Raw genomic sequence first — 54,015 nt, forward strand, 5'->3', positions numbered from 1 at the left:
CAAGCTCTTCAACATCGTGCAGCCGGATCGCGCCTATTTCGGCGAGAAGGATTTCCAGCAGCTCCAGATCATCCGCCGCATGGTCGAGGATCTGGCGCAGCCCGTCTCGGTGATCGGAGTCCCGACGGTGCGCGAAGCCGACGGCCTCGCCTGTTCGTCGCGCAACGTCTATCTGACCGCGGACGAGCGCCGCGCTGCCGCAATCGTTCCGAAGGCGCTGGACGAGGCCGAGCGGCTGATTTCCGGCGGAATGATCGACGCTGCCGCGGTCGAGAAGGGCGTCATCGACTTCCTGTCCACCGAACCGCTGGCCCGGCCCGAGGTCGTCGCGCTGCGCAATCCGGAAACGCTGGAACCGATCCAGGAAATCGGCGAGAAGCCGGTTCTTCTCCTGCTTTTTGTCCGCTTCGGTACCACGAAGCTGCTCGATAACCGTGTTATCGCTCCGAAATCCGCCCGTTTTGCAAAGGTTGCCTGAGAATGAGCGTACAAACCACGAAGCGGCGGCTGAGCCCCGCCAGTATCGAAGCGCTGAAGGGCGAACGCCCGATCGTCAGCCTCACCGCCTATACGACGCCGATCGCGCGCCTGTTGGACCCGCATGTCGATTTCCTGCTCGTCGGCGATTCTCTCGGCATGGTGCTTTACGGCCTCGACACGACCGTCGGCGTCACGCTCGACATGATGATCGCGCATGGCCAGGCGGTGATGCGCGGGTCCGAGCGCTCCTGCGTCGTCATCGATCTTCCCTTCGGCTCCTATCAGGAATCGAAGGAGCAGGCCTTCCGTAGTGCCGCCCGTATCCTGAAGGAAACCGGCTGCAGCGCCGTCAAGCTGGAGGGCGGGGCGGAAATGGCCGAGACGGTCGATTTCCTCGTCAGCCGCGGCATTCCGGTGCTCGGGCATGTCGGCCTCATGCCGCAGCTCGTCAACACCACGGGCGGCTACCGTTCGGTCGGCCGCAACGAGAAGGAAGTGGCCAAGATCCGTCGCGACGCCACGGCGATCGACGACGCCGGCGCCTTTGCGATCGTCGTCGAGGGTACGGTGGAACCCGTCGCCCGAGAGATCACCGCGACCCTGCGGGCACCTACGATCGGCATCGGCGCATCGCCCGCCTGCGACGGCCAGATCCTGGTGTCGGACGACATGCTCGGCCTCTTCAACGACTTCAAGCCGCGTTTCGTCAAGCATTTCGCCGAACTCGCGCCGGCGATCTCGAAGGCCGTCGAGGATTATGCCAACGAGGTGAAGGCGCGGACTTTCCCGGGCATCGAGCATACGTTCCAGGTCAAGCGCTGATCGCTACAGGCGATCTTTGCCCCTCACCCTAACCCTCTCCCCGCATGGGGGAGGGGACTGAGGCGCCGCGGCTTCTCCCTTCTCCCCGTCAAGGCGGGGAGAAGGTCGCGGCAGCGGGATGAGGGGCAGAAATGCGGGCAAAACGGTATGTCGCCGGACGCTCCCCCAAGGGCCGCAGCTCCCGCTGCCGGACCGCGCCGGGCAGCGGCCCGGCCAAACATCAGAAAATTCAATCACTGCATCAGCGCAATTGAATTGTCGCGCCCTGCGCCAGCGCCTATCTGTCCCCCCATGCCGGGTCGCGGACGTGCCTCCGGTTTCGGCGGAGGATGATCATGAACAGAGACGATTTCCGGGCGGGCCTGCGCGGTGGCTTTCCCGTCATGCTTTCCGCGTCACCCTTCGGCGCGCTCTTCGGGGCGCTTGCGGTCGACAACGGCTTTTCGGTCGCCGATGCGGTGTTCATGAGCGCGACCGTCTATGCCGGCGCCAGCCAGATGGTCGGCATCGAACTCTTCGGCAACAATGTCCAGCCGTGGCTGGTCGTGCTTTCGGTTTTTGCGGTCAACTTCCGCCACGTGCTCTATTCGGCCTCGATCGCAAAGCATATCCGCCACTTCACGCTCGTGCAGAAACTGTTGGCCTTCTTCCTGCTGGTCGATCCGCAATATGCCGAGACGGAACAGCGTGGCGAGCGGGGCCTGCCGGTGACCTTCTCCTGGTATCTCGGCTTCGGCCTCGTCATCTATTTTCCCTGGGTGCTCAACACGCTTGTCGGCGCGCTTTTCGGGCAGTTGATCGGCGACCCGAAGGCGATCGGCCTCGATGTGTTGTTGCCGATCTATTTCCTGGGCCTTGTGCTCGGCTTCCGCACGCGCGATCGCTTCCTGCCCGTGGTTGCGACGAGCGCCGTCGCCTCCGTTGCCGCAATGCATTTCGTCGGCTCGCCCTGGCATGTCAGCATCGGCGCGCTTGCCGGCATCCTGCTCGCGGCTTTCCTGCCGCAGGAGCCTCGCCTGCGGCAGGGGCCGGCGGCCGTTGAAAAGGAGGCCTGAGCCATGGATGCCCAGCACCTCAACCTGATCTACCTGATCATCGCCGCGGCGCTCGCCACTTTCGCAACCCGGTTCGGCGGCTATGTGCTGATCACCCAATTGAAGCGCATTCCGCCGCGGCTCGAGGCGGCGCTGAATGCCGTCCCGGCGGCGGTTCTGACGACGTTGGTTGCGCCAGCCTTCGTCTATGGCGGCTTCGACGTCGCGGCGTCCATGCTCGTTGCCTTTGCAATCGGGCTGCGCTTCTCGACACTTCGCATGCTGCTTGTCGGCTGGGTCGCGGTAATGGCTATCCGGCACCTGGTTCTGTAGACCTGCAGGAAACGAGAGCTTCCGGCCGGCATTGGCGTTGGAGCGCTACTGGACTATCATCCTTTCATTGCCGGAGAGGGCATCGGCCCTCCGGCCGTGAAGGGCGACTCATGATGATCAGGATATCGATTGCCCTTTTGCTGGCGCTCGCGCCCGTGACCGCCTTCGCCAATTCGTGCCCCTCGCAGATGGCCGCAATCGACGCGGCCCTGCCGTCAGCCTCCCTTTCCGAGGCCGACATGGCCAAGGTCAAGGAACTGCGCAAGCAGGGCGAAGACCTGCACCAGGCTGGCGATCACGCCGGTTCGGAGGCCGCGCTCGGCGAGGCAAAGAAAATGTTGGGAATCTGAATTTAGGAGCCGGGCTAACGCCCGGCTTTCAGTCTCCGCGAAATCCGCGACCGATCGGTCAGGCCGCAGGTTCGGCGCCGTGGCCGGAATCTTGACGTCCGCGCCCTGTGTGGACTGCGGGTGGCGAAGCCGTCGGCTCGGCCCAGGGGCACGCCATGCGGACGGACGGCATCACGTTTCAGGCCCAAGCGATTGATGATTGTCAAATCCAGTAAAATTTTCGGGTTACGCGCGAGCGTCGCGGGAAATATAAAGTTGTTGTTGGTAGAGACCATAAACCTCCCAACGGAGGCCCGGCTGCCCCAGCCCCCAACCTATGCCGGGCCTCCTGCAACCAGCCATAATCGAACGATTCCGGCTTCCGCGGCCCACCCGGCGCGGAAAGGCCCTTCGCCTGTTCTGCATACTGGAGTGCCAGATCACTTCATTGTCTCATTGAAACAATGAAATGATCCAAATCCTTGAACCTACGCAAATCCGGACGGACACACTTCTCCTGAAATTGCTCTAACGCGCGATCGCCTCCGTGGCGGCCCTCAGCCAGTCGCGCGTCTCGTCGCTGGCGAGCAACGGCATGAGTTTCTCGCGCGTTTCCGCGTGGTAGGCGTTCAGCCAGGCAAGTTCGTCGTCCGTCAGGAGCGCGGGGAGAACGAGGCGCCGGTCGATCGGGCAGTAGGTCAGCGTGTCGAATCCGAGCATCGGCAGGTCGCCGCCCTCGATCTCCGAGGCCTCGCGGACGACGACGAGATTTTCGATGCGGATGCCGAAGGCGCCCGGGCGATAGTAACCGGGCTCGTTGGAAAGGATCATGCCCGACAGCAGCTCCTGGGTCGAAAGCCGCGCAATGCGCTGCGGGCCCTCATGCACCGAAAGATAGGAGCCGACGCCATGGCCGGTGCCGTGGGCGTAGTCGGCGCCTGCCTTCCAGAGCGCTATGCGGGCGAGCGGATCGAGGTCGACGCCGCGCGAGCCCTTGGGGAAGCGCGCCATGCTGATCGCGATCATGCCTTTCAGCACCAGCGTGAAGAAGCGCTTCTGCTCCTCCGGAACGGCGCCGATCGCAACAGTTCGGGTAATGTCGGTCGTGCCATTGACGTATTGCGCGCCGGAATCGATCAGGAACATGGTCCCTGCCTCGATCGCCCGGTCCGTATCGGTCGTCACGCGGTAGTGCATGATCGCGGCGTGCGAGCCGGCGCCTGCGATCGTATCGAAGGAGATGTCCTTCAGCGGGTTCTGCATGCGTTCGCCGACGGTCGCGCGCGTGGTCTCCAGCCGTTCCGTCGCGGCGATCTCGGTTACGCTGCCCGGTTCCGTCTGGTCGAGCCAGGCGAGGAATTCGACCATCGCGGCGCCGTCCTGCAGATGGGCGCGGACTGAGCCTTGGATCTCGGCGGCATTCTTGCGGGCGCGGGGGAGGCGGGCCGGATCGACCGCGCCTACGACCGAACCGCCCTTCTGGCGGATCAGTTCGCCGATAGCGAAAGGAGCAAGGTCCGGGTCGATCATGATCGCCGCGCCGGTCGCCGCCAGTGCCGCGAGCCGGTCTTCGAAACCTGCGGGTGCGACGATATCGGCAAGCTGGGTGAGATAGGCTTCCTGCTCGATGCCGGTCTTGCGCTTGTCGAGAAAGATTTCGGCGCGGCCGCCCGCATGGATGATGGCGCGGGCGAGCGGATGCGGTGTGTGCGGCACGTCGCTGCCTCGAATGTTGAAGGTCCAGGCGACGGAGGAGGGGTCAGTGAGCACGACGGCGGCGGCCTTCGTCTTTTCGAGGCCGGCGGCGATCGCGGCGATCTTGTCCTTTGCCAGTTGGCCGGCGTGCTCGATCGGCTGGACCGTCACCCGGCCAAGCGGAGCGGCGGGCCTTGCAGTCCAGATCCGGTCAAGCGGGTTATGGTCGAGGAAAACGAGCGTGCCGCCGGTCTCGGCGAGCGCCTTCTGCAGCTTGAGGACCTCGGCGCCGGTGTGGAGCCAGGGGTCGACGCCGAGGCGGAAGCCTTTCGGGGCATGACCCTCCAGCCAGACATGCGGCGGTTCGCCGATAAGGTCGCCACCCGTGAAGACACTGCCGTCCACCTGTTCCTTGAGCTGGGTCACGTAGCGTCCATCGACGAAGACGATCGCTTCACGCCGCGTGATGAGCGCGACGCCTGCAGAACCGGTGAAGCCCGTCAGCCACGAGAGGCGCTCGGACGAGGCCGGCACGTATTCGCCCTGGAATTCGTCGGCGCGCGGCACGAGGAAGCCGTCAATGTCGAGGGCCGCGAAAGCGTCGCGCAGGGCGGCGGTGCGCTCCTTGCCGAACTGAGGCGTGGAGGTGACTTCGAAGGACTGAAACATGGATATTTCCGGTAAATGTGGCGGAGATCCGCGGCTAAGATGATCGCCATGTTAGCGGAAAGGCCGCTTCGGAGGAAAGAGGCGATATCCGGCCGTGAACAGACGGAAGCGGCCGAACCGCCGCCGGAGCCTGAGGCGTGAAGACAGGGCATTTGCCCATCCTGCGGACATATGCACCGCATGCATGGCACCCATGCTGCAAAGCATCTATCTCTATCGGAATAATGGTTTATAAGCCCGCTCAACGAACACGGACGAACGTCCGGTGGTTCAAAAAGCTGCGGTTCTGAGAATAGTTGGTCATTCTGTTCTCCTCCTCCCTCAAGGGTGGCCAATTTCAGAACGGTAGACGCCCGCTTGAGCGCTCCTCCTCCTCAGGCTCGCGGGCATGGTCGGTGTTAAAGCCGGCCAACAGGCGATGCCTCTGGCATCGCCTTTGTTTCGAAAAGGGCCGCCCGTCATGATGGACCGGGTGGCCTTTTTCGTTTCTGGACTTTCTCAAATCAATGCTACCCGCTTTTGGCGGTTACGGTATTGCAAGCGGCGAAGGACGCGCTGCTTGCATAGCGCCACGTGGACGGGCTGTCTTGCGCGGCCGGCGAGCCGCTATTTCGTCAGGTGGATCGTGACCCAGCCGTTGCGCCAGATGGTGCGCGCGTGCTTGAGATGCTGGCCGTTGTAGGCGGCGAGCACTCTCCAGCGCTGCTCGGCGAGGATGCCCGAAAGAATGACCGAGCCGCCGGCGGCGAGATTGGCGACGAGCTGCGGCGCCATCTTCATCAGCGGCCGGGCCAGGATGTTGGCGATGATCAGGTCGAAGGGGCCGTTGGCGCTGAAGGCCGTAGAGTGGAAACCGGGGGCGGTCGCAAAGGTCATGCCGTTGACGACGCCGTTGCGGCGGGCGTTCTCCTTGGCAACGCGGGTCGCGATCGGATCGATGTCGGTAGCAAGCACCGGCACGTGCAGGAGCTTCCACGCGGCGATCGCGAGCACGCCGCTTCCCGTGCCGAGGTCGAGGACGTTGCGCACGGCCCGCGTATGCGCGACGGAAGCAAGCACTTCGAGGCACCCGGCTGTCGTGCCGTGGTGGCCCGTGCCGAAGGCCTGGCCGGCGTCGATCTCGATGGCGATTTCGCCGGTGTTGACCTTGTCGCGGTCGTGCGAGCCGTGGACGACGAAGCGGCCGGCGCGCACGGGGGCAAGCCCCTCCAGCGACTTGGCGATCCAGTCGATATCGGGCAGCACCTCGCGTTCGATCGAAAGGTGGGAGAAATCGGCGGCAAGCGCTTCGACAAGCCGCGCCCTGACGCCATCCTCCTCATCAGCCATCATGTAGATTGAGGCTTCCCAGACGTCCCGCTTCTCGTCGATCTCCATCGTCGCGATGGCGTAGTCTTCGTCCTCGAAAACCACGCTCATCACATCAAGCACGGCCCCGGCCTGTTTCTCGGTGCTGGTGACGAAAAGTCGTATCTCGCTCAACGGTCTGTCCTTCGGCTGTGGTCGGCCCCGCCGCTATCATGAATGGGGCGCAAACGCAAAGCGCCGGCTACTGCATGTTTCCTTAAGTCGTCGCCGACTTAAGGGTAAAAACATGCAGCGCTGTAGGCACGGTGCTTCCGAGAAGGTCGGATGAACTGACAGCTCAGCCCTTGGTCAGGTTCTCGAGCTTCTGGACGGCGGTCTCCGGGTTCTCGCCATAGGCGATCGTGCCGCTGAAGTGCCCGTTCGCGTCGAGCAGGAACACCGAGGCGGTGTGGTCCATGGTGTAGTCGCCGTCCGGGTTCTTTTCGTCGACCGGCACCTTCTTGTAGTAGACGCGGTAGCCCTTGACCATTTCGAGGACCTTTTCCGGCGGGCCGGAAATGCCGGTGACGCGCTTGGAGACGTTGGAGACGTACTGGCCGAGAAGCTCGGGGGTGTCACGCTCCGGATCAACGGTGATGAAATAGGCCTGCAGCTTGCTGCCGTCGGGATCGACCTTTTCGAGCCAGCCGTTCATCTCGAATAGCGTGGTCGGACAGACTTCCGGGCAATGGGTGAAACCGAAGAAAAGCGCGGTCGCCTTGCCGGTGAACGCCTTTTCGGTAATCGGCTTGCCGTCCTGTGCGACAAGCGTGAACGGCACCCCGAAGGGGCCGGAGGATGCCTGCTGCTTCGATTGCGTCATGTCGTAGGTGAGCCAGCCGAGGATCGCCACCATGACGAGGATGGCCGCCCAAAGGGCAATGCGTATGGATTTCATCGTTGGTACCGGTCTGTTGTGGGCCGCGGCGGGCCGTCAATGAACGTGGCGTTGTGATACCGCTTCGCCACCACCGGCGCAAAGGGAGAATTGCCGCAGGCGACCCTCACGCGGCACGCGTGCGAACACGTATCAGAAGCACCAGGAAAGGCCGGCTTGGGCGAGCGACAGGAAGATGTCGGCGCCATGTGCAATCCAGCCCTGGAAGGCGAGGACGGCGACGAGCGCGAACGCGCCCGCGACAAAGGCGAGAACGAGGGGCGAGAGCGATTTCTTCGTGTCCGTGCGCATGAAACAAATCATAACACTGCAGGGCGACAAGGAAAGGGCCCCGGGACAGATCGTCGGCGTTCATCCGCAAACTTGGCAGCCGTGTTTTAGCGAATGTTTAATGTCTGTTTGCGAGTGTCGGCGAACGCGGAGAAGTGCACCACTTCGACATGACATGAGGTCATCCGGTTGATCGAGCCCGGCCTTCCGCATCGATCGTAACGGACGACCTCGCCTGCCGCGGCGGGTCCAATGCAATGGACTGCCAGTTGATGAATACCTTTCCATCCGTCGGACGCACCTTTTCTGTCAGCCAGCGACTTGCGACGCTTGCGGGCGCTGCCTTTCTCGGCTTCGGTTCGGTGCTCGCGGTCGGCTTGTACGAGGAACGGCGGTCGGAGGAGACGCTTGAAAAGGCGATCACCGCGCAGCAAGGCATGCGAACGGTCGAAGAGATGCGGCTTGCCGGTCTTGAACTGACGCTTGCGGCGATGGACACGATTGTCGATCGCGACGAGCGCAAGGTTCTGCCTGAGCGCGCGACCCAGATCCAGGCTTCTCTCGCAGCGCTGGATACCAAGAAAGCCGATGTCGAGGCGCTGGCGCGTCTCCTCGGCAAACCCGAATTGTTTTCGAGCTTCGATGCCGATCTCGCGGAACTGCGCAAGGCGATCGAAGTGGACTTGAAGGCGCTGGTGGAGGCGGGGGCGCAAGCGGAGGAATTCGCCCGCATCGACGATGCGATCGACGGTGGCGGAGAGCGCGTGGCCGCTGCGCTCGCGCAGTTGAGCGAAGCCGCCGCCGATCTCGCGTCCGCACGCATCGCCGAGACACAGGCCGCATCGACGAACGCACTCATTCTGCAGGCAACTGCCGGCCTGCTGGCGATGGCGACCTTGCTGGGGCTGATCTGGTTTCACGGCAGCACGTTGCGCCGGGGGATCCTGGGCTTACGCGACAGCATGCAGCGGATCCATTCGGGTGATCTGAACTCCAATGTAACAGGGCTCGGGCGCGGTGACGAGATCGGCGAGATGGCGCGCTCGGTGGACCTGTTCCGGGCATCGGCGATCGAGAAGCGTGCGCTCGAACAAAACGCGACGGCGAGTCGCAAGGAAATCGAAGAGGAGCGCCAGCGCCAGGAAGCCGAGCGCGATCAGACCGTCGCTCGCATCAAAGCCGCGGTCGATGCGCTCGGACGGGCACTCAACCAGCTTGCCGAGGGCAATCTGGCGGTCGCGATCCGCGAGCCTTTCGCCGACGGTCTCGATGCGCTGCGCCGCGATTTCAACAACACGGTAGAACAGCTGAGCCACGTTCTTTCGAACGTGAAGGAGAATGCCGTCTCGATCGAATCGAACGGCAGGCAGATGCGCAGCGCCGCCGATGATCTGGCACGGCGGACGGAACGGCAGGCGGCGTCGCTCGAGCAGACCTCGGCCGCCCTGGAGGAAATCACGGTGACCGTGAAGACCGCGACCGAGCGCGCCGAGGAGGCGAGCCGCATGGTCGACGAGACGCGCACCAACGCGGAAGAATCCGGCCGCATCGTCGGCCAGGCGATCTCAGCGATGGCTCGCATCGAGGGGGCCTCCAACGAAATCGGCAAGATCATCAACGTCATCGATGAGATCGCCTTCCAGACGAATCTTTTGGCGCTTAACGCCGGCGTCGAGGCGGCGCGGGCGGGCGAGGCCGGCAAGGGCTTTGCCGTCGTTGCCCAGGAAGTCCGGGAGCTCGCCCAGCGCGCGGCCGGCGCGGCAAAGGACATCAAGGCGCTCGTCACACGGTCCGGCAACGAGGTGGAAACCGGCGTAAAGCTGGTGCGGGCGACCGGTGAGGCGCTCGGCCGTATCGGCGCGGACGTCGCGCGCATCAACGAACATATGAGTTCCATCGTGATGGCGGCGCGCGAGCAATCGACCGGGCTCAACGAAATCAGCACCGCGGTCGGCCAGCTCGATCAGATGACGCAGCAGAACGCGGCGATGGTCGAGCAGACCAATGCTTCGAGCCACACGCTTGCGCAGGACGCCGAGAAGCTCAGCGGGCTCGTCAGCCAATTCCGCCACGGGCAGGTGAGCGAGGCAGCGTTCCGCGCGGCAGCGCCTGCTCCGGCGCAGCCCTCGATCAAGACAGGCACCCCGCCCAGGGCGAACACCTCCGTCCGCGCCGGCGCCGCCGTTCCCGCAAGGCCGGTGCCGCTGCGTAAACCTGCGGGGGCGCAGGCGTCGACCCGTCCAGCTCCATCCCCCGCCAAGGCCCTGATGGGCAAACTGGCGGGCGCTTTCGGCAACAAGCCGGGCTCTGCACCGTCCGTGACGGCATCCGGCGACAATTGGGAAGAATTCTGATCATGAGCAACGCTATCAAGCAGTCCGGCGCCTATCTCGAAATCGTCTCCTTCCACCTTGGAGATCAGGAGTTCTGCATCGACATCATGGCGATCCGCGAAATTCGCGGCTGGGCGCCGGTGACGCCGATGCCGCATACGCCGCCCTATGTGCTGGGCCTCATCAACCTGCGCGGGGCGGTGATCCCGGTCATCGACATGGCCTGCCGCCTCGGGATGAAGATGACCGAACCGTCCGAACGCTCGGCAATCATCGTCACCGACATCAACGGCAAGCTCGTCGGCCTGCTGGTCGAGCAGGTTTCCGACATGATGACGATCCGCAGCGAAGACCTGCAGCCGGCGCCGGAGATCATTGCGGAAGCGCAGCGCGCCTTCTGCCGCGGCATCGTGGCGCTCGAAAAGACGATGGTCTGCTTCCTCAACCTCGATACCGTCATCGCCGACGAGCTGGCGCAGGCGGCATAGCCCGAACACAAGCTCTGGTTATCGCAAGGCCCGCTTCGGCGGGCCTTTTCGCGTAAAGGGATGCAGATTGCTCTCGGGCGAACCACGTGTTTTCGCCGCGCGCATCAAGGCAGGACGGGCAAATCGCCAGTTGCTTTCCAGGAACACGTGCCCGCCAAAGGCGTTATACCAATTGTGACAAACGCAGTATCCGTTAGGAGGGGGATGCTGCTAGCGACACAGGAGAATGCCATGAGAGTTTCCATGAAAACATCTTTCGCTGCAATCGTCCTCTCAAGTGCCCTTGCGGGTGTTTCGGGTTCAGCCTTTGCCGACAGCTACTATCAGGGCATCGACCCGCATAATCCTCCAGGGACTCAGAACAGAGGAACAATGCTAGTACCGACGCAGCGGGCCCCCTATTACGTCGATGAAATGCCCACGGGCAGCATCTACGTCGATCCGATGTCGACAGGCAGCATTTACGTCGATCCGATGTCGACAGGCAGCATTTACGTCGATCCGAGGTCGACAGGCAGCGTCAGTGGAGCCCCTGGCGAGGTGCGTGAGCGCTACAGGAATGAATACCACGGTCCCGGTGAAGGCGACTACTATCAGGGTATCATGCCCCCGGCACCGGTTCCCTGAGCGGATAACCAATCCAGCTTATCGATAAAGATTTCCGGCGCTGGCTAGCAGGCCAGCGCCCTAAGGGCGGCGTTTCCTCTGTGCTGACGGCTGTTTTGTCGGCACGGGCGCCGCGCTTCCAATATGCGCATGGCAGAGCACACGGGCCAGAGACGGTCCGTCGCGTGCCGCGTCAAGTTACACTTGCGTAATGTTCCATCACGGTTGGATGAGTCATTCGTGACAAAACGTCACCGCTTGCAAGGAACAACCGCTTCAAAATGGTGTTATTCTTCCCGCATCCGTTGGAGGCCGGATGCGTAATGAACATAGGAGCCAATGTCATGAAAGTTTCGCTGAAAACATCACTTGTTGCATTTGCCCTGTCCTCCGTAGTCGGCGCCGCGGCGCCAGCCTTTGCGGACTCCTATTACCAGGGCATCGACCCGCACAATCCTCCGGGCACCCAGAACCAGGTACGGTCCACCGTGATACCGCAGAACCGGGGTGTGCCGGGTACGGTTGATGAGATGCCGACAGGCAGCATCGACAATGGTCGGGTCATATATCCGAATACCGGAACCTATCAGGAACGCTATGACCCGGGTGAAGGCGATTATTACCGCGGTATCGTCCCGCCGAAACCCTGACATGGAATAACGTGAACAATTCTCAAGGCGGGACGGACGTCCCGCCTTTTCTTTTGAGCGCTATTGCCTTTGAGCGGGCTATTGCGGGCGCCCATTCTCCCAGGTGACCGTCTGGCCAAAGAGCGGAACGGTGGTGATCGACATCTTGGCCGATCCATCCGTCAATTGTCGCGAATGCGCGAGGTAGATCAGCGTGTCATTGGCCTTGTCGTAGATGCGGGTCACCAAAAGATCCTTCCAGATCAGCGACAGGCCGGAGCGGAAAACCTCTTCTCCATCCCTGGACAGGTTGATGTCGCCGATGGTGATCGGCCCTGTCTGCCGGCAGGCGATCGAATTGTTGGAGGGGTCCTCGAACCAGTTGCCTTTCTTCAGGCGGTCGATCACGCTGCGGTCGAAATAGGTGACGTGGCAGGTGACACCGTTGATTTTGGGGTCGCGGACGGCGTCGATCTTGATATCGTTGCCAAGCCAGTCGACGCCCACTTCGCCGACCGTTTCGGCGCGCGCGGGGAGGGACGCTGTGGCACAGGCGGCCAGGGCGGCAAGGAGCAGGGTGCGGATGGGGCGGAACATGAATATTCTCCGATGGATTGCAGCGTTGAGATACTGCATGTTTCCATAAATCAGAGCCGATTTAAGGACAAAAACAAGCAGCCATTCAAAGTGCCACAGCGACCTTTGTGCGTCTGAAAAGACGCACGGCGCTGTAGGTGCGGACGCGGCAATGCAAGGCGAAGGCGCAGCCCGCAGCTGCCTGCCGAAGCACGCAGCAGGGCTTGAATGTCAGGATCGATGCCGGCGCGTCATGCGGCGCGGAGCAGCACTTTCGCGCTCCGGGATATCGGACTGGCGCAACTGCGCCGCCGCTGCCGCGAGTGCGCGGGCGCTGGCGTCGATCTGGCGCTGCCTGGCGATCGTACAGCGGTCGCGGCCATCCGCCTTTGAATCGTAAAGCGCCAGATCGGCGCGGATCATCACGTCGGTAATCGTATCGCCCGGCGCTGCGGCCGCGATGCCGATGCTGACGGTCAGCCGGATGCGCTGGTGGACGCGGCCGACCGGCGTTTCACGCACGGTCCGGCAGATTGCCTCGGCGAGCGCCGTCGCCTGCTCTTCCGTGTGGTCGGGCAGGATCAGGCCGAACTCCTCGCCGCCGATTCGGCCAAAGGCACCGCGGCCATCGAGGAAGGCAGATACCGTCTCGGCGAAATGGGTGAGCGCGATGTCGCCGCAGGCGTGGCCATAGTGATCATTGATCTGCTTGAAGTAATCGAGGTCGAGCAGCAGGAAGGCAAGCGGCCGGCGCCGGGTCAGGCAATCGGCGAAAATCCGCTCTCCCGCCTCGATCAGCGCCCCCCGCGACAGGGCACCGGTCAATCCGTCGCGGGCGATGGTGATCCTGAGACTGGCGATCACGCGGCTCTGGACCGTGAGGATCACGGCGAGAAACAGGAGCGGCAGAAAAGCCACCCGCATCGCGGCAAGCCCGAATTCGAAGGCGATCGCTGCATGTGAAGCGGAAGCACCCGCTGCCGTTTGATGCCAGGGGCCAAGCGCATAGACGAGAGCCGCGCAGCCGATCGTGGTCGAGCCGACGATGACCGCGTGGCTGAGGGGGTGCGCCTTTGGCCAGCGATCGAGCATGGCGAGACCGGCAACGAGGAGAAGGGTAGAAATAGCACCTGCGGCAATCAGCACGCGGGCGCCGAGGCTGCCGTAGCCGTTCAACCAGACAACCAGGCCGACCCCGCCAGCTGCGAGTGCCAGCGCCGGGAAGAGGGAGGCAGGGGCCGACAGCGCGAGGAGGCCGCGGAATCCCAGAAGGATGAAGAGGCTCGCGGATATCAGCGCGGCATAGCCGAGCATGGCGGGAAGGAAGGCCCGGGCTATTTCGGCCGCCATCATGGAGGCTATTGCGAGCGCCGAGAGTGCACAGGCCAGGCAAAAGAACTGCACCCCGGCGACTGTCGACCGCCGCAGCGACAAGAGAACCGGCAGCACCATCAAAAGCGCAAAGAACGATATGGCAGGGAGAAAGCTCATTTCGAAACGGCCTGTCGTGCTAAAATAGAGAGGCGGCTTGCGTTCCAGCCAATATGGACGTCATTGGTACCTGTGGCGCATTAACGAAAGCCGGCAAATTTTGATGCAATTTTAGCGATTGGTTGACCGCGAGGCGGTTGTGCCTTGCCGACATGTAGGGCCGAGGTGGAACGGCCGAAGCGGAAGGCCAGTGCGGGAGGGCGGAAAGGAGCAGGTGCCATGTCCGGTGAAAGCATACCTTTTGCGGACAGGGTCGATGCGGGCCGAAAGCTCGCTCGCGCAATCGAGCGCGAAGGCTTTGCCGATCCCGTAGTGATGGCGCTGCCGCGCGGCGGCGTTCCGGTGGCCTTCGAGGTCGCCGCCTATCTCGGCGCGCCGCTCGAACTCCTGATCGTGCGCAAGGTCGGTGCGCCCGGGCATTCCGAGTTCGGCCTCGGCGCACTCGTCGACGGCGAAGAGCCGCAACTCGTGTTGAACGAGGAGGCGATGCGCCTCGTGCGTCCACCTGAAGCCTATGTGAAGGCGGAAACCGAGCGCCAGCGGCTTGAACTTACACGCCGCCGGGCGCTCTACGTCGGCAATCGGCCGCGCGTTTCGCCGAAGGGACGCAACGTCATCCTCGTCGATGACGGCATCGCCACCGGCGGGACCGCCAAGGCGGCGATCCAGGCGCTGCGGCAGGAGGGCGCTGCGGCCCTGATGCTCGCCGTTCCGGTTGCCCCGCCAAGCGCCGTTGCCAGCCTGCGCCGGCAGGTCGACCGGATCGTCTGTCTTGCGAGCCCCAGCCCGTTCCATGCGGTCAGCATCTATTACGACGATTTCGAGCAGACGACGGACGCGGAAGTGGTTGCGCTCCTGAAGGAGGCGAGAGGCGATGGCCCGTGAGCTTCCGGCAGGGCAAGATCGTCCGGCCGCGACGACATTCCCTCCCGCTGCATGTTTCCTTGAATCGTAGCCGTAAGGACAAAAACATGCAGCAGCCCAAGGCGTTACAGCGGTCTTTGCGCGTCCGACAGGACGCGCGGCGCTGTAGTCCAGCTTGAATTTTCGAACGCCCGCCTCATGTCTTTGACAAAGGTGAGGAGAGGGTGATGATCGCTGGACTTGGAATTGGAAGAACATTGCGGGATTTTTGTCGTCCGCACCGGATGGCGCTCGTCGTCTATGACATGCAGGCCGGCATAGTCCAGCAGGTCAAGGACGGCGCGGAGATCACGGCCAAGGTCCTGAAGGTCATCGAGGCCGCTCGCGACGGCGGCTATCCGGTCATTTTCCTGCGGCACATGTCGATGCCGCGCGAATTGATGGGCGCGTTCCAGCTTCGTCAGGCGATGGCCTGGCAGCGCACGGACGATCCGGACGCGGTCACGCCCTGGTTCCTGCGTGGCACGCCCGGCTTCGAAATCGTTCCCGAACTCGCGCCCCGTGAAAACGAGGCCATCCTCGACAAGATCACCTTTTCGGCCTTCGAGGGCACGCCGCTCTCGATCATCCTGCGCGATCTCGGCATAACATCCTTCGCGATCTGCGGCATCGCTACCGAGATCGGCATCGATCCGACCGTGCGCCACGGCGCGGACCTCGGCTTCGTTCCGATCGTCATCCGCGACGCCTGCGGAGCGGGGCATCAGGAGGCGGCCGAGCGATCCTTCGACAACATCGCTTATATGGGCGACGCCATCCTCAGCGATGTGGAGGAGATTGTCGGGGCGATGAGAGGTCATCCCACCGCCGCATAGACCGGATCGATGCCAGGGTTTATCCTCTCGCCCTCCGCAGGGGCTTTTCCGTAGGTTCGCAAAAAATGACAGAAGACCTCTCCATCCGGCCCGTCGTGCGCAGTGACTACGACCGATGGCTGCCGCTCTGGGAAGGCTATAACGCCTTCTACGGCCGCCTGGGCGAAACCGCGCTCACGTCGGACATCACGCTGATGACCTGGTCGCGCTTCTTCGATGCCTATGAACCGATGCATGCGCTGGTTGCCGAAAGCAAAGGCCGGCTGATCGGGCTGACGCATTATATCTTTCACCGCAGCACCACCTCGATCCAGCCGAATTGCTATCTCCAGGATCTCTTCATCAACGAAGCCACGCGCGGCAAAGGCGTCGGCCAGGCGCTGATCAACGGCGTCTTCGAAGCGGCGCGCCGAGCAGGCTCGCCGCGCGTCTACTGGCTGACGCACGAGAGCAATATCAAGGCGATGCGCCTCTACGACCAGGTGGCGGTGAAGTCCGGTTTCGTGATGTACAAGATGATGATTTGAGTGCCGCTGCGCAGATCGTAACAGTGGAATCGGCGGCACCCAGCCACGGCGCATCGGCGCCGTGAATGGCTTAGCGTTGCGTCTGATGCCGCCGTGATCCGTCCATGTGAAGGACGGATCGGCTTGATCACACCCGCTCCACAAATCCGTCCAGCACGCGCTTCTGCCCCGCGCGGTCGAAATCGATCGTCAGCTTGTTGCCTTCGATGGCGGCGATGTTGCCGTTGCCGAATTTGAGGTGGAAGACGCGGTCGCCGATATTGAAGCGCGAGGGTTCGGAGGTGGTCGACTTGGCGACCAGTTCGCCTTCGATCATGCGGGTGCGTGGGCCGGACTCGCCGTAGCCGATGCGCTCGACGGCGTGGCCGGAGCGGGTGCCCCAATTGTCGCGGGTGGCCTCCGAGCGGTGCTGCTGGGCCCGCTTCCAGCCCGGGGTCTGATAGGAGTTTTCGAAGGGATCGGCCTTGTCGAAACGCGATTGGCCATAGCCGCCGCGTCCGTAGCCGCCGTAGGAGACGTCCTGCTCGGCCACTTCCACATGGTCGATCGGCAGTTCGTCGAGGAAACGCGAAGGCATGGTGGACTGCCAGAGCCCGTGGATGCGGCGGTTGGAGACGAACCAGATATGGCAGCGGCGCTTGGCGCGGGTGATGCCGACATAGGCGAGGCGGCGTTCTTCCTCGAGGCCGGCGCGGCCGCCCTCGTCGAGCGCGCGCTGGTGGGGGAAAAGGCCTTCCTCCCAGCCCGGTAGGAACACGGTATCGAACTCGAGACCCTTGGCCGAATGCAGCGTCATGATCGAGACGGCATCCATGTCTTCGTTCTGCTCGGCGTCCATGACGAGCGCGACATGTTCCAGGAAGCCACGCATCGACTCGAAGGCCTCCATCGAGCGGATGAGTTCCTTCAGGTTTTCGAGCCGCCCTGGCGCTTCCGCCGACTTGTCGGCCTGCCACATTGCGGTGTAGCCGCTCTCGTCGAGGATTTTTTCGGCAAGTTCGGTATGCGGCGTCGTTTCGAGCAGCGTCTGCCAGCGGCGGAAATCGGTGACGACGTCGAAGAGGGCCTTGCGCGCCTTCGGCTTCAACTCGTCGGTCTCGATGATCTCGGTCGCGGCGGCGAGCATCGGAATGTCGCGGGCGCGAGCGTAGTCGTGCAGCGTGCGCACTGTGGTGTCGCCCAAACCGCGCTTCGGCGTGTTGACGATGCGCTCGAAGGCGAGGTCGTCGGCCGGCTGGCAGACGAGGCGGAAATAGGCCATGGCGTCACGGATTTCGAGCCGCTCGTAGAAGCGCGGGCCGCCGATGACGCGATAGTTGAGGCCGAGGGTGACGAAGCGGTCTTCGAATTCGCGCATCTGGAATGAGGCGCGCACCAGGATCGCGATGTCGTTCAGGTTATGCTTCTGTCGCTGGAGCTGTTCTATCTCCTCGCCGACGGCGCGGGCTTCCTCTTCGGAATCCCAGGCGGCATGCACATGCACCTTCTCGTCGTCCGGATTGGTGCGCTCGGTAAAGAGCGTCTTGCCAAGCCGGCCTTCGTTATGGGCAATCAGATGCGCGGCGGCGCCGAGGATATGTTCGGTCGAGCGGTAGTTGCGCTCAAGCTTGATGACCTTGGCGCCGGGGAAGTCTTTCTCGAAGCGGAGAATGTTGTCGACTTCCGCGCCGCGCCAACCATAGATCGACTGATCGTCGTCGCCGACGCAGCAGATGTTTATCTGCTGCTGTTTATTTGCGCTCACGCTGTCGCCGCTGCGCGGCTCGCTCCGCGGGGGCGCGCCATCCGCGACGGCCGCTTGGCCTTGCCGGGCTTCGCCCGGGTGATTAGCGCTCACGCTGTCGCCGCTGGCGCGGCTGCGCTCCGCAGGGGCGGACGAAACGTCGTCCGGCCAGCCTTGGCTGGCTCGGGCTTCGCCCGGACCTCCTGTCACAGATCGCTCAGACGACCGCGGCCGCTGCGCCAACAGCCGCAGCCACATGTATTGCGCGGTGTTGGTGTCCTGGTATTCGTCGACGAGGATGTAGCGGAATTTGCCGTGATATTCCCGGAGCACGTCCGGATTGGCGCGGAACATCCGGATCGGGTGCAGGAGCAGGTCGCCGAAATCGCAGGCGTTGAGCGTCAGGAGCCTGTTCTGGTAAGCGGCGTAGAGTTCGCGGCCCTTGCCATTGGCGAAGGCGCGGGCGTCGCCTTCCGGAATCTGCGAGGGGTCAAGGCCCTTGTTCTTCCAGGTGTCGATCATGCCGGCGAATTGTTTTGCCGGCCAGCGCTTGTCGTCGAGCCCTTCGGCCTGGATCAGCTGCTTGATCAGCCGCACGACATCGTCGGTGTCGAGGATGGTGAAATCCGACCTCAAGCCGACCAACTCCGCATGGCGCCGCAGGAGCTTAACGCCGATCGAGTGGAAGGTGCCGAGCCAGGGCATGCCTTCGACGGCATGGCCGACGAGCACGCCAATGCGCTCCTTCATTTCGCGCGCGGCCTTGTTGGTGAAGGTGACGGCGAGGATCTGCGACGGGAAGGCGCGGCCGGTCGAAAGGATATGGGCGATGCGGGTCGTCAGAACGCGGGTCTTGCCGGTGCCGGCGCCGGCGAGCACGAGCACTGGTCCTTCGAGCGTCTCGACAGCCTCGGTCTGCTCAGGATTGAGGCCGGAGAGATAATCCGGACGCTTGGCCTTGTCGCGGGCGGCCATGGCGCGCGCGGCGATACCGCCGGCGGCGGGTGCGGGTTTGCGCGGCGCCGGCTCCTCGTCGAAGAAGGGAATGTCGTCAAAACCTTTGGTCATGCGGCCCAATGTAGTGATTCGGGACCGAAAGGCCAGAAAGGATGTTCCTCTTTTATTCCGGATTCTTCAAGCGCGAGAGCAAGCCTGTGGAAAGACTACAGCGCCGTGCTTCTTTTCAGAAGCACAAAAGGTCGCAGTAGCTCTTTGAATTGCTGCCTGTTTCTGTCCCTAATCGATTCCGATTAGGAACACATGCAGTGGCCTTTCGCTGCATTCCGCAGTCATCAATTTTCGCCTGCCGCATCGAACGTTGGATCGACCGGGACCTGCAGTGCTGTTGCCAACTGATTGGTCTTGGCGGCAAGCGAGATGACGCGCAGGATGTCCGCGTGCTGCGCCTCTGTCATCCCCTTGGCCTTGGCCGCTGCCATGTGGGAGTGGATGCAGTAGCCGCAGCCGTTGGTGACGGAAACGGCGACATAGAGCATTTCCTTCACCAGCGGATCGAGGGCGGAGGGAGTCGCCATGACCGCCTTCACCTCGGCCCAGGTTCGTTCCAGGAGGTCCACGTCGAAGGCGAGCCAGAGCCACATATTGTTGATGAAATCCGATTTCCGCGTGGCGCGGATGTCGTCGAAGACCGCCTTTACGCGCGGGTCGGCTTCTGGATCGGGCGGCGGGACGACGGTGCTCATGCTTTCTCCCCGAGCTTAAATTGTGTTTGCGTGAACGGTTGTCAGACGAGCGCGAAGACGCGGGCCGGGCCGCCGGTGCCGCCGCGGTGCTTCGGTGCACCGAGCACCAGGGTCGCGCCTTTGGCCGGCACCTTGTCGAGATTGGCCGCGGCTTCGAGCCCCCAGCGGCCTTGCGGCAGCCAGGCATAATGGGTGGCGAAATCCGGTGAGGCGCCGAAATCGAGCGAAAGCGTATCGACGGCGATGCCGGCGGCCTGCGTCTCTTCGAGCAGGAACTTGGCGGCCTCTACGTGAAAGCCCGGAAAATGGAGCTTGCCCTCGGCGTCGGCGTTGCGGAACTTGTCGGTTCCGAGATGGCCGGCCCAGCCGGAAAGCATGGCGACGCAGGCGTTTTCCGGAATGTCGCCATTGGCGCCGATCCATGCCTTGATGTCGTCGGGCGTCACTTGCGCATCGGCATTGCCTGCCGCTTTCTCTCGGATATCGACGACGCAGAGCGGCACTACGAGCTTCTCGACCGGCAGTTCGGCTACCGACATGCCGTCGGCGGAGAAATGCAGCGGCGCATCGACATGGGTACCAGTATGTTCGTTCACCCGGAGTTCGAACAGGTTGAACTTTTCCTTGGCGTAGCTGAACTTCTGCTCGCGGAAGAACTGCTGCTGACCGAAGTAGGTCGGGAACTCCTCGTAAAGTTCATGGGTGAGATCGGTCACGCTCGTGTGGCCGGCCGCAAGTGCGGGCGGTGCTATTCCCATGCCGGCGGCGGCGATACCCGCCGTGCCGGTCGCGGCGGCGCGGAAAAAGCCGCGCCGCGACAGCATTCGCTGTTTTACCGATTCCATGACGCATGCATCGCACATTGTTCTTCTCCCCAGAATGAGTTGAATGCGGAAGCCGATCGGAAATGGTGAGGCCAAACGCAGCATAGCCCAGCCGCGAAGCCTGTAAACATCGGTTGTCCAGTAAAACTCCTGCAATCGCCGCTTGACGGCGCGCGCCATCATGCCGCCAACAAATTCGCTTTTATTACAATTGCGTAATGATGGCATTCCGAGATTGCCCGAAGGCACGCGAATAACCATACTCGGGCGCAAATCGGAACGCTCCGCCGGCACGGGCCGCGCTGGAGCGTGCTTTTCATTTGGAGATGTGAATGCGGCTTTGGAAGCAGCTGGCTGTCAGCTTCGTTGTGCTCACCGTGGGCGCGGTTGCCTGGGTGCGTTTCGCGCCCGGCGCGGGCGAAACGCTGGCGGCCATCGGCGTTTCGCACCCGCTGATCGATGCCCTGTCGAAACCGCAGGATGGCGAAGGCGGAAGCGGTGGACGGCGCAACGGCGGGCGCGGGCAAGGTGGCCAGGGCGGCTTCGGAGATGCGGCGCTGGTCGTCGTCAGGCCGTCGGCAAGCGCGATCGTCAACGACAGGCTCAACGCCATCGGCAATGGTGAAGCCATCCACTCCGTCACCGTGACGCCGACGGCGACCGGCAATCTCACCGAAATTCTCGTAAGGTCCGGCGACAGGATCGCCAAGGGCCAGGTGATCGCCAGGCTCGATAGCGATGACCAGCGGATCGCCGCCGAGCAGGCGAGGCTCACGCGCGATAGCGCGCAGGAAAAGGTGCAGCGCTATCGCAATCTCAGCACGGCAAGGGCGGTGACGGCAGTCGAAGTCCGCGACGCGGAAATCGCGCTGCAGGCGGCAGAACTGGCGCTGAAAACGGCAGAGCTCGATCTCAGACGCCGCGACATCGTCGCGCCCTCGAAGGGCGTCGTCGGCATCATCACCGTCAATGTCGGTGATTATGTCACGACGTCGACGCCGATCGCGGTGGTGGACGACCGCTCGCAAATCCTTGTCGATTTCTGGGTGCCGGAACGCTTCGCCAGCAAGATTTTCGTCGGCCAGCCTGTGACCGCGAACGCAATCGCTCAAGCCGGGCGGCAGCTCGAAGGCGTGATCCACGCGATCGACAACCGTCTCGACCAGGCGAGCCGGACGCTTAGAGTCCGCGCGCGGCTCGAAAATCCCGATGACATGCTGCGGGCGGGCATGTCCTTCTCGGTCACCATGGCTTTCGACGGCGACCGTTATCCGACGGTCGATCCGCTCGCTATCCAGTGGAGTTCGGAAGGATCCTATATCTGGCGGGTCAACGGTGACCGCAGCGAGCGGGTGCCGGTCAAGATCATCCAGCGCAATCCGGACAAGGTGCTCGTCGAGGCGACTCTTGCCGAGGGCGACCGCATCGTGACCGAGGGCGTGCAGCGCCTGCGCGACGGCGGCGCGGTGCGCATTGCTGGCGAAAACCGGCCCGAGCCTCAGCAGAAGGTCGCGGGAGAGGCGCAATGAACATCGGAATCGGCGGCCATCACGGCAAGGGCGGAGGCGAAGGGGGCAAGACCGGCTTTACCGCGCTTTTCATCCGCCGGCCGATCTTCGCGCTGGTGGTCAACACGCTGATCGTCGTTGCAGGCCTTGCCGCCTGGAACGGCATCGAAATCCGCGAACTGCCGCAGGTCGACCAGCCTGTCGTGTCGGTGACGACCGAATTCGAAGGCGCGTCGCCCGAAACCATCGACCGCGAGGTGACCTCGGTGATCGAGGGTGCCGTCTCGCGCGTCCAGGGCATCAAGGGCATTTCCTCCAGCTCCTCCTTCGGGCGCAGTCGCGTGACGCTCGAATTCTCCGACACCACCGATATCGGCCAGGCGGCGAACGATATCCGCGATGCACTCGGCCGGATCGCGGGCCAGTTGCCGGACGACGCCGAGGAGCCGCGGATCGTGAAGGCGGATTCCGACAGCCAACCCATCATACGCCTGGCGCTGACCTCCGATACCATGACGATGGAGGACATGACGCTGCTCGTCGAGAACGAGATCAGCGATCGGCTGGCGGCTGTCGAGGGCGTCGCCGACGTCACCGCATACGGCGAGCAGGAAAAGATCTTCCGCATCGACGTCAATCAGGCGAAGCTCGCCGGACGCGGCGTCACGGTCGCCAATCTTCGCGAGGCGCTCGCCGACGCCTCCTATGACGTGCCGGCCGGTTCGCTGACGAGCGCCAGCCAGGACATCTCGGTCCGCGCGACGGCGGACCTGCAGACACCCGAGCAGTTCGAAAATCTCATTCTCGGCGACAATGTCCGGCTGCGCGACGTCGCGACCGTGACGCTCGGCCCGGACACGGGCACGACGGCGCTGCGCTCCAACGGACGGCAGGGCATCGGCCTCGGCATCATCCGCCAGGCCCAGTCGAACACGGTCGATATCTCCGAAGGCGTGCGCAACGTGGTCGCCACGATCTCGTCGGACATCCTTCCCGAGGGGACGGAACTAAAGATCACCAGCGATGATGCGGTGTTCATCAACGGCGCAATCCACGAGGTCGAGATCGCGCTTGCCGTCGCCGTCTTCATCGTCACCTTCGTCATCTATCTCTTCCTGCTCGACTGGCGGGCGACGCTGATACCGGCGATTTCGATGCCGATCGCGTTGATAGGTACGCTCGCGGCGATCTACCTCGCCGGTTTTTCGATCAATATCCTGACGCTGCTGGCGATCGTGCTGGCGACCGGCCTCGTCGTGGACGATGCGATCGTGGTCCTGGAAAACATCGTGCGGCGCCGGGCGGAAGGGCTCGGCCCCCGCGCCGCCGCCGTGCACGGAACGCTCGAGGTGTTCTTTGCGGTGCTGGCGACGACGGCGACGCTTGCCGCGGTCTTCGTCCCGCTCTCCTTCCTGCCGGGACAGACGGGCGGGCTTTTCCGTGAATTCGGCTTCGTGCTCGCCTTCTCGATCCTGCTCTCATCCTTCGTGTCGCTGACGCTCTGCCCCATGCTCGCCTCGCGCATGCTGACGAAGGAGGCCCACGCACATGAGGGCGTGATGCAGCGTTTTGGCGCGCGTGCGGCCGCCTTTTATCGCACGACGCTTCGCGCGTGCCTCAACGCCCCGCTCATTGTTTTCGTGGTGGCTGCCTTCTTTACCATGGCGGGGGCCGCGGGCTTCCTGACGCTGAAATCAGAGCTGACGCCGAACGAAGACCGTTCGCAGGTCATGCTCAGGATCAACGCGCCGCAGGGCGTCTCGCTCGAATATGCGCAGGCCCAGATGCGTCGCATCGAGGAGGGGCTTCAGCCGCTCGTCCGGTCCGGCGAGATCAGCAACGTCTTTTCGATCTCCGGGCAGGGCGGCTCGGCCAATAGCGGCTTCATGGTGTTGACGCTCGCCCCGTGGGAGGAGCGGGAGCGCACGCAGCAGCAGATCGTCGCCGACATAAACAAGGTGACCGCGGCCATTCCTTCCGTCCGCGCCTTCACCATCCAGGCGAACAGCCTCGGTATTCGCGGTGCCGGCAGCGGCCTCCAGGTGGCGCTGGTCGGCAACGATTATACGAAGCTCGGCGACGCGGCGGCAAAGCTCCTTCGCGCGATCGAGGACACCGGCCGCTTCGAGAACGTGCGGCTCAACTACGAGGCCAACCAGGCGCAATTGTCGGTGACGATCGACCGCGAGCGCGCCTCCGATCTCGGCGTCGACATCAGCGGCCTGTCCTGGGCGCTTCAGGCGATGCTCGACGGCAGCAGCGTCGTCGACATCTTCGTCGAGGGCGATGCCTATCCGGTCAAGCTGCTTTCGTCGACCACGCCGCTCAACGACCCGACGGACCTGCAGAACATCTTCGTCAAGGCCGGTGACGGCCGGATCGTGCCGATGTCGACCATCGCGACGATCGAGGAAAAGGCCGTGGCGCCGCAGCTCTCGCGCGAGTCGCAGCTTCGCGCCGTGTCGCTTTCGGCCGGCCTGAAATCGGACCTCGCGCTCGGCGAGGCGCTGTCGATGGTGGAGGAGATGGCGGAACCGCTGCTGCCGCCGGGATCGCGGGTGATGCCGCTGGCCGAAGCCGCGACGCTCGACGAGAATGCCAATGGCCTGTTCATCACCTTCGGCTTTGCGATCGTCATCATCTTCCTGGTGCTCGCAGCGCAGTTCGAAAGCTTCATTAGCGGTGTCATCATCATGTCGACGGTGCCGCTCGGGCTCGCTTGCGCCGTCTTCGCGATGATCGTGACCGGCAACACGCTGAACATCTACAGCCAGATCGGGCTCGTCATGCTGGTCGGCATCATGGCGAAGAACGGCATCCTGATCGTCGAGTTCGCCAATCAGCTGCGCGACCGCGGCCAGGATGTGCGCAGCGCCATCGAGAACGCCGCCAATATCCGCCTGAGGCCGGTGATGATGACGATGATCGCGACTGTCGTCGGTGCTGTACCGCTGGTTCTGGCGAGCGGGGCAGGGGCCGAGGCGCGCATCGCACTCGGTTGGGTGCTTGTCGGCGGGCTCGGCCTTGCGGTGATCGTGACGCTCTACCTCACGCCGGTCGCCTATCTCGTCATCGCGCGCTTCACCAAGCCGCACGCAGACGAGGAACGCAAGCTGCACGAGGAAATGGACGCTGCGGCGGCGGCGGCTGAAGCGCTGTAATCTCGCGTCTAGCTCTGAAACGACCGGACGGAAAACCCGTTACGCATCTGGAATTGCTTAAAGTCGCAAATTGGCGCGGGCGTCGCTGCCCGCCGGTGCGCCATCCCCAGCCGCGCTTTCGTACCTCCGCCTGATCAAGACGATCCCTGAAAAGGTCGTCACGCCGATCACGCCGAGCGCAACCATTGCCCAGAGCGACGGGGTAACGCCCGTTCCGGCCATCGCCAGCGCCAGCGCGAAGGGAGCGAGGGCCGACGAAACCTGCCGCGCAGCGGTAACCCAGCCGAGCCGCGCACCGTATCCTTCGCGACCGAACAGTTCGAGCGGCAGCGTGCCGCCGACGATGCTGGTGAGGCCGGAGCCAAGGCCGAACAGGATTGCGAAGACGATTGCCCCGGGCATCGACGGGTTCGTCGTCAAGAGAACGATGAGCGCGAGCGGCAGCAAAGTTGCGGCGATGAGCGCCAGCCAGACCTGCCGCAGCCCGCGGCCGAACAGCATGTTAATGAGCCGGCTTGCCACCTGCGCCGGCCCGAAGAGGCTGGCGACGAGAAGGCCGGCCGTTCCCATGCCGAGCGCCGCCGTCAAAGGCACCATGTGGATGAGGATCGACGACAGGACGAAGCCTTCGACCGCAAAACCGGTGAGCATCAGCAGGAAAACGATGGAGCGGTCTTGTGATGCGACGGCGATCGGTCGTTCGTGCGTTGCCGTCGTAATTGTCGCCAAGGATGGAGCGGCGACTGCCGCGCGGCGCGTCAACCGCGCGATCCAGGCATGGATCGGCAGGCAGAGGACAAGGTGCATCGCGGCAAAGACGGCGTAGACCTCTCGCCAGGAGAAGCTTTGATGCATCGCGCTCGTCAGCGGCCAAAAGAGCGTCGAGGCGAAGCCGGCGATCAAGGTCAGGTGGGTGATGCTTCGCTGCGCATTGCTGCCGCCGAATTGCACGATTGCGACGAAGGCGGCGCTATAGAGCACAAAGGAAGACGCGAGTTCCATCGCCACGAGCGCGAGCACGAAGGCCGAGCCGCCGGGCGCGGCCGCGCAGGCAAGCAGCGCCACGGCCGCGCCGGCCGATCCAAGTGTCATGATGCGGCCGGCGCCGAAGCCGTCCGCCCATTTTCCCGCGATCGGCGCAAAGAGACCGCCGATGAGCAGCGCGACCGAGAGCGCGCCGAAGACCCATTGCTCCGGCCATTCGAGTTCGCGCGCCATGTCGGGCGCGAGAATGCTGAAGCTGTAATACAGCGTGCCGTAGCCGACTATCTGCGTCAGGCCCAAGGCCCAAATCGCCGAGGCGGGTATCTTGCGTTCGCTCATCCGGCGATTTCCACGAACCGGTCGGTTCCGTCGTTCCTACAGCGCCGCGCGACGCGCAAGGGACGCAGTAGCACTTTGAATTGCTGCATGTTTTTGTCCTCAAATCGGCTCCGAATTGAGGAAACGTGCAGTTGGCATCGCCGCGGGCCCGCCGCAACCGCATCCTGACCTGTTGACCGCCTTCGCTTCGGCATCCGCGGCGCAGCAGGCATCGACGGCTGCGGGCGCCGGCCCGCCGCAGCACCCGGCGGAAGGATCGGCGCCCACAATATGTTCGGCGCTGCAAACACCAGTCTCCGGGAGCACGAGGCGCACCTCGCGTGCCGCTTTGTGGTCACCGGCGATCTCGGCGACGACGGAGCGCACTTGCTCGTATCCGGTCGCCATCAGGAAGGTCGGCGCACGTCCATAGGATTTTGAACCGACGATCGTAAAACCCGGCTCCGGATGCGCGAGTTCGACAGCCCCGTGCGGCGGAACGGTGCCGCAGGAATGGAAATTCGGATCGATCAGCGGAGCGAGCGATGGCGGCGCTTCGACCGTTGGGTCCAGCGCAAGCCGCAGTTCCCGCAGGAACGAGAAGTCGGGCCGGAATCCGGTTGCGACGACGATTCGATCCACGGTGAGCGTAAACGGCTTGCCATCGAGCAGGGCCATCACGGCGAGGCGGCCTTCCCGCAGCGAAATGCGTTCGACGGCGAAGGGGGCCAGCATGGTCAGCCGGTTCTCGTTCATAGCCCGTCTGGCCGCAAGGCCGAGCGCACCGCGGGCCGGCAACTGGTCGTTCAGCCCACCGCCGAGCAGCCGCTCGACGCCTTTGCGGCGGAGCGCCCAGAAAACCTCCGTTCCGGGCGCCGTCTCCTGAAGCTCCATCAACGCCAGGGCGGTGTTGATGGCCGAGTGACCACCGCCGATGACCAGCACGCGCTTGCCCGCATAGTCCGTGCGCCGCGCGCCGCCGACGTCGGGGATGCCGTAGGCGATCTGATCCCGCGCCGCAATCTCTCCGGTGACGGTCAGGCCGTCGATGCCGATCGGATTGGGCTGCGTCCAGGTGCCGGAGGCGTCAATGACTGCGCGGGCGCGGACCTGTTCTTCATTGCCGTTACTGTCTGTGAAGCGGACGATGAAGGGGGCTGTGGCACGGTTGACCGACGAGACCTTGTCCAGCCCTTCGCGCGTGACGGCGACGACGGTCGAGCCGAGCCGGATGTTCGGCGCGATCGCGGGCAGGGCGGCAAGCGGTGCCAGATAGTCCCGCACGATTTCGCTTCCCGTCGGCAGTCCGTCGCCGGCGGGTGCCTGCCAACCTGCGGCCTCGAGGAGCGAGCGGGCGGCGGGGTCGATGTTGTAGGTCCAGGGCGAAAAGACCTGGACCTGGCCCCATTCCAGCAGGGAGGTCCCGACAGCATCGCCGCGTTCGAAGACGATCGGCTCGATGCCACGGGCGACGAGATGTGCGGCCGCGGCCAAGCCGACGGGGCCTGCGCCGATAACGGCAACGGGAAGTGCGGCACTACTGCTCATGTCTTTTCCTTCCATATTTCTGGTATATTCGAATTATGCGAACAAAAAAGGGGTCAAGCCGCGACCTCCTTCTCGGCCGTCCCGCATCGGGAATCGGCACAGCATTCATCGACGAGATAGCCGACCAGCGCCTGCATGCCGGGATAGTTCGCGCGGCAGATCAGCGTCGTCGCCTGCCGCTCCTGGGTCACGAGGCCGGTGTCGACCAGGCGCTTGAGGTGATGCGAGAGTGTAGACGCGGCGATTTCGAGCTTCTCCTGGATGCGCCCGACGGCAAGCCCGTCCTCGCCCGCCCGGACGAGCGTCCGGTAGAGCTGCAGGCGCGTAGGATTGCCCAGTGCTTCGAGCTGGGCGGCTGCTTTTTCGAGTTTCATGGAAATAAACGTAACAGCGCTGAAGATGGAGTCAAGGCTATTTCGATGGAACTCGAAATAGCCTTTGGCGTCAAATCGACTTTAGCGAAACCCGCTGCTCAAGCTTGGCGGCCTCTTCCTTCCGCTCGCTGTAGCGGTCGGTCAGATAGTCCGAGACGTCGCGGGTGAGGAGAGTGAACTTGACCAGTTCCTCGCAGACGTCGACGACCCTGTCATAGTAGGCGGAAGGCTTCATGCGGCCGTCGGCGTCGAATTCCTGAAACGCCTTGGCGACGGAACTCTGGTTGGGAATGGTGATCATCCGCATCCAGCGGCCGAGCACGCGCATCTGGTTGACGGCGTTGAAGGATTGCGAGCCGCCGGACACCTGCATGACGGCCAGTGTCTTTCCTTGCGTCGGGCGGATCGAGCCGACCGAAAGTGGTATCCAGTCGATCTGCGCCTTCATGATGCCGCTCATCGCGCCGTGACGCTCCGGGCTCACCCAGACCTGACCCTCCGACCATTGGGAAAGCTCCCGAAGCTCGTGGACCTTTGGATGGTTTACGGGCGCGCCGTCCGGCAGCGGCAGTCCGGCCGGATCGAAGATGCGCACCTCGCAGCCGAAATGCGTAAGCAGACGCGCCGCTTCCTGCGCCAGCAGCCGGCTGTAGGAAACCGCACGCAACGAGCCGTAGAGGATGAGGATGCGCGGCGGATGCGTTGCGAATGGCGGGCGCAGCGCCTCCCTGTCGGGAAGACGCAGGTGCTCCGCGGATACTGCTGGCAGATCAGACAATGCGCTCGCCTTCGTCGTTCAGTACCTTTTCGCCGTCCTCCTTGGTGAAGGGTCCCTTGTGGGTGTCCGGGAGGATTTCGAGCACAAGCTCGGAGGGCCGCGAGAGCCGGGTGCCGAGCGGCGTCACGACGAACGGGCGGTTGATCAGGATCGGGTGCTCGAGCATCGCGTCCAGCAGTTGGTCGTCCGTCAATGCCGGATCGTCGAGGCCGAGTTCCTCATAGGGCGTGCCCTTCTCGCGGATCGCTTTACGCACCGTCAGGCCTGCATCGGCGATCATCCGGACGAGTTCGTCGCGCGACGGCGGCGTCGTCAGATATTCGATGACGTTCGGCTCGATCCCGGCGTTGCGGATCATCGCCAGCGTGTTGCGGGAGGTGCCGCAGGCGGGATTGTGATAGATCTTGACGTCCATGGTCATTCAGCACCTTTCAGTTCGTTGAGCGCGTGAATTCTCGGTTTCTCCTCCGTCAGCATCCAGCCGGCAAGCGCCATCGCCAGCAATGCACCGAAAATCTCGGCGAGGATGAAGCCGGGCAGGTCGACGGGACGGATGCCCGCAAAGGTGTCCGACAGTGCGCGCGCTATCGCGACCGCCGGATTGGCGAAGGAGGTCGATGCGGTGAACCAGTAGGCGGCCGTGATATAGAGCCCGACCAGCCATGGAATGGCATCCGACCGGAACCGAAGCCCGGCGAGGATGGTAAGGACGAGGCCGAAGGCGGCGACTGCCTCGGCGAGCCACTGGCCGGTACCGGTGCGCGCGGTCGCGGAAATCTGGATCAACGGAAGCTCGAACATGGCGTGCGCGACGACCGATCCGGCGATGCCGCCGACGATCTGCGCGACGACATAGAAGAGTGCCGCGTTCGCCTCGATCTCGCGCCGGAGTGCAAAGACCATCGTCACGGCCGGGTTGAAATGCGCGCCGGAGAGTGGTCCGAGAACGGTGATCAGCACGACGAGGATCGCCCCCGTCGGGATCGTGTTGCCGAGCAGCGAAAGCGCCACATCGCCCGTGAGTTTGTCCGCCATGATGCCGGAGCCGACGACGGTGGCAACGAGCACGGCTGTGCCTAGCGCTTCGGCCGCGAGGCGGCGGGGGAGATCGAATGCCATCGTCGGTCAGCCCGCGTTCGGCCGATCACGGCCGATCTCGTCGAGGCGCTGCTTGAGGGCGAGCTTGTCGAGAGAGCTCATCGGCAGGCTGGTGAAGGTCGAGATCCGGTTGTTCAGCATCCGATAGGCTTCGGCGAAGGCAAAGTGTTTTTCCGGCTCGCTGCCTTCCGCCGCGGCCGGATCCGGCACGCCCCAATGCGCAGATACCGGCTGCCCCGGCCAGACGGGGCAGGCTTCATTGGCGGCATCGTCGCAGACGGTGAAGACAAAATCCATTTTCGGTGCATCCGGAGTTGCGAACTCGTCCCAGCTTTTGGAGCGCGCGAAGGAAGTGTCGTAGTTGAGGCTCTGCAGGAGTTCCAGGGCGAGGGGATGAACTTTGCCCTTGGGTTGGGATCCGGCCGAAAATGCCTTGAACTTGCCCTGGCCGAGTCGATTGAGGAGCGCCTCGGCCATGATCGAACGCGAGGAATTGGCGGTGCAAAGAAAGAGAACGTTGAATGGCTTATGGTCGGTCACGGTTGTTCCTCCTCAACAATTGCAGGTTACGGCCTGGATGACCGGACGGCATAGTTCGGGATTGCCGTTGCAGCAGTCTTCCATGAGATAGGCGAGCAGGTCACGGAAGCCGGTCATGTCGGCGACGTAACGCACCGTCCGCCCGTCGCGTTCGGCGTGCACGAGACCGGCTTGGTCGAGCACCTTCAGATGCGCCGAGGTGGTGTTCTGGACGGTGCCGATCCGCGCGGCGATCTCGCCGGCCGGAACGCCATCCGGTCCGGCGCGCACCAGAAGGCGGAAGACTTCGAGCCGGGTGTCCTGGCCAAGGGCGGCGAGCGCGGCGAGTGCCGTCTTCTTTTCCATATATCCACAAATCCAGATTTATCGATAAAATAGTCGCCATTCATGACGGTTTGATGACGGCTCAAAACCCGCGCGATGCGGCAACCAGATAGATTGCCGCCGCTACCGCGCCGAGCGCGCTCCGGCCGGCATGGAGCGTGCCCCAGCGCACGAGAAGCGCACGGGTCTCATCGCCAGCCTCTTCCGGGCGCGTCGCTTCCAGACGGCGATTGACGGGCATGATGGCGAGCAGGGTATAGGGCCAGTTCAAAATGATGATCGCCGCCCCGAGACCCCAGAGCGGATTGCCGGTCTGCCACCATGCCGAGGCGCCGAGGAGGCCGGAAACGATCGCGAGCGAAGCCTGCATCTCGAAGCCGCGCCGATAGGCGGGACCCCACTCGGCAAGCGCCGCGCGGTCATCGAGCCCAAGCCGCGCCGGCTGTTCGGCGACGTTGATGTAAATGGCGGCGCCGAAGAAGACGGACGCCGTGAGCAGGGCGAGCAATCCAAGCATGCGACCTTCTCCCTCAACGCGGACAACGGACGGCCCTGCAATAGATATATCATAGATGGGCTAATCGGCTCCGTGCGGCATTGCCTACATGATGCGGGTCGAAAGCGGAACTTGCTGCCGTTGCATCCATTCTGCTTACCGCCTCGCCAGCATTGGCAAGATCAAGCCCCATCCGGTCTCTTGAGGTGGTCCAGACGGTTCGAACCCCAACTTCTTGTAGACGGCTATCGCCCGTTCATTGTCTGGATGCGGATCGGTCGCGATCACAGGTGCGCCCTCATCGAAAAGAGCCTGCATCCTCATTCCGATAAACGCTGAACCATGTCCAACGCCGACCATTTCGGGGTCTCCGATATATTGATCAATTCCCCGCGACCCTTTGGGAAGACCGGCAAAATGGTGATCTTCCCATCCGTGCACCGTGTAGTCCTGCAAGAACGCAAAGGGCCGCTCGTTAATTGAAATGATCCAGCGAGCCACCCGAGGATCAACCAGTTCTGCTTCACCATACGGCTCACCAGAACCCCACCATTCCAGGACATGCGGGTTCGACCGCCACGCCTTCAGTAAAGCGAGATCATCCAGGGTCGCTCTGCGAAACTCGTACGGATTGGTCGCGAACATTAGATCACTCTAGCAGATTGTGCGACGGTGAGTATGGGCCGAATCCAGACGTCCTCGACTCAGCTATGAAAAATCGCTTGACGCCGACACGCCGACTAGAGAAGCACCGCCTGCTGCCAAACGAGGAAGGAGCACGGAGGGCCGACGGCGCACTTGTGACAAGCCGGTATCACCGCCTGTGTTTTCGTGCTCCGCAAAGCCTCGGCACCGCGTGAACTTCTGGACAAATTGATTCCAATTTGCACAGTAGCGCCTTGAAATGTCAGCGCTTCCGATCCGGCCCGGCGCCTCTCGTCATGACATGGAACCACGGAAAGGCGAGGGTGCGCGTTTAGGCCCGGAGGTCATGACCATCTTTGTCTACTCGCTTGAGCGCTGTGCTCGGGCGGGGTCGGCTGCCGCATAATTCCTTAATTCGGCGTTGAATTGGGAATAAAATCGGTGGCAATTCAGAATGTTACAGTGACCTGGCGCGATTGGCCGAGACGCGAGGCGCTGGAGGGAAGGGGCGTTTTCGTGGCGTTGAAGGCAATCAAAGCGGGAACGAGAAACGAAAGCGGCATCGTTGCGGCGAAGGAGCTTCTTGCCGTCCGATTCGGCGACCGCTTCCAGGCGAGCGAGGCGATCCGCGCCCAGCACACCCACACGACCACCTATATTCCGGCGCAATTGCCGGATGCCGTGGTCTTTCCCGAGAGTGCCGCCGAAGTGCGCGAGATCGTCGAGATCGCCAGCGCGCACCGCGTGCCGCTGATCCCCTTCGGCACGGGCTCGTCGCTGGAAGGGCACGTGAATGCGCCGAACGGCGGCATATCGGTCGACATGATGCGGATGAACCGCGTTCTCGCCGTTAATGCAGAGGATCTTGATTGCACGGTCGAACCCGGCATTACGCGTGAAGAGCTGAACACTTATCTGCGCGATACCGGCCTCTTCTTTCCGATCGATCCGGGAGCGAACGCCTCGATCGGCGGCATGGCGTCGACGCGTGCCTCCGGCACCAACGCAGTGCGTTACGGCACGATGAAGGAAAACGTGCTCGCGGTGACGACCGTCGTCGCCGGCGGTCGCGAGATCTCGACCGGCCACCGGGCGCGCAAGTCCTCGGCCGGCTACGATCTGACGCGGCTCTTTGTCGGCGCGGAAGGCACACTCGGCATCATCACGTCGATCACGCTGCGCCTGCAAGGCATACCGGAAGTGATCTCCGGCGGCGTCTGCCCGTTCCCGACGATTGCGGACGCCTGCAACGCGGTGATCCTGACGATCCAGTCGGGTATTCCGGTGGCACGTATCGAACTGCTCGACGCGCTGCAGATGAAGGCGTGCAACGCCTATTCGAACCTCGGCTATCAGGAGACGCCGACGCTTTTCGTCGAGTTTCACGGCAGCGCCGAGAGCGTCGAGCTACAATCGCGCCAGTTCGCCGAAATAGCGTCGGAATTGGGGTCTACTGGTTTCATCTGGACGACCAATCCGGAAGAGCGGTCGCGACTCTGGAAGGCGCGGCACAACGCCTATTGGGCACAGAAGGGGCTGGTGCCCGGCGCCGCGATCCTTTCGACAGATGTTTGCGTACCGATTTCGCGGCTTGCCGATTGCGTTGCGGCGACGCATGAGGATATCGCGGCACATGGGCTGGTCGCACCGATCGTCGGCCATGCGGGCGACGGCAACTTTCACGTCGGGCTGCTTTTCGACGACAAGGATCCAGCCGATGTTGCGCGGGCGGAAGCCTTCGTCGAGCGGCTGAACGCGCGGGCTCTATCGATGGATGGCACCTGCACGGGCGAACACGGAATCGGGCAGGGCAAGATGCCGTTTCTCGAGGCGGAACTTGGCGATGCGCTGGATCTGATGCGGCAGATCAAGCGCGCGCTGGATCCGGACAATATCTTCAACCCGGGCAAGATCTTTGCCTGACAGTGTGGGGCGGCCGCTTGACGATGCGAGTAGGGCGCGAATGAGACAGACGGGAATGTGACACGGTGCTGGCGCGAATTCTGGTTACCATCGGTGGGCTGCTTGTCGTCGCGCTTTTTGCGGCGTTGATCGCGCCATTGTTCATCGATTGGACCGACTTCCGCAAAGATTTCGAGCGCGAGGCAAGCCGCATCATGGGCAAGCCGGTGGTCGTCCACGGCAGTGTCGATGCGCGGCTGATCCCGTTCCCGACGGTGACTCTCAATGATGTTCGCGTCGGCCCCGCAGAGGGCGGCGCGCCGATCATCCAGGTCGCGCAGTTCTCGATGAGCGCCGAGCTGGCGCCGTTCCTGAGCGGCGAGGCGCTGATCTTCGACATGCGGCTCGACCGGCCGAAGGCAAGGATCCGCCTCCAGCCCGACGGTACGCTCGACTGGGCGCGCGGCCGGCGCGCATCGATCCCGGCAAGCACGGTCGTTCTCGAAAAGGTCGAGATCGTCGATGGTGAGATCGAGTTCATCGACGAGCAGACGGGGCGTACCCGCCGCGTCAGCGATCTTTCCGCCGATCTGTCGGCGCGCTCTCTTGCCGGTCCGTGGAAGGTCGAGGGCCGCGCGGCGCTCGACGGCGAGGCCGGCAGCTTCGCCTTTTCCACGAACGAGGTGAACGAGGAGGGGGCGCTGAGCCTCCGGGCGCGGCTGACGCCGGATAAGCGGCCGTTCGGTGTCGAGCTCGACGGCGATCTCAAGGTCGTCGACTTGAAGCCGGTCTATGGCGGTCGGTTCACGCTGACAGAAAATCGGCCGGCGGATGAGGCTGAGGACAGCGCCGCCTTGCGCATCAACGGCGATTTCCAGCTCACCAACGAGAGCATCCGTGTTCCGGAATACCGTTTCGAGGTTGGGCCGCCGGAAGATCCCTATGTCGTCACGGGCGAGGCGACGCTCGACACCGGCAAGGACCAGAAATTCCTGCTGATCGCCGACGGTCAGCAGATCGACGTCAGCCGCATCGGCAATTCCGGCCGCAGAGGCAAGACCGGCCGCGACCCCGCCATTTCGCTGCGCCAGCGAGTCGAAGCGATGCTGGCGATCGCCGCCGACATTCCTATCCCGCAGGTGCCGGGCCGGGCCAGCCTCAAGCTGCCGGCGATCGTTATCGGCGATACGACGCTTCGCGACGTGCGGCTCGACGTCAGGCCGGACGGCGCCGGCTGGATCGTGGAGAATGCGGTGGCGCTGCTGCCCGGGCGGACGCAAATGGAAGCGAGCGGGCGGCTGAACCTCAAGGAGCAGCGCGCCTTCCGCGGCGACATCCTGATTGCCTCCAACCAGCCTTCGGGACTGGCGAACTGGCTGGCGGGGTCGGTGGACCCGGCGATCCGCAAGCTGAAGACAGCCGGTTTCGCCGCAACCGTGAACCTGACGGATACGCTGCAGCAGTTCGAGAGCCTTGAGGTGGCGGCAGGGCCCGCGACGCTCCGGGGGCGGATCGAACGCCAATCCTTCGCCGAGCAGCAGCCGAGCCTTTCGCTGCAGCTCAAGGGCAATCGCATTGATCTGGAGGCACTGCAGGCACTGGCCGGTCTCGTCGCCGGTGACGCGTCGACCGGAACCCTGCTGCAGCACGCGATCGCCGCCGATCTCTCTGCCGAGGCTTTTTCCGCCTTTGGTGAGGAGGCGCGGGACGTGCAAGCGGTGCTGACCCTCAAGAACGGACAGTTGCAGGCGGAGCGGGTGGCGATCGGCTCGCTTTCCGGCGCGCAGCTCGCCCTTTCCGGCCGGATGAGCGGCGGCTTCGATCAGCCGGTGCTCTCGGCGAAGATGAAGCTCGCCGCAAAGGACCTGACGCCCTTCCTCGAAATGATCGGCCGGCACACGGTCGCCCATCCGGCGCTGCAACGCCTCATCAGAGCCGGCCCCTATTATTCCGATGCCGCCTTCGACGTGACGCTGACGGCCGGTAGCAACGAGGGCAGCGCGCCTGTCACGTTCGGGGTGATCGGCACCGCCAACGGCGGCAAGATCGCCGCAAGCTACCAGGCACCCGATGTCGCCCAGGCGCTCGCCGGCAAGGGCATGCTGCTGGAGGCGACGCTCGAGAATCCGCACACGCCCGTCCTCATCGGCCAGGCGGGCTTCGATCCGCTGCCGTTCGACGCCGATGCCAACGGTATCCTGGCGATTAAGCTGCAGAGCACCGAGGGTTCCAAGGCGAACGGAACGCTGACCTTCACCACCGAGAAGACGTCGCTCGCCGCCAAGGGTGTCTTCGATCTTGCCCGTGACCACTATCTCGAGGGCCAGGCGAAGCTGACGCTGCAGACGGAGGATCTGGAGCCATTCCTGCTTCTTCAGGGAATCGGATTGCCGCAGATGGGCAGCGGACTGCCGGTGACGCTGTCGACCGACATCACGACCGATGCGGAAAAAATCGCGCTCTCGGCGATCGAAGGCAAGGTCGACCAGAATGCCTTTACCGGCGCGCTGGCGATCGATCGAAAGACGGCCGGCAAGGCCGTCGGCGAACTTGCACTGGATACGCTCGACCTCGCCTGGCTCGGCGAGGGCATCCTCGGTCAGTTCGAGGATGTGTCGATCGGCGGATTGTCGAAGGCACCGGTCGCGCAGCCGGCCTGGAGGGGCTTCGACGTTGCGTTGAACGTTACCGCGAAGCAGTTCTGGCCGGGCGTCTACGGTCCGGTCACCGGCTTTGCCGGAAGACTCGAATGGAAGGGCGACGAGATTGCTGTAAGCGATGCCACCGGCGAGTGGTTGGGGGGCAAGCTCGAAGGGCGGCTGCAAATCGGCAACGCCAATGGCTCGGGCTTCCTGCGCTCGCGCTTCGATCTCAAGGGTGCCGATCTCGCCGCTGCCGGATGGGCGCGCGAAAGTGGTCCCGTGGCGACCGGCCGGTTCGACCTGGCGGTTGCGATGGAGGCTTCGGGCGCGACCCCCCGCGCGATGGCGCATTCGGCGAGCGGGTCGGGAACCGCGACGTTCAACGGCGTTACGCTGAACGGCATCAACACGGCAGCGCTGCCGCCGCTGATGGCCGCTGCCGATGCCATGAAGACCGAGATCTCGCCTGAGGCGATCCGCAAGGCGGCAGAGAAACTGCTCTTTACCGGTCAGTCGGTTGTCGGTGTCGTCAAGGTGCCTTTCAGCGTTGCCGGCGGCACGGTCAGGGCGCAGAACGTCACGGCGGCCGATGGCAACGCCGCGTTCACCGGCGAGGCATCGTTCGATCTTGCCGATCAACGCATGAACGGCGTGATCGACCTGGAGTTCCGGCCGGGCGAAGAGGCGCTTGCCGGCGCCGAACCGCGTGTGCGCTTCGGCTATGGCGGGCTGCTGGATGCTCCCGGTGTCACGGTCGACGTCACCGATCTTTCGAATTTCCTGTCGCTGAGGGCCTTCGAGCGGGAGCGGCGGCGCGTGGAAATGCTTCAGGCGAATGTGCTCGAGAAGCAGCGGCTTCGCCGCGAGGTGGCGCTTTACAAGGCACGCGCGGCCGAACGCGAGATTGCCCGGCGGAGGGCGATCGCCGAGGAACGCCACCGTCAGGCCGCGGCGGCCGAGGCGGCCCGGATGAAGGCCGAGGCCGAGGCGCGTGCTGCTACCGAACGGCGCGCAGCCGAGGAATTGCGCCTGCGCCTGCGGCAACTTCCGCCGCGCAGTGCCGTCGAGCAGACGCCGCCTGCGCGAAACGTCGAGCGCGTCAACCCGCCGCCGCCAACCGGCGGCAGCGTAACCGACGAGAATGCCGGCCCGCCGGCCGGGCAGGGCCTGAACTTCGACATGCTGCCGGAAATCACGGTGCAATAAGCGGGATGAGGAAAAGTGCGGAGCGGTTTTCCGCCCGCATCCCGCGTCAAGCAAGCAAATCGGGATGAGGAAAAGTGCGGAGCGGTTTTCCGCCCGCATCCCGCGTCAAGGAAGCAAATCGGGGTGAGGAAAAGTGCGGGCGGTTTTCCGCCCGCATCCCGCGTCAAGCAAGCAAATCGGGGTGAGGAAAAGTGCGGAGCGGTTTTCCGCCCGCATCCGCGTTAAGCAAGCAAATCGGGACGAGGAAAAGTGCGCAGCGGTCTCCCGCCCGCATTCACCCCTTAGCGTCAAAAATCGGCAAACATCCCTAGAATTTTAGTGGCCCACTTGAAGCCGCATTAGCATCCCTCGGGACACAATGTGCCTACAACTGGGGTTGCGAGATGAAATCGCTTGAGCTTGGGCTTCATCGCCGCGCAGTCGTCTGGATCGTGAACTGTACCCTCGGTGGCACCGTCGGCTGCACGGTGATCGCCATGCTCATCACCTATTATTGCACTGCCCGCTTTGGTGCGGAGGTGATGGCCACGACGCTCAGGCTTGCGTTCTACATTCCCTTGCTTCTGGCCATACCGCTCTTTGCCTTCATCGGCGTCAAGATGCAGCAACTGGCGCTGGCCAACCGGCTCCTCGTGCAGGCAAGCCGCTATGACGGCTTGACGGGTTGCCTCAACCGCAGCGCCTTCACTGCTGATGTCATCGATTTTTTCGCGAAGCAGGATCTCACGCCGTTTCCGCCGACATCGGCGCTCCTGATCCTCGATGCCGACCATTTCAAGAAGATCAATGATTGCCATGGCCACCTTGCCGGCGATGCGGCGCTCGTCGCAATTGCTGCGGTACTGCGCGGTGCCATCGGCGAGGACGGCGTGGTCGGGCGGCTCGGCGGCGAGGAATTCGGGGTTTTCGTGCGCTCGACCGATGCGGGCGTGGTCGGCGGATTGGCGGAGCGCATCCGCCTTGGTGTCGCAGAGGATGGGCTGCCGGAAGGCGGCTGCGCAGATGCGGTCACCGTCAGCATCGGCATTGCCCTCTTCACCTATCCGGCCGTCTACGAGGACATTTTCAAGATTGCCGACGATCAGCTTTATCTCGCCAAGGGCGCCGGGCGGAACTGTATCTGCATGATGGAGCACTCGCACATGCCAGGCGACATACGCGCCATGGCCGAGCAATTGCGCAGCGGTTTTGCGGAGTTCGACGCCCGGCCGCGCGCGGACCGCACAGGAGAGGACGGTCAGCCGTGGCAGCTGGCAGGGCGCTGATCCATATGCAGCTCACTACAGCGTCGTTAGGGGGCTTCGGTTGCCTTACAGCGCCGTGCATCTTCTAAGACGCACAATGGTCGCTGTAACGCTTTGAATTGCTGCATGATCTATCCTCAAATCGATTCCGATTTAAGGAATCATGCAGTAGCGTGCGATTTTACCCAGGCGAGGACGTAGACGCGGAGCGCCGAGGAGAGATTGCCGTCAGGGTCGCGCCCATCGTCGACTTCGGCGATCAGCCGGGCAAGCGGCATGCCACGGCTCTGGGCGATCGATTTCAATTCCTGCCAGAACGGTTCTTCGAGGGTAATGCTCGTTCTATGTCCGTGCAGGGTGGCGGAATGCTTGACGATCGTCATCGCTCATAAACCGATTCAAGGCGTTGGCACTCCGATTCCGGAATTCGGCTCAAGTCTTTGCGCCCGAATCGTTTTTCAGGGTTGCCGATGACACGGCTGATGCCGCGACCGTCTGTTTAGACGCATGGTGCCGGTCAAGTCTTTTCCGTGTCGGGGACGCCGTCCGCCGAACGCGCGATGGCCGGCGTTTCCAGCCGGCCCTGGTCGAGCTTCTTCGACGCCTTTTCGTTCAGGGCGCGGGTGTGCGACTTTTCCGTCTTGGTACGGCCGAAGGCGACACGGTTCTGCTCGGCCTGCTTTTCCTTCTCGGAGCGGGCCTGCTTCTTGCGGAACTGGCGCAGGTTGACGATCTCGCCGGCCATGGGCCGCCTCCGTATCGGTCAGTTCTTTTTGCGGAAGGAGTCGAGCGAGACGACCGAGGCACCGCTGTTTTTCGGTTCAGCCGGCTTTTCAGTGCTCTTCTCGGCGGGTTCGTCGTCACCTTCGCTGACCGGGTAGGCGGTGATCTCGGCCGTTTCCTCTTCTTCCTCGGCGGCGGCGACGTCGAACTCCAGTTCGAAATTGACCGACGGGTCGTAGAAGCCGCGGACGGCGTTGAAGGGGATGACAAGTTTCTCCGGCGTGTCGGAGAAGGAGAGGCCGATCTCGAAGCCGGCCTCGCTGACCTTCAGGTCCCAGAACTGATGCTGAACGACGATCGTCATCTGTTCAGGATATTTCGCCTTCAGATGCTGCGAGATGCGTACGCCGGGAGCGCCGGTCAGAAAGGTGATGAAGAAATGGTGGTCGCCGGGCAGATGACCCGTGGCTGCGACTTCGGCCAGCACCTTGCGAATGACACCGCGAAGCGCGTCCTGCGCCAGAATGTCGTAGCGTATGTGGTCCTGGCCCATATGATCCCCGTCTTCTCTTAGACTCAACTGCTGCAATGTCACACCACAGCGACTCTTGCGCACCGAAGCGGTATGCAGCGCTGTACGGACACTCCTTTGCCCCGTCCGCTTATGACGAGTCAATTATCAAGCATCTATAGACCATTTCGCGACAGGGGAGAAGGTGAAGGCTTCTGTTGCCAGGTGCCTTCGGACCCCGCCTTACGGTGCTACCCGGAAGGACTTGATTTGAAGTGCCGCACCGCCGTTAGGCAGCGAGACGTGCTTCAGCATAGTTGTCGTTTGCAACTATAAGTTTAGCCCGATAACGGTGGTACAATGCCGAGCAAAAAGTCGATCTTTACGCCCTTGTCGATCCTATTTCGCCCCCATCAAAAGCCGGTCCGAAATTCCAGGCCGGTTTTTGGTGGAGGCGCCGGGTACCGCCCCCGGGTCCAATGGGTTTATTGCATCGCCCGTTTATTGCCATAGCCGCCCGAAGACGGCACACGTCATATAGGTCTTTCCGCAGTCCAAGAAAAGGGCCGCGAGGGAGAATATGACAGATATATTATCCCGGATGCGGCCCTTACCGAAACGCCTTGACATACCCGATCAGCGTGAAAAACTCCCGCTGCTGCACGCGGTTCGCGAAAAGGGCAGCAGCTTGAGAGCAAGTGCAAACTGGAGGCATCATGACTGATTATCTCGCAGACGTGCAGAAATACGACAGCGGCGCCGACGAAGCTGTTGTCAACAAGATCGTGCGCCATCTCGGCATCGCCCTTCGCAACAAGGATTCGTCTCTCGTTTCGGCCTCGGACCCCAAGGAGCTCGAGCGCGTCAAGGAGAAGTGGTGTGAAAAGAAGCTCGGCGTCGGCGGTGCGGACGCGGACGCGGCAATCGCTGCCACAGCCAAGGCGATGGCGGACGACCGCACCAAGTCACGCGTGACGTTCTACTACCTGGTGGCCAAGAACCTCGGCAAGCTCCAGGTCCTCTGATCCGCAGGGATTCTCCCGGTTTCGGCTATACACCGCGTGTCCCCTCGGACGGGCAAAGGCGGTAGCGTTTGAGTTGCGGAGTTTTTTCGTGATCCCGGCCGAACGATCCGGGATCGCCAACGCAATTGATTTTGCCAATCCGGAGACCAAGTGGAAGGCGGCGGGAGCCGCCTTACCGTTTCGTGTTACGCCTGCTCCTTGGCGGGGACATTGTCGGGCCAGAGAGCACGGATCTCCTTCGGCAGCGTGTCGCGCACCTTTACCGACTGACCGAGATCTATGTGCCGCGCGAGAACCTGGAATACCGATTTCGTGGCTTCGACGGGATTGACGGGACGGCCAGGTTTCATCCCATCCGTGATACATTGAAGAAATTCGTCGAGCGATCGCGTCGCCTTGTCGGGCCGATGGTTGGGTCGGTATTGATCGTAGTAGGCGCCCCGCACGAGCAGCGGCAACTCCGCGCCCAGATGGGCGGCCATCTCCGGAGGGAGCCTGTCGCGCAGCGCCCTCAACACGACGTTCAATATATGCCAGGCGACTTTCCGGTCCGGACCATGATGCTCCATGATCTCGCCGAGCCAGATATTGGTGGTTTGCAGGGTCTTGTCGAAGACATCGAGGCCTGTCGCACTCATGGGTCACACCTCTCTCGCGGTCGATCGTTGATATCTCAAAAGTTCTAACCCCAGGCGGCCGAGTTTGTTTCGTCGCTTGGCCGAGAAAATCCCGCCAGCGCGCTCGAAAACGGCCCCGGGCTTGCCGCTAATCTCGGAACCTTCGCGGGGCCGCCGGGTTAAGCCAGTAGATGTGGCCCGGCCGAAACGCCTACGCGGGTCGGGTTGAACATGACCAGCAGAACACGAAAGGGCAGATACGGAAGGAAGTCCGATGACATCTTCCAAGCATCCGAAGACACGCCGCCCCAGCGACAAGGATCTGAAGCAGGATCCCGGGATCGGCCGGAGCAAGGGCATCCAGGGACCATCCGACTATGAGATGCTGAAGCGCGGCAACACCATCGAAGGCGATGTCGAGAACGATACGACCACGCAGGGCGGTGCGAACCCGCGCCAGCGCGGCCGGACGAATAAATAGGAGGAAAGGCAATGGTCGGCAAGAAGACGCACGAACAGCAACAGCGCGTGCTTCAGGGCCGCGAGGATACGTCGAACGCCGGCAAGGATTTCGACGCCGCGGAGAAGCTCCAGCGCTCCGCCGCCTTGCGAAAGGCTCATCGCAAGGGCGGGCAACTGGATACCGAGCACGCCGATGCACGCGAGCCGGACGAACGCAGCATGACGCGCGGAAAGAACCAGGAAAGCAGGCATCACAAGGGTGCAGAGAACTGAGGCTAAGACTTCTCTTAGCGCCATCCGAGATAGTGAAAGGAGACGGATCATGGCTCACGCCAGTCGCAAGCATGTGGGAAAGCCGGACAAAGGCAAAGGTTCAGGCAGCGGCGCACAGACCGAAGTGAAAAGGGGCGTTCTTGGTGAGAACGACGTTCTTTCCAACCGAGACAAGGCGCAGCATTCCGATGCGCGTGGCCTCGATGAAAAGGCAGTGAGAAACGAGCAATACCAGGATCACGCCGGCAACCGGCGCCCTGCGAAATGATCGGACGGGCGGCGGGCGCTGCTCCGAAACACATAAACCTCAGCGCCGCCACGGCGGCACGAAGCGCCTGTCGTCATAGGAACTGAGATATCCCGTGTGTGCGGGTGAAGCCAAAAATCTGGCTTTGAGATAGGCGAATGCGTCGCAAGTTGCGCCGGATCTCGCTGGCACGACACTGATCAGCTTTCGAAAATTCCCCGGCCGCCCTACCGCCTCCAGCCGATCAAGTCGATGGAGGGTGGCCGGATCGACTTGATAAAGCTCACCCCTGACGTGATGACCTTGGCCCGGCTCATCCAGCATCATCGGAGCGAGCCACGGCCCCGCAATGAGCATCGGATATTTCCTGGTTGTCCGATAAAAACCAATAAAGCGCGCCCGAGCGAGGCCTCGCCGATGCAGCGGAAAGCCTCTCTTCAAGGTGCCAAAAACAAAAACGAGTGCGGTTTCGGGCATGATCCGGGTGGACCCGCGCAAGCGTTCTTGTTCAAGAACGCGGGGAACCTCTGCTGCGTTCCCTTGACAGCCGTCGCCAGCATGGGCGGAGGCCATGCATAGCGCTGCTCGAAGTTCGGACATCAAATTGCGGGAAAACGCACCGTAGCCATTGGTTCGCCGGAGGGTTCGTCCTATTTTGAGCGAAGCGAACGAATCGTCGGCGAAGAAGCATGCGGCAATATCTCGATCTCCTCGAACATGTGATGACAGTGGGAACCGACCGGGGCGACCGGACGGGCACGGGCACGCGATCGGTTTTCGGTTACCAGATGCGCTTCGACCTGTCGGAAGGCTTCCCGGTACTGACCACCAAGAAGCTGCACCTGCGTTCGATCATTCACGAGCTCCTGTGGTTCCTGAAGGGCGAAACGAATATCGCCTATCTTAAGGAAAACGGCGTCAGCATCTGGGACGAGTGGGCGGACGAGAAGGGCGAACTCGGGCCGGTCTATGGTTACCAGTGGCGCTCCTGGCCGGCACCCGACGGTGGGCACATCGACCAGATCGCGACCCTCATCGAGGGCCTGAAGACCAATCCGAATTCCCGACGCCACATCGTTTCGGCCTGGAATCCGGCGCTGGTCGACGAGATGGCGCTGCCGCCTTGCCACTGCCTGTTTCAATTCTACGTGGCGGACGGCAAGCTCTCCTGCCAGCTCTACCAGCGGTCGGCCGATATCTTTCTTGGCGTTCCCTTCAACATCGCCTCCTACGCGCTGCTGACGCTGATGGTGGCGCAGGTGACGGGGCTGAAGCCCGGCGATTTCGTTCACACGCTCGGCGACGCCCACATCTATCACAACCACTTCGAACAGGCGCGCTTGCAACTGACGCGAACGCCGAAGCGGCTCCCGGAAATGCGCATCAATCCGGCAGTAAAGGATATATTCTCCTTTAAGTTCGAAGACTTTACGCTCGTCGGCTACGAAGCCGATTCACATATCAAGGCGCCGGTCGCCGTCTAGAATGGGACGAGATGAGGCTGCTTCCGGCGGCGCTTGCGTCGATCGGCGCAGGCGCGTGGCGTCAGGTGAAATTGCCTGAAGCGGCCTCGATGTTCTGGAACTGAAAAACCGGGAGCTTCCTTCCGCGTTCGTCTGGGCGGTGGGCGGCGTTTCCCAATATGGCCGCCGGCGTTCCGGCGGAACAGGGAGGTTTCGATGCTGACGCTTATCCATGCGCCGCTCTCGCGCTCGTCGCGCATCATTTGGCTGCTCGAGGAAATCGGCGCCGAATACGAGATCCGCTACGTCAACATCCGTCGATGGGACGGCTCGGGCGGACCGGACGAGAACAATCCGCATCCGCACAAGCAGGTGCCGGCGCTTCTGCACAACGGCGCGGTGATCTGGGAGTCGGCCGCCGTCGTGCAATATCTGACCGACCTCTATCCGGATTGCAGCCTCGGCCGGCCGCCTGGCCATCCCGATCGCGGGGCCTATCTTTCCTGGCTCGCCTATTATGCCGGCGTCATCGAGCCGACGGCGCTTGCCCATATCTCCGGCGTCACCGTCAACAACCCGGCGCTCGCCAGGCTCTACAGCGAAATGTGCGCCCACGTTATCGGCGTCCTGAGCGGCCAGACCTATCTGCTCGGCGAGACCATGAGCGCGGCCGATCTGTTGCTGGCGAGCGCGCTGCAATGGATGCGCAAGATCCTGCCGGAAAGCGACGTGATCGACCGCTACATTCGCGTCGTGACCGACCGGGCGGCTCTGGAGCGTGCGCGCGAGATCGACAGCAAGCCGAGTGGTTTCCATGACTGACGCAAAGACCGAAAAGAGCGCCGACCCGAGAATCGTGATTGTCGTCGCTGTCGCTACCAACGGGGTGATCGGGCGCGAGGGCGACCTGCCATGGCGGCTCTCGACCGATCTCAAGCGCTTCAAGGCACTGACGATCGGCAAGCCGGTCGTGATGGGGCGGAAGACCTGGGCCTCGCTCGGGCGGCCGCTGCCGGGCCGACCGAACATCGTCATCAGCCGCAATCGCGACTTCGCGGCGGAAGGGGCCGAGGTCACGTCGTCGCTGGAGGCGGCGCTCGAGCTGGCGCGCCGACACGCGGCGGCGATCGGCGCGGGCGAGATCTGCATCATCGGCGGCGGAGAGATCTATCGCCAGTCTATCGGCGTCGCGGACGTGCTGCACGTGACGGAAGTGCATGCCGAAGTCGACGGCGACACGCGCTTTCCGGCGATCGATCCGGTGACCTTCGAAAAGGTGTTCGAGGAGGACCTGCCGCGCGGCGAGAAGGACAGCCATGCGATGCATTTCGTGACTTGGCGTCGGCGCGAGGCAGCGGAATGAGGAAAAGTGCGAAGCGGTTTTCCGCCCGCGTTCCGCGCAAGACCAAGAGGCCGGAATGAGGAAAAGTGCGAAGCGGTTTTCCGCCCGCATTCCGCGCATGGCCAAGAAGCCGGAATGAGGAAAAGTGGAAGCGGTTTTCCTCCCCCATCCCGCTCTCACCCGTTCCGGCGGCGGGTCTGCCAACTATTTTAACCCATTTACGGTGAACTCGGCCGTATCGCGTTGAAAGCAATGCATGTGATACCTATAACGGGTTCACATCGCGACCGATTGCATATGCCTGCGGCGGTCGGCGAAAGAGTTTTCTTGTAAGAGAGGTTTTGATGCCCTGGAGCAATCAGAATGGCGGCGGCGGCGGCCCGTGGGGCGGCGGCGGCAATCAAGGGCCATGGGGCCAAGGGCCTAATCGCCCGCGAGGCGGCAGAGGCGGGCCGCCGGATCTCGAGGAGATCATCCGGCGCGGTCAGGACCAGTTGAAGAATGTGGTCCCGGGCGGCTTCAACGGCGGCGTCTTCGTCATCGTCGGCCTCCTGATCGTCGGCTTCATCCTGCTCAACTCGATCTACACCGTCCAGCCGGACGAACGCGGCGTCGAGATGCGCTTCGGCAAGCCGAAGGAAGAAATCTCGATGCCGGGCCTCCACTATCACTTCTGGCCGCTCGAGACCGTCGAGTTCGTCAAGGTGACGGAGCAGCAGCAGAATATCGGCGGACGCACCGCCGGTCAGTCCAATGCCGGGCTGATGCTCTCCGGTGACCAGAACATCGTCAACGTACAGTTCTCGGTGCTGTTCTCGGTGACCGACCCGAAGTCCTATCTCTTCAATGTCGAGAACCCGGCCGATACGCTGCAGCAGGTGGCCGAAAGCGCAATGCGCGAGGTCGTCGGCCGGCGTCCGGCGCAGGACATCTTCCGCGACAATCGCCAGGCGATCGCCGCCGACGTGAAGAACACGATCCAGGCGACGATGGACGCCTACGGCGCCGGCGTTTCCGTGAACACGGTCGCAATCGAGGATGCTGCGCCTCCACGCGAAGTCGCCGATGCCTTCGACGAGGTGCAGCGCGCCGAACAGGATGAAGACCGTTTCGTCGAGGAAGCCAACCAGTACGCCAACCAGGTGCTCGGCAAGGCGCGTGGTCAGGGCGCTCAGATCCGCGAAGAGGCGGCCGCCTACAAGGACCGCGTCGTCAAGGAAGCAGAGGGCGAGGCACGGCGCTTCGTCTCGGTTTACGACGAATACTCCAAGGCTCCCGAAGTCACGCGCAAGCGGCTCTACCTCGAAACCATGCAGGGCGTGCTTGGAAAGTCGAAGAAGTTCATCCTCGACGAAAGGAACGGGCAGGGCGTGCTGCCCTATCTGCCGCTTAACGAAATCGGCAGGCCGGCGCAGTCGGGAGGCGTACAATGATCAACAATCGCAGCTCAATCATCCTGATCGTCCTCGCCGCGGTGCTGGTCGTCGTCTATTCGTCGATCTTCGTGGTCAACGAGCGCCAGCAGGCGATCGTCGTGCGCTTCGGTGAGATCCGCGACGTCAAGCGGGAACCGGGCCTCTATTTCAAGCTGCCGTTCGCCTTCATGGATGCTGATCGCGTGCAATATGTCGAGGACCAGGCGCTCCGCTTCGACCTCGACAATATCCGCGTGCAGGTTTCCGGCGGCAAGTTCTACGAGGTCGACGCCTTCGTGGTCTACAAGATCGCCGATCCCCGCCGCTTCCGCGAGACGGTGTCCGGCGACCGCGAGTCGGCCGAGGCGCGGCTCAGGACCCGCCTTGATGCGTCGCTGCGCCGCGTCTACGGTTTGAGAGGGTTCGAGGCGGCCCTTTCGGACGAACGCGCATCGATGATGCGCGAGGTGCGGACAGACTTGAGGGCCGACGCGGAATCACTTGGCCTCAACATCGAGGACGTGCGCATCCGGCGGACCGACCTGACTCAGGAGGTCTCGCAACAGACCTTCGACCGGATGAAAGCCGAGCGTCTGGCGGAAGCGGAACTGATCCGCGCGCGCGGTAACGAGGAAGGCCAGCGCCGACGCGCGATCGCCGACCGCCAGGTCGTCGAGATCGTCGCCGAGGCTCAGCGTGATTCGGAAATCCTGCGCGGTGAGGGCGAAGCCGAGCGCACGAAGATCTTCGCCGATGCCTTTGCAAGGGATCCCGGCTTCTTCGAGTTCTATCGCTCGATGTCGGCCTATGCGGCGTCGATCGGCAGCCCGGACACGACGGTGATCCTGTCGCCGCATTCGGAATTCTTCCGTTATTTCAACGATGCAAACGGTGTCGGCGCGCCAGCGCCGGCGACGCAACCCCCTGTCGCGGACTGAGCGGACAATGTCCGACTTTCTGATCGGGTTTGGTTTCTTCCTGATCATCGAGGGGCTGGTGTACGCACTGGCCCCTTTGGTTTTGGTGGAATTGGCGAAGCGTTTGCCGTATGTCCCGGAGCATCAGCTCCGACTGGCCGGGCTCGTTTCGGTGGCGGCTGGCGTCGGACTTGTATGGTTGGTTCGAGGATAATGCGAAATGCCACATAAACTGCTGATCCGGCTGATCGATGCCGAATATGCCATTACCCGTCTGAATGTCGGGTCCGCGATACCGGAGTGGCTGCCGGGGCCGGGTTTCTGGACGGTGTCCAGCTCGCGCGAGGAAATGACGCTGGTCTGTCGCGCCGCCCGCGTACCGTCGAGCGTGCAGAGCTCGCTCGGATGGCGCTGCTTCCGCATCGAGCAGCATTTCAGCTTCGACGTGCCGGGTGTCCTGTCTTCGGTCCTGCGGCCGCTTTCGGCGGCTGGTGTCGGCGTCTTCGCCAATTCGACCTTCAGCACCGACTATGTCTTCGTCGCCGGGTCCGATCTTGAAAAAGCGGTGCAGGCACTGAAGGATCACGGGCACGAGATCACCGGCTGAATGGTGCGAAGCGGGTGCAGGCCGGAATCGCCGACGCTCGGTTCTCCTGGGGCGGATCAGGAAATCGTGTTTGGACGCTCCGGAATTCCGCCGTATCTTCAAGGGAAGATCGCTTGTGTGCGGGGCCGCGGCAGCGGCGCATCGCGCTCAGTTGAAGAGAATCGGTTACGCGGCAGTCCCCGATTGTGACAATCCCCGGGGCCGGCGTGATCCAAGAGGAATAATAGGAGCCTAGCGACTTGTCGACACGACCCGAATTCTTCCGCGGCCTGGTGCTTGCGGCCGCGACGGCACTGCTTCTTTCCAACACGGCACTCGCCGAGACGGCAACCTCGCGACCGGCAGCCGGACCGCCATCCGTTGCCGACCTCGCCGAAGGTCTGCTCGACGCCGTCGTCAACATTTCCATTTCCCAGAACGTCAAGAGCGATGACGACGACGCGCCGATGCCGCAGGTGCCGGAAGGATCGCCGCATCAGGAATTCTTCGACGAGTTCTTCAGGGGGCCCGGCGGCGACGGTAACCGGCCGCGAACAGTCAATTCGCTTGGTTCTGGCTTCATTATCGATCCGACAGGGTTCATCGTCACCAACAACCACGTCATCCAGGACGCCGATGATATCGAGGTCAACTTCGCGAACGGCACAAAGCTGAAGGCGAAGCTGGTCGGCACGGACAGCAAGACCGATCTGGCGCTGCTCAAGGTCGAGCCGAAGAAGCCGCTAAAGGCGGTCTCCTTCGGCGACTCGCGCAAGATCAGGATCGGCGACTGGGTGATGGTCGTCGGCAATCCGTTCGGCCTCGGCGTTTCCGTTTCGGTCGGCGTCGTCTCGGCGCGCGGGCGCAACATCAATGCCGGTCCCTATGACAGCTTCATCCAGACCGACGCGGCGATCAACCGCGGCAATTCCGGCGGGCCGTTGTTCAACATGCAGGGCGAGGTGATCGGCATCAACACCGCGATCCTCTCGCAGACCGGCATGTCGGTCGGCATCGGCTTCGCCGTGCCGACGGAACTGGCGATGAACGTCGTCACCCAGCTCAAGGAATTCGGCGAGACGCGCCGCGGTTGGCTCGGAGTCCGCATCCAGCCGGTCACCGACGATATCGCCGAAAGCCTGAAGATGGAGACGCCGCATGGCGCGCTTGTCTCCGGCATCATTGAAGGCGGACCGATCACCAGGGGCGAGATCAAGGCAGGCGATATCATCGTCCGCTTCGATGGAACGGATGTGGCGGAGATCCGGGATCTGATGCGTGCGGTCGGCGAGAGCCCTGTCGGCAAGGCCGTCGACGTGGTCATCATTCGCGACGGCAAGGAGCAGACGGTTCACATCACGCTTGGCCGTCTTGAGGATGGCGAGCGTCTTGCAAATGCCCCGGTGAGCCAGAACGGCGAGGGTGTCAAGCCGAATGAGCCGCCCGCGGCCCAACTGCCGGCGAGCGACGTCGTGCTCGGCATGAAGCTCGCGGTGCTCGACGAGGGTCGCCGCAAGACTTTCGGCATTGCCGATGATGTCAAAGGCGTGGTGGTGACCGAAGTCCAGCCGAATTCCGCCGCGGCCGAGCGCCGCGTCGCGGTCGGCGACGTGATCGTCGAGGTCGGCCAGGAGGCAATGGACACCCCGGACGATGTTTCGGCGCGGGTCGAGAAACTGAAGAACGATGGCCGCCGCAACGCGCTTCTGATGATCGCCAACAAGACCGGCGAGCTGCGCTTCGTCACCGTGCGGGTGGAATAGCGGCGGGCTGCCTTTTGGCGCGATGGCTTTTTCTTGAGTCATTTCAGGACCATCGCGGCTGATCTTCGCAGACTGCAGCGACCTTTTGGCGTCTTTTCCGACGCCAAGAGGTCGCTGTTTGGTTTAGACAAGCGCGTTTTCCCGCTTGCCTCCTGAAAACAAACTCGCAAACCATTTCTTCGAAAGCGCTCTGTCTAACCCCGTTGGCTCCCAATCATGCCCCGCGTCCAGCAGGTGGTAGGCGACGTGTGCCCCGGCAGTGCGGAACTGCTCCTTTATGACCGGCGCATCGTAACGCTCACGGCGATCATCATGTGCTCCGGCTAGGATGAGCACTGGATATCGCTCCAATTTCGGAAAAGGCGTTTGCGGGTCCGGCGACTGCGGTCGCAGGAGAATTGCTCCGGACGTAAGGGTGCACTGACGGCACACGACGGCTGCGGCGATGATAGCCCCACTCGAATAGCCTGCAATAAGCGGACGTTGGGCAAGCCTGTATTCTCTCGTTATCGTCTCTATGAACATGCAGAGCTTTGCCGCTCTGTCGGTTAGTTCCTCCAAGCTCAAACTCCGATCCCGATTACGTCGGAAGAAGGTGAAGCCGTGCTCACAAGCGATCGGACCGCGGACTCTGAAACATGTGGAGTTGGGAGCAACCTGCTCGGCGAAATCGGTCCAATCAGTTTCTCGTCCACTGCTGCCATGAAGAAGAACCATTGGCGGATTGTCCGGGCTTCTCGCCTCAACCTCGAAATCAAAGCCTGCAGAATGCAGCATTTGGAAAGCACCTGATTCTGATGTTCGCGCATCAGGATAGCATTTCGGGGAACCCGTTGGTTCAGTGACCGCCGCCGTTCATCGCGATTCAGCAGGCGACGGGCTGATGCGGGATCGGGTGCGGGGGCCGAATGGCTAGACGCCAGCTTCCGCGGCATGCCGCGTCCACTCGTCCGCCGTGATCGCGTAAAGCACGTGTCGTTTCAGATGCGCATGCGTGTCGGGCACGCGAGGGTGGTCGAAGTCGCGGCTCGGGTCCGGCCGCATGCCGAGCCGTTTCATCACGGCGGTGGAGCGGGTATTCGCGGGCACGGCGAAGGAGACGATTTCACTGAGGCGCCGCTCGGCAAAGCCGTAGTCGAGCAGTGCCGCTGCCGCCTCGGTCACGTATCCGTTGCCCCAGAAGGGCAGGGCGAGGCGCCAGCCGATCTCGATCGTGCCGTTCGGCAGATGCGGTTCCAGATCGGTAAGCGCGAGGCCGCAGAAGCCGATCGGGGTGTCGCTGTCGCGCAAGGCGAGCGCAAAGAAGCCGAAGCCGGTTTCGCTGATGCCGCGGCCGATGCGCTCGAACAGTGCGTCAGATTCCAGCCGGCTGCGGCGGAAGGCGAAGAATTCCATGACCTTCGGATCGCTGTTGATCTCGGCGAAGAGATCGCGATCGGTCTCGCTCCAGCCGCGAATGCGCAGCCTGTCGGTCTCGCGGATGATCACGCGACGAAATCCGTCTTGCGATAGCCCTGGAGGTAAAGGAGGGCCGTCAGATCGCCATGGTCGATGCGGATCTTCGCCTGCTCGGCAACGACCGGCTTGGCGTGCAGCGCCACGCCGCTGCCGGCAAGCTGAAGCATGCCGAGGTCGTTGGCGCCGTCGCCCACGGCAATCACCTCCGCGGTCGAGATGCCGAGCCTGCGGGAAATATCGATGAGCGCATCGACCTTGGCCTGCTTGCCGAGGATCGGGTGAGCGACTTCGCCGGTAAGCATGCCGTCCTTTTCGATCAGGACGTTGGCGCGGTTCTCGTCAAAGCCGAGTTTTTCAGCGATAGGGCCGGTGAAGACGGTGAAGCCGCCGGAAACGAGGGCGGTGTAGTGGCCCTTGGCCTTCATGGTCGCGATCAGCTCGCGGCCGCCGGGCGTCAGCGTGATGCGTTTGGCGATCACCTCGGCGATGACACTGCCGGGCAGGCCCTTCAGCAGACCTACCCGCTCGATCAGCGCCGGCTCGAAGGCGATTTCGCCGTTCATGGCGCGGGCGGTAATCGCGGCAACCTTTTCCTTCAGACCCACTTCGGCGGCAAGCTCGTCGATGCATTCCTGGCCGATCATGGTGGAGTCCATGTCGGCGATCAGGAACTTCTTGCGACGGCTTTCGGCATCCTGCACAGCGACGTCGACCGCGAAACCGTTCACCTCAGCGCGCAGACGCGCCTCGGCCGCGTTCGGATCGGTGCCGTCGGTGAGCGCGATGTCGCAGGCGACGCCGTCCGCCAGCCAATAGACCCCGGACGCCTTTACAGCGCTCGCCGCCGCTTCCGCCAGCGCAGGCGTCAGAACAGGATTTGACGGATTGGCGATAAGCGTGGCAACGAGAGCCATGATCAAGAACCTTGAAAGAGATACGGACGCGATCCTGATAACCGGGCCGACCGCCAGCGGCAAGTCCGCGCTTGCGGTGGAGCTTGCGCGCCGGCATGGCGGCGTCGTTGTCAATGCCGACAGCATGCAGGTCTACGACACGCTGAAAGTCCTGACTGCCCGGCCGGACGAGGCGGAGATGGGCGGCATCGAGCATTTTCTCTACGGACACGTGCCGGCGGGCGCGGCCTATTCGACCGGTGTCTGGCTGCGCGAGGCAGAGGCGCTGGTTCAGCGGCTGCGCAAGGAGGGGCGGCTGCCTGTCTTCGTCGGCGGCACCGGGCTCTATTTCAAGGCGCTGACGGGCGGGCTTTCGGATATGCCGGAGGTACCGGCTGCGATCCGCGACAGGCTGCGCACGCGGCTGAAGGAGGAGGGCGCCGAGGCGCTCCATGCGGAGCTTGCCGCGCGCGATCCTCAAGCCGCCGCGCAATTGCGGCCCGGCGACGGGCAGCGGATCGTACGGGCGCTCGAAGTGATAGAGGCGACCGGCAAGCCCATCCACTTCTTTCAGCAGAACCGTGGCCCGGTGATCGTCGACCCCGACCGTGCGCGGAAGATCGTCGTGCTGCCGGATCGCGCCGTCCTGCACCGCCGCATCGATCGGCGCTTCGAGATCATGCTTGAACGCGGCGCTGTCGACGAGGTGCGCGCGCTGCTTGCGCTCGACCTCTCGCCCGACATGCCGGTGATGAAGGCGATCGGCGTCCAGCAGATCGCAGCGATGCTGAGAGGCGAGATCAGCGAGGAGGAAGTCATCGCCACCGGGGCAGCAGCGACGCGGCAATATGCCAAGCGCCAGATGACCTGGTTCCGCAACCAGCTCGATGAAAGCTGGGAGCGGATCGAGACGCCCGACTCCGCGCTCTGAGGGAGCGTGCGCTCAGACGATGCCGTGTTCCTTGAGCACGGCCTCCTCGTCGCCGCTAATCCAGCCGAAGATCTTCGGCTCGTCGTTGCGCACCTGGACCAGATA

General features: G+C 63.1%; 58 protein-coding genes and 1 other RNA gene (2 of these 59 only partly in view). 30 read left to right on the forward strand and 29 right to left on the reverse strand.

Translation table 11 applies throughout. From position 1 onward, the window contains the following. The 5 genes from panC to ILFOPFJJ_RS06830 all read left to right on the forward strand — a co-directional run. On the forward strand, positions 1 to 478 hold the 3' portion of the coding sequence (gene panC / locus ILFOPFJJ_RS06810) for a pantoate--beta-alanine ligase (protein WP_173509766.1). 398 nt of this gene lie to the left of the window's left edge; the window shows 478 of its 876 coding nt (coding positions 399-876); the start codon falls outside the window, past its left edge; it ends in the stop codon at positions 476 to 478. 2 nt (positions 479 to 480) lie between these two features. Then, on the forward strand, positions 481 to 1,302 hold the full coding sequence (gene panB, locus ILFOPFJJ_RS06815) for a 3-methyl-2-oxobutanoate hydroxymethyltransferase (RefSeq protein ID WP_173509767.1): 822 nt from the start codon (positions 481 to 483) through the stop codon (positions 1,300 to 1,302). A gap of 335 nt (positions 1,303 to 1,637) precedes the next feature. Beyond that, positions 1,638 to 2,357 carry an AzlC family ABC transporter permease gene (locus tag ILFOPFJJ_RS06820; RefSeq protein WP_173509768.1) on the forward strand — a complete coding sequence of 240 codons (720 nt, stop codon included), beginning with the start codon at positions 1,638 to 1,640 and terminating at the stop codon, positions 2,355 to 2,357. 3 nt (positions 2,358 to 2,360) lie between these two features. Further along, positions 2,361 to 2,669: a branched-chain amino acid transport AzlD family protein gene (locus ILFOPFJJ_RS06825; RefSeq protein ID WP_173509769.1), complete on the forward strand. Its 309-nt coding sequence runs from the start codon at positions 2,361 to 2,363 to the stop codon at positions 2,667 to 2,669. Between the two features lie 110 nt (positions 2,670 to 2,779). Next, positions 2,780 to 3,019: a PA2433 domain-containing protein gene (locus tag ILFOPFJJ_RS06830; RefSeq protein ID WP_173509770.1), complete on the forward strand. Its 240-nt coding sequence runs from the start codon at positions 2,780 to 2,782 to the stop codon at positions 3,017 to 3,019. Between the two features lie 507 nt (positions 3,020 to 3,526). On the opposite strand, the gene ILFOPFJJ_RS06835 is transcribed toward ILFOPFJJ_RS06830, so the two are convergent. The 4 genes from ILFOPFJJ_RS06835 to ILFOPFJJ_RS06850 all read right to left on the reverse strand — a co-directional run bounded on the left by ILFOPFJJ_RS06835 (position 3,527) and on the right by ILFOPFJJ_RS06850 (position 7,898). After that, the gene (locus ILFOPFJJ_RS06835) at positions 3,527 to 5,362 is read right to left on the reverse strand and encodes an aminopeptidase P family protein (RefSeq protein WP_173509771.1); all 1,836 of its coding nucleotides are present in this window, start codon (positions 5,360 to 5,362) and stop codon (positions 3,527 to 3,529) included. A gap of 606 nt (positions 5,363 to 5,968) precedes the next feature. Further along, the gene (locus ILFOPFJJ_RS06840) at positions 5,969 to 6,844 is read right to left on the reverse strand and encodes a 50S ribosomal protein L11 methyltransferase (protein WP_173509772.1); all 876 of its coding nucleotides are present in this window, start codon (positions 6,842 to 6,844) and stop codon (positions 5,969 to 5,971) included. Positions 6,845 to 7,007: 163 nt separating this feature from the next. After that, on the reverse strand, positions 7,008 to 7,607 hold the full coding sequence (locus ILFOPFJJ_RS06845; RefSeq protein ID WP_173509773.1) for an SCO family protein: 600 nt from the start codon (positions 7,605 to 7,607) through the stop codon (positions 7,008 to 7,010). A gap of 132 nt (positions 7,608 to 7,739) precedes the next feature. Continuing rightward, the gene (locus ILFOPFJJ_RS06850; RefSeq protein WP_173509774.1) at positions 7,740 to 7,898 is read right to left on the reverse strand and encodes a hypothetical protein; all 159 of its coding nucleotides are present in this window, start codon (positions 7,896 to 7,898) and stop codon (positions 7,740 to 7,742) included. A 251-nt stretch (positions 7,899 to 8,149) separates the two neighbouring features. On the opposite strand from ILFOPFJJ_RS06850, the gene ILFOPFJJ_RS06855 reads away from it, so the two are divergent. From ILFOPFJJ_RS06855 to ILFOPFJJ_RS06870, 4 genes are all read left to right on the forward strand, one after another. Further along, the gene (locus tag ILFOPFJJ_RS06855) at positions 8,150 to 10,231 is read left to right on the forward strand and encodes a methyl-accepting chemotaxis protein (protein ID WP_246299481.1); all 2,082 of its coding nucleotides are present in this window, start codon (positions 8,150 to 8,152) and stop codon (positions 10,229 to 10,231) included. Between the two features lie 2 nt (positions 10,232 to 10,233). Then, positions 10,234 to 10,698 (forward strand): chemotaxis protein CheW, encoded by a 465-nt coding sequence (locus ILFOPFJJ_RS06860; RefSeq protein ID WP_173509776.1) that lies wholly within the window; start codon positions 10,234 to 10,236, stop codon positions 10,696 to 10,698. Positions 10,699 to 10,929: 231 nt separating this feature from the next. Then, complete coding sequence (locus tag ILFOPFJJ_RS06865) at positions 10,930 to 11,325, forward strand: hypothetical protein (protein WP_173509777.1); 396 nt, start codon at positions 10,930 to 10,932, stop codon at positions 11,323 to 11,325. 323 nt (positions 11,326 to 11,648) lie between these two features. After that, a complete protein-coding gene (locus ILFOPFJJ_RS06870; RefSeq protein WP_173509778.1) occupies positions 11,649 to 11,954 on the forward strand; it encodes a hypothetical protein in 306 nt (101 codons plus the stop codon). 78 nt (positions 11,955 to 12,032) lie between these two features. On the opposite strand, the gene ILFOPFJJ_RS06875 is transcribed toward ILFOPFJJ_RS06870, so the two are convergent. Beyond that, the gene (locus tag ILFOPFJJ_RS06875; RefSeq protein WP_173509779.1) at positions 12,033 to 12,530 is read right to left on the reverse strand and encodes a CreA family protein; all 498 of its coding nucleotides are present in this window, start codon (positions 12,528 to 12,530) and stop codon (positions 12,033 to 12,035) included. 210 nt (positions 12,531 to 12,740) lie between these two features. Next, complete coding sequence (locus tag ILFOPFJJ_RS06880) at positions 12,741 to 14,000, reverse strand: GGDEF domain-containing protein (RefSeq protein ID WP_173509780.1); 1,260 nt, start codon at positions 13,998 to 14,000, stop codon at positions 12,741 to 12,743. A gap of 219 nt (positions 14,001 to 14,219) precedes the next feature. Between ILFOPFJJ_RS06880 and ILFOPFJJ_RS06885 the strand changes: the two genes are divergently transcribed. The 3 genes from ILFOPFJJ_RS06885 to ILFOPFJJ_RS06895 all read left to right on the forward strand — a co-directional run bounded on the left by ILFOPFJJ_RS06885 (position 14,220) and on the right by ILFOPFJJ_RS06895 (position 16,266). Then, positions 14,220 to 14,885, forward strand: a complete 666-nt coding sequence (locus tag ILFOPFJJ_RS06885; RefSeq protein ID WP_173509781.1) for a phosphoribosyltransferase — start codon at positions 14,220 to 14,222, stop codon at positions 14,883 to 14,885. Positions 14,886 to 15,091: 206 nt separating this feature from the next. Beyond that, positions 15,092 to 15,739: a cysteine hydrolase family protein gene (locus tag ILFOPFJJ_RS06890; RefSeq protein ID WP_173509782.1), complete on the forward strand. Its 648-nt coding sequence runs from the start codon at positions 15,092 to 15,094 to the stop codon at positions 15,737 to 15,739. 65 nt (positions 15,740 to 15,804) lie between these two features. After that, on the forward strand, positions 15,805 to 16,266 hold the full coding sequence (locus ILFOPFJJ_RS06895) for a GNAT family N-acetyltransferase (RefSeq protein WP_173509783.1): 462 nt from the start codon (positions 15,805 to 15,807) through the stop codon (positions 16,264 to 16,266). A 127-nt stretch (positions 16,267 to 16,393) separates the two neighbouring features. Here the strand turns inward: ILFOPFJJ_RS06895 and ILFOPFJJ_RS06900 are convergent, their stop codons facing one another. The 3 genes from ILFOPFJJ_RS06900 to ILFOPFJJ_RS06910 form a co-directional block, all read right to left on the reverse strand. After that, entirely contained in the window at positions 16,394 to 19,057 is a 2,664-nt protein-coding gene (locus ILFOPFJJ_RS06900) for an ATP-dependent helicase (RefSeq protein WP_173509784.1), read from the reverse strand. A gap of 224 nt (positions 19,058 to 19,281) precedes the next feature. Next, the gene (locus tag ILFOPFJJ_RS06905; protein WP_173509785.1) at positions 19,282 to 19,692 is read right to left on the reverse strand and encodes a carboxymuconolactone decarboxylase family protein; all 411 of its coding nucleotides are present in this window, start codon (positions 19,690 to 19,692) and stop codon (positions 19,282 to 19,284) included. A gap of 41 nt (positions 19,693 to 19,733) precedes the next feature. Continuing rightward, positions 19,734 to 20,555 (reverse strand): cyclase family protein, encoded by an 822-nt coding sequence (locus tag ILFOPFJJ_RS06910; protein WP_173509786.1) that lies wholly within the window; start codon positions 20,553 to 20,555, stop codon positions 19,734 to 19,736. Positions 20,556 to 20,848: 293 nt separating this feature from the next. On the opposite strand from ILFOPFJJ_RS06910, the gene ILFOPFJJ_RS06915 reads away from it, so the two are divergent. Beyond that, the gene (locus ILFOPFJJ_RS06915; protein WP_173509787.1) at positions 20,849 to 22,045 is read left to right on the forward strand and encodes an efflux RND transporter periplasmic adaptor subunit; all 1,197 of its coding nucleotides are present in this window, start codon (positions 20,849 to 20,851) and stop codon (positions 22,043 to 22,045) included. Next, positions 22,042 to 25,185: an efflux RND transporter permease subunit gene (locus ILFOPFJJ_RS06920; protein WP_173509788.1), complete on the forward strand. Its 3,144-nt coding sequence runs from the start codon at positions 22,042 to 22,044 to the stop codon at positions 25,183 to 25,185. The genes ILFOPFJJ_RS06915 and ILFOPFJJ_RS06920 overlap by 4 nt, the downstream gene beginning before the upstream one ends. A gap of 57 nt (positions 25,186 to 25,242) precedes the next feature. On the opposite strand, the gene arsK is transcribed toward ILFOPFJJ_RS06920, so the two are convergent. The 10 genes from arsK to ILFOPFJJ_RS06970 all read right to left on the reverse strand — a co-directional run bounded on the left by arsK (position 25,243) and on the right by ILFOPFJJ_RS06970 (position 32,290). After that, positions 25,243 to 26,508, reverse strand: coding sequence for an arsenite efflux MFS transporter ArsK (gene arsK / locus ILFOPFJJ_RS06925; protein WP_173509789.1), 1,266 nt, complete (start codon positions 26,506 to 26,508; stop codon positions 25,243 to 25,245). Positions 26,509 to 26,607: 99 nt separating this feature from the next. Next, positions 26,608 to 28,035, reverse strand: coding sequence for an FAD-dependent oxidoreductase (locus ILFOPFJJ_RS06930; protein WP_173509790.1), 1,428 nt, complete (start codon positions 28,033 to 28,035; stop codon positions 26,608 to 26,610). Positions 28,036 to 28,088: 53 nt separating this feature from the next. Beyond that, positions 28,089 to 28,409 (reverse strand): ArsR/SmtB family transcription factor, encoded by a 321-nt coding sequence (locus tag ILFOPFJJ_RS06935; protein WP_173509791.1) that lies wholly within the window; start codon positions 28,407 to 28,409, stop codon positions 28,089 to 28,091. A gap of 70 nt (positions 28,410 to 28,479) precedes the next feature. Beyond that, positions 28,480 to 29,187 carry an arsenical resistance protein ArsH gene (gene arsH, locus ILFOPFJJ_RS06940; RefSeq protein ID WP_173509792.1) on the reverse strand — a complete coding sequence of 236 codons (708 nt, stop codon included), beginning with the start codon at positions 29,185 to 29,187 and terminating at the stop codon, positions 28,480 to 28,482. Beyond that, positions 29,180 to 29,608, reverse strand: coding sequence for an arsenate reductase (glutaredoxin) (gene arsC / locus ILFOPFJJ_RS06945; protein ID WP_246299482.1), 429 nt, complete (start codon positions 29,606 to 29,608; stop codon positions 29,180 to 29,182). The genes arsH and arsC overlap by 8 nt, the downstream gene beginning before the upstream one ends. Then, complete coding sequence (locus ILFOPFJJ_RS06950) at positions 29,605 to 30,306, reverse strand: aquaporin (protein WP_173509793.1); 702 nt, start codon at positions 30,304 to 30,306, stop codon at positions 29,605 to 29,607. The genes arsC and ILFOPFJJ_RS06950 overlap by 4 nt, the downstream gene beginning before the upstream one ends. A 6-nt stretch (positions 30,307 to 30,312) precedes the next feature. Further along, a complete protein-coding gene (locus tag ILFOPFJJ_RS06955; RefSeq protein WP_173509794.1) occupies positions 30,313 to 30,825 on the reverse strand; it encodes an arsenate reductase ArsC in 513 nt (170 codons plus the stop codon). 12 nt (positions 30,826 to 30,837) lie between these two features. After that, entirely contained in the window at positions 30,838 to 31,170 is a 333-nt protein-coding gene (locus ILFOPFJJ_RS06960) for an ArsR/SmtB family transcription factor (RefSeq protein ID WP_173509795.1), read from the reverse strand. 61 nt (positions 31,171 to 31,231) lie between these two features. Continuing rightward, complete coding sequence (locus ILFOPFJJ_RS06965; protein ID WP_173509796.1) at positions 31,232 to 31,666, reverse strand: anthrone oxygenase family protein; 435 nt, start codon at positions 31,664 to 31,666, stop codon at positions 31,232 to 31,234. A 135-nt stretch (positions 31,667 to 31,801) separates the two neighbouring features. Beyond that, positions 31,802 to 32,290 (reverse strand): GNAT family N-acetyltransferase, encoded by a 489-nt coding sequence (locus ILFOPFJJ_RS06970; protein ID WP_173509797.1) that lies wholly within the window; start codon positions 32,288 to 32,290, stop codon positions 31,802 to 31,804. Positions 32,291 to 32,806: 516 nt separating this feature from the next. Here ILFOPFJJ_RS06970 and ILFOPFJJ_RS06975 point away from each other — a divergent pair. The 3 genes from ILFOPFJJ_RS06975 (at position 32,807) to ILFOPFJJ_RS06985 (ending at position 39,305) form a co-directional block, all read left to right on the forward strand. Further along, complete coding sequence (locus ILFOPFJJ_RS06975; RefSeq protein ID WP_173510176.1) at positions 32,807 to 34,213, forward strand: FAD-binding oxidoreductase; 1,407 nt, start codon at positions 32,807 to 32,809, stop codon at positions 34,211 to 34,213. A gap of 65 nt (positions 34,214 to 34,278) precedes the next feature. Then, positions 34,279 to 38,040, forward strand: a complete 3,762-nt coding sequence (locus ILFOPFJJ_RS06980; protein ID WP_173509798.1) for an AsmA family protein — start codon at positions 34,279 to 34,281, stop codon at positions 38,038 to 38,040. A 383-nt stretch (positions 38,041 to 38,423) separates the two neighbouring features. Continuing rightward, a complete protein-coding gene (locus ILFOPFJJ_RS06985) occupies positions 38,424 to 39,305 on the forward strand; it encodes a GGDEF domain-containing protein (protein ID WP_173509799.1) in 882 nt (293 codons plus the stop codon). Positions 39,306 to 39,445: 140 nt separating this feature from the next. Here ILFOPFJJ_RS06985 and ILFOPFJJ_RS06990 read toward each other — a convergent pair whose 3' ends face one another. The 4 genes from ILFOPFJJ_RS06990 to ssrA all read right to left on the reverse strand — a co-directional run bounded on the left by ILFOPFJJ_RS06990 (position 39,446) and on the right by ssrA (position 41,085). Further along, the gene (locus ILFOPFJJ_RS06990; RefSeq protein WP_173509800.1) at positions 39,446 to 39,667 is read right to left on the reverse strand and encodes a ribbon-helix-helix domain-containing protein; all 222 of its coding nucleotides are present in this window, start codon (positions 39,665 to 39,667) and stop codon (positions 39,446 to 39,448) included. Positions 39,668 to 39,801: 134 nt separating this feature from the next. Further along, positions 39,802 to 40,029 carry a DUF4169 family protein gene (locus ILFOPFJJ_RS06995; RefSeq protein WP_173509801.1) on the reverse strand — a complete coding sequence of 76 codons (228 nt, stop codon included), beginning with the start codon at positions 40,027 to 40,029 and terminating at the stop codon, positions 39,802 to 39,804. Positions 40,030 to 40,047: 18 nt separating this feature from the next. Beyond that, positions 40,048 to 40,560 carry an SspB family protein gene (locus ILFOPFJJ_RS07000; protein ID WP_173509802.1) on the reverse strand — a complete coding sequence of 171 codons (513 nt, stop codon included), beginning with the start codon at positions 40,558 to 40,560 and terminating at the stop codon, positions 40,048 to 40,050. A 162-nt stretch (positions 40,561 to 40,722) separates the two neighbouring features. After that, positions 40,723 to 41,085: a transfer-messenger RNA gene (gene ssrA, locus ILFOPFJJ_RS07005) on the reverse strand. Between the two features lie 149 nt (positions 41,086 to 41,234). On the opposite strand from ssrA, the gene ILFOPFJJ_RS07010 reads away from it, so the two are divergent. Next, on the forward strand, positions 41,235 to 41,543 hold the full coding sequence (locus tag ILFOPFJJ_RS07010) for a DUF2853 family protein (RefSeq protein WP_173509803.1): 309 nt from the start codon (positions 41,235 to 41,237) through the stop codon (positions 41,541 to 41,543). 185 nt (positions 41,544 to 41,728) lie between these two features. Here the strand turns inward: ILFOPFJJ_RS07010 and ILFOPFJJ_RS07015 are convergent, their stop codons facing one another. After that, positions 41,729 to 42,181: a DUF2267 domain-containing protein gene (locus ILFOPFJJ_RS07015; RefSeq protein WP_173509804.1), complete on the reverse strand. Its 453-nt coding sequence runs from the start codon at positions 42,179 to 42,181 to the stop codon at positions 41,729 to 41,731. A 253-nt stretch (positions 42,182 to 42,434) separates the two neighbouring features. Here ILFOPFJJ_RS07015 and ILFOPFJJ_RS07020 point away from each other — a divergent pair, with 253 nt between their 5' ends. The 3 genes from ILFOPFJJ_RS07020 to ILFOPFJJ_RS07030 are packed head-to-tail and all read left to right on the forward strand — an operon-like array spanning position 42,435 to position 43,163. After that, positions 42,435 to 42,641 (forward strand): hypothetical protein, encoded by a 207-nt coding sequence (locus tag ILFOPFJJ_RS07020; protein ID WP_173509805.1) that lies wholly within the window; start codon positions 42,435 to 42,437, stop codon positions 42,639 to 42,641. A gap of 11 nt (positions 42,642 to 42,652) precedes the next feature. Continuing rightward, entirely contained in the window at positions 42,653 to 42,895 is a 243-nt protein-coding gene (locus tag ILFOPFJJ_RS07025; RefSeq protein WP_173509806.1) for a hypothetical protein, read from the forward strand. Positions 42,896 to 42,944: 49 nt separating this feature from the next. Beyond that, complete coding sequence (locus ILFOPFJJ_RS07030) at positions 42,945 to 43,163, forward strand: hypothetical protein (RefSeq protein ID WP_173509807.1); 219 nt, start codon at positions 42,945 to 42,947, stop codon at positions 43,161 to 43,163. Positions 43,164 to 43,202: 39 nt separating this feature from the next. On the opposite strand, the gene ILFOPFJJ_RS07035 is transcribed toward ILFOPFJJ_RS07030, so the two are convergent. Continuing rightward, positions 43,203 to 43,715, reverse strand: coding sequence for a gamma-glutamylcyclotransferase family protein (locus ILFOPFJJ_RS07035; RefSeq protein WP_246299483.1), 513 nt, complete (start codon positions 43,713 to 43,715; stop codon positions 43,203 to 43,205). A gap of 116 nt (positions 43,716 to 43,831) precedes the next feature. Between ILFOPFJJ_RS07035 and ILFOPFJJ_RS07040 the strand changes: the two genes are divergently transcribed. From ILFOPFJJ_RS07040 to ILFOPFJJ_RS07075, 8 genes are all read left to right on the forward strand, one after another. Continuing rightward, positions 43,832 to 44,626 (forward strand): thymidylate synthase, encoded by a 795-nt coding sequence (locus ILFOPFJJ_RS07040; RefSeq protein ID WP_173509808.1) that lies wholly within the window; start codon positions 43,832 to 43,834, stop codon positions 44,624 to 44,626. A gap of 195 nt (positions 44,627 to 44,821) precedes the next feature. Next, positions 44,822 to 45,427 (forward strand): glutathione S-transferase family protein, encoded by a 606-nt coding sequence (locus ILFOPFJJ_RS07045; protein WP_173509809.1) that lies wholly within the window; start codon positions 44,822 to 44,824, stop codon positions 45,425 to 45,427. Further along, positions 45,420 to 45,968: a dihydrofolate reductase gene (locus ILFOPFJJ_RS07050; RefSeq protein ID WP_173509810.1), complete on the forward strand. Its 549-nt coding sequence runs from the start codon at positions 45,420 to 45,422 to the stop codon at positions 45,966 to 45,968. The genes ILFOPFJJ_RS07045 and ILFOPFJJ_RS07050 overlap by 8 nt, the downstream gene beginning before the upstream one ends. Positions 45,969 to 46,291: 323 nt before the next feature. Continuing rightward, positions 46,292 to 47,380: an FtsH protease activity modulator HflK gene (hflK, locus tag ILFOPFJJ_RS07055; protein ID WP_173509811.1), complete on the forward strand. Its 1,089-nt coding sequence runs from the start codon at positions 46,292 to 46,294 to the stop codon at positions 47,378 to 47,380. After that, positions 47,377 to 48,300 carry a protease modulator HflC gene (gene hflC / locus ILFOPFJJ_RS07060; protein ID WP_173509812.1) on the forward strand — a complete coding sequence of 308 codons (924 nt, stop codon included), beginning with the start codon at positions 47,377 to 47,379 and terminating at the stop codon, positions 48,298 to 48,300. The genes hflK and hflC overlap by 4 nt, the downstream gene beginning before the upstream one ends. Positions 48,301 to 48,307: 7 nt before the next feature. Then, on the forward strand, positions 48,308 to 48,493 hold the full coding sequence (locus tag ILFOPFJJ_RS07065) for a DUF2065 domain-containing protein (protein WP_173509813.1): 186 nt from the start codon (positions 48,308 to 48,310) through the stop codon (positions 48,491 to 48,493). A gap of 6 nt (positions 48,494 to 48,499) precedes the next feature. After that, entirely contained in the window at positions 48,500 to 48,886 is a 387-nt protein-coding gene (locus ILFOPFJJ_RS07070; RefSeq protein WP_173509814.1) for an ACT domain-containing protein, read from the forward strand. A gap of 239 nt (positions 48,887 to 49,125) precedes the next feature. Next, positions 49,126 to 50,628 (forward strand): Do family serine endopeptidase, encoded by a 1,503-nt coding sequence (locus tag ILFOPFJJ_RS07075; RefSeq protein ID WP_173509815.1) that lies wholly within the window; start codon positions 49,126 to 49,128, stop codon positions 50,626 to 50,628. A 123-nt stretch (positions 50,629 to 50,751) separates the two neighbouring features. On the opposite strand, the gene ILFOPFJJ_RS07080 is transcribed toward ILFOPFJJ_RS07075, so the two are convergent. The 3 genes from ILFOPFJJ_RS07080 to serB all read right to left on the reverse strand — a co-directional run bounded on the left by ILFOPFJJ_RS07080 (position 50,752) and on the right by serB (position 53,000). After that, the gene (locus ILFOPFJJ_RS07080; RefSeq protein ID WP_173509816.1) at positions 50,752 to 51,405 is read right to left on the reverse strand and encodes an alpha/beta hydrolase; all 654 of its coding nucleotides are present in this window, start codon (positions 51,403 to 51,405) and stop codon (positions 50,752 to 50,754) included. Between the two features lie 135 nt (positions 51,406 to 51,540). Further along, complete coding sequence (locus ILFOPFJJ_RS07085) at positions 51,541 to 52,116, reverse strand: GNAT family N-acetyltransferase (RefSeq protein ID WP_173509817.1); 576 nt, start codon at positions 52,114 to 52,116, stop codon at positions 51,541 to 51,543. After that, complete coding sequence (serB, locus tag ILFOPFJJ_RS07090) at positions 52,113 to 53,000, reverse strand: phosphoserine phosphatase SerB (RefSeq protein WP_173509818.1); 888 nt, start codon at positions 52,998 to 53,000, stop codon at positions 52,113 to 52,115. The genes ILFOPFJJ_RS07085 and serB overlap by 4 nt, the downstream gene beginning before the upstream one ends. Between serB and miaA the strand changes: the two genes are divergently transcribed. Further along, a complete protein-coding gene (gene miaA, locus ILFOPFJJ_RS07095; protein WP_173509819.1) occupies positions 52,999 to 53,910 on the forward strand; it encodes a tRNA (adenosine(37)-N6)-dimethylallyltransferase MiaA in 912 nt (303 codons plus the stop codon). The two genes, serB and miaA, sit on opposite strands and share 2 nt — an antisense overlap. Before the next feature lie 12 nt (positions 53,911 to 53,922). Here miaA and ILFOPFJJ_RS07100 read toward each other — a convergent pair whose 3' ends face one another. Further along, positions 53,923 to 54,015: the end of a DUF6841 family protein gene (locus tag ILFOPFJJ_RS07100; protein ID WP_173509820.1), read on the reverse strand. It continues 339 nt past the right edge of the window; 93 of the gene's 432 nt are visible here — the last part of the coding sequence; the start codon falls outside the window, past its right edge; the stop codon is at positions 53,923 to 53,925.

The organism is Sinorhizobium psoraleae, assembly GCF_013283645.1.
GTDB classification, from domain to species: Bacteria; Pseudomonadota; Alphaproteobacteria; order Rhizobiales; family Rhizobiaceae; genus Sinorhizobium; species Sinorhizobium psoraleae.

Bases quoted from the DNA above. Each gene is read 5' to 3' on its own strand.
- panB (WP_173509767.1), top strand. From the start codon at position 481: ATGAGCGTACAAACCACGAAGCGGCGGCTGAGCCCCGCCAGTATCGAA.
- ILFOPFJJ_RS07050 (WP_173509810.1), top strand. From the start codon at position 45,420: ATGACTGACGCAAAGACCGAAAAGAGCGCCGACCCGAGAATCGTGATT.
- miaA (WP_173509819.1), top strand. From the start codon at position 52,999: ATGATCAAGAACCTTGAAAGAGATACGGACGCGATCCTGATAACCGGG.
- ILFOPFJJ_RS06865 (WP_173509777.1), top strand. From the start codon at position 10,930: ATGAGAGTTTCCATGAAAACATCTTTCGCTGCAATCGTCCTCTCAAGT.
- hflK (WP_173509811.1), top strand. From the start codon at position 46,292: ATGCCCTGGAGCAATCAGAATGGCGGCGGCGGCGGCCCGTGGGGCGGC.
- ILFOPFJJ_RS06870 (WP_173509778.1), top strand. From the start codon at position 11,649: ATGAAAGTTTCGCTGAAAACATCACTTGTTGCATTTGCCCTGTCCTCC.
- ILFOPFJJ_RS06890 (WP_173509782.1), top strand. From the start codon at position 15,092: ATGATCGCTGGACTTGGAATTGGAAGAACATTGCGGGATTTTTGTCGT.
- hflC (WP_173509812.1), top strand. From the start codon at position 47,377: ATGATCAACAATCGCAGCTCAATCATCCTGATCGTCCTCGCCGCGGTG.
- ILFOPFJJ_RS06910 (WP_173509786.1), bottom strand. From the start codon at position 20,555: ATGTGCGATGCATGCGTCATGGAATCGGTAAAACAGCGAATGCTGTCG.
- ILFOPFJJ_RS07020 (WP_173509805.1), top strand. From the start codon at position 42,435: ATGACATCTTCCAAGCATCCGAAGACACGCCGCCCCAGCGACAAGGAT.
- arsC (WP_246299482.1), bottom strand. From the start codon at position 29,608: ATGACCATGGACGTCAAGATCTATCACAATCCCGCCTGCGGCACCTCC.
- ILFOPFJJ_RS06860 (WP_173509776.1), top strand. From the start codon at position 10,234: ATGAGCAACGCTATCAAGCAGTCCGGCGCCTATCTCGAAATCGTCTCC.
- ILFOPFJJ_RS06875 (WP_173509779.1), bottom strand. From the start codon at position 12,530: ATGTTCCGCCCCATCCGCACCCTGCTCCTTGCCGCCCTGGCCGCCTGT.
- ILFOPFJJ_RS06985 (WP_173509799.1), top strand. From the start codon at position 38,424: ATGAAATCGCTTGAGCTTGGGCTTCATCGCCGCGCAGTCGTCTGGATC.
- ILFOPFJJ_RS07080 (WP_173509816.1), bottom strand. From the start codon at position 51,405: ATGCTGCATTCTGCAGGCTTTGATTTCGAGGTTGAGGCGAGAAGCCCG.
- ILFOPFJJ_RS07065 (WP_173509813.1), top strand. From the start codon at position 48,308: ATGTCCGACTTTCTGATCGGGTTTGGTTTCTTCCTGATCATCGAGGGG.
- ILFOPFJJ_RS07010 (WP_173509803.1), top strand. From the start codon at position 41,235: ATGACTGATTATCTCGCAGACGTGCAGAAATACGACAGCGGCGCCGAC.
- ILFOPFJJ_RS06995 (WP_173509801.1), bottom strand. From the start codon at position 40,029: ATGGCCGGCGAGATCGTCAACCTGCGCCAGTTCCGCAAGAAGCAGGCC.
- ILFOPFJJ_RS06845 (WP_173509773.1), bottom strand. From the start codon at position 7,607: ATGAAATCCATACGCATTGCCCTTTGGGCGGCCATCCTCGTCATGGTG.
- ILFOPFJJ_RS07000 (WP_173509802.1), bottom strand. From the start codon at position 40,560: ATGGGCCAGGACCACATACGCTACGACATTCTGGCGCAGGACGCGCTT.
- ILFOPFJJ_RS06935 (WP_173509791.1), bottom strand. From the start codon at position 28,409: ATGAAACTCGAAAAAGCAGCCGCCCAGCTCGAAGCACTGGGCAATCCT.
- ILFOPFJJ_RS07040 (WP_173509808.1), top strand. From the start codon at position 43,832: ATGCGGCAATATCTCGATCTCCTCGAACATGTGATGACAGTGGGAACC.
- ILFOPFJJ_RS07030 (WP_173509807.1), top strand. From the start codon at position 42,945: ATGGCTCACGCCAGTCGCAAGCATGTGGGAAAGCCGGACAAAGGCAAA.
- ILFOPFJJ_RS06820 (WP_173509768.1), top strand. From the start codon at position 1,638: ATGAACAGAGACGATTTCCGGGCGGGCCTGCGCGGTGGCTTTCCCGTC.
- ILFOPFJJ_RS06835 (WP_173509771.1), bottom strand. From the start codon at position 5,362: ATGTTTCAGTCCTTCGAAGTCACCTCCACGCCTCAGTTCGGCAAGGAG.
- ILFOPFJJ_RS06880 (WP_173509780.1), bottom strand. From the start codon at position 14,000: ATGAGCTTTCTCCCTGCCATATCGTTCTTTGCGCTTTTGATGGTGCTG.
- ILFOPFJJ_RS07015 (WP_173509804.1), bottom strand. From the start codon at position 42,181: ATGAGTGCGACAGGCCTCGATGTCTTCGACAAGACCCTGCAAACCACC.
- arsK (WP_173509789.1), bottom strand. From the start codon at position 26,508: ATGAGCGAACGCAAGATACCCGCCTCGGCGATTTGGGCCTTGGGCCTG.
- ILFOPFJJ_RS06905 (WP_173509785.1), bottom strand. From the start codon at position 19,692: ATGAGCACCGTCGTCCCGCCGCCCGATCCAGAAGCCGACCCGCGCGTA.
- ILFOPFJJ_RS07035 (WP_246299483.1), bottom strand. From the start codon at position 43,715: ATGGCCTCCGCCCATGCTGGCGACGGCTGTCAAGGGAACGCAGCAGAG.
- ILFOPFJJ_RS06885 (WP_173509781.1), top strand. From the start codon at position 14,220: ATGTCCGGTGAAAGCATACCTTTTGCGGACAGGGTCGATGCGGGCCGA.
- ILFOPFJJ_RS06960 (WP_173509795.1), bottom strand. From the start codon at position 31,170: ATGGAAAAGAAGACGGCACTCGCCGCGCTCGCCGCCCTTGGCCAGGAC.
- ILFOPFJJ_RS06855 (WP_246299481.1), top strand. From the start codon at position 8,150: ATGAATACCTTTCCATCCGTCGGACGCACCTTTTCTGTCAGCCAGCGA.
- ILFOPFJJ_RS06930 (WP_173509790.1), bottom strand. From the start codon at position 28,035: ATGAGCAGTAGTGCCGCACTTCCCGTTGCCGTTATCGGCGCAGGCCCC.
- ILFOPFJJ_RS07045 (WP_173509809.1), top strand. From the start codon at position 44,822: ATGCTGACGCTTATCCATGCGCCGCTCTCGCGCTCGTCGCGCATCATT.
- ILFOPFJJ_RS07025 (WP_173509806.1), top strand. From the start codon at position 42,653: ATGGTCGGCAAGAAGACGCACGAACAGCAACAGCGCGTGCTTCAGGGC.
- ILFOPFJJ_RS07070 (WP_173509814.1), top strand. From the start codon at position 48,500: ATGCCACATAAACTGCTGATCCGGCTGATCGATGCCGAATATGCCATT.
- ILFOPFJJ_RS06950 (WP_173509793.1), bottom strand. From the start codon at position 30,306: ATGGCATTCGATCTCCCCCGCCGCCTCGCGGCCGAAGCGCTAGGCACA.
- ILFOPFJJ_RS06990 (WP_173509800.1), bottom strand. From the start codon at position 39,667: ATGACGATCGTCAAGCATTCCGCCACCCTGCACGGACATAGAACGAGC.
- ILFOPFJJ_RS06850 (WP_173509774.1), bottom strand. From the start codon at position 7,898: ATGCGCACGGACACGAAGAAATCGCTCTCGCCCCTCGTTCTCGCCTTT.
- ILFOPFJJ_RS06915 (WP_173509787.1), top strand. From the start codon at position 20,849: ATGCGGCTTTGGAAGCAGCTGGCTGTCAGCTTCGTTGTGCTCACCGTG.
- ILFOPFJJ_RS06895 (WP_173509783.1), top strand. From the start codon at position 15,805: ATGACAGAAGACCTCTCCATCCGGCCCGTCGTGCGCAGTGACTACGAC.
- ILFOPFJJ_RS06920 (WP_173509788.1), top strand. From the start codon at position 22,042: ATGAACATCGGAATCGGCGGCCATCACGGCAAGGGCGGAGGCGAAGGG.
- ILFOPFJJ_RS06830 (WP_173509770.1), top strand. From the start codon at position 2,780: ATGATGATCAGGATATCGATTGCCCTTTTGCTGGCGCTCGCGCCCGTG.
- ILFOPFJJ_RS06825 (WP_173509769.1), top strand. From the start codon at position 2,361: ATGGATGCCCAGCACCTCAACCTGATCTACCTGATCATCGCCGCGGCG.
- serB (WP_173509818.1), bottom strand. From the start codon at position 53,000: ATGGCTCTCGTTGCCACGCTTATCGCCAATCCGTCAAATCCTGTTCTG.
- ILFOPFJJ_RS06900 (WP_173509784.1), bottom strand. From the start codon at position 19,057: ATGACCAAAGGTTTTGACGACATTCCCTTCTTCGACGAGGAGCCGGCG.
- ILFOPFJJ_RS06970 (WP_173509797.1), bottom strand. From the start codon at position 32,290: ATGTTCGCGACCAATCCGTACGAGTTTCGCAGAGCGACCCTGGATGAT.
- ILFOPFJJ_RS06965 (WP_173509796.1), bottom strand. From the start codon at position 31,666: ATGCTTGGATTGCTCGCCCTGCTCACGGCGTCCGTCTTCTTCGGCGCC.